Annotated in this window: 55 protein-coding genes, 2 tRNA genes and 1 pseudogene (1 of these 58 running past the window's edge); 27 read left to right on the forward strand and 31 right to left on the reverse strand. The window is 69.5% G+C overall.

Annotated elements, in window-relative coordinates:
- Nucleotides 1–1,579, reverse strand: a pseudogene (locus VB739_RS04545) (alpha-mannosidase); the annotation flags it as partial.
- Nucleotides 1,580–1,741: 162 nt separating this feature from the next.
- Between VB739_RS04545 and VB739_RS04550 the strand changes: the two are divergent.
- Both VB739_RS04550 and VB739_RS04555 read left to right on the forward strand, forming a co-directional pair.
- Nucleotides 1,742–1,861 (forward strand): photosystem II reaction center protein I, encoded by a 120-nt coding sequence (locus VB739_RS04550; protein ID WP_015109632.1) that lies wholly within the window; start codon nt 1,742–1,744, stop codon nt 1,859–1,861.
- A gap of 114 nt (nt 1,862–1,975) precedes the next feature.
- A complete protein-coding gene (locus tag VB739_RS04555) occupies nt 1,976–5,107 on the forward strand; it encodes a DUF3769 domain-containing protein (protein WP_323355935.1) in 3,132 nt (1,043 codons plus the stop codon).
- Here VB739_RS04555 and VB739_RS04560 read toward each other — a convergent pair.
- From VB739_RS04560 to VB739_RS04590, 7 genes are all read right to left on the reverse strand, one after another.
- A complete protein-coding gene (locus tag VB739_RS04560) occupies nt 5,104–5,736 on the reverse strand; it encodes an isopropylmalate isomerase (protein ID WP_323355936.1) in 633 nt (210 codons plus the stop codon). The two genes, VB739_RS04555 and VB739_RS04560, sit on opposite strands and share 4 nt — an antisense overlap.
- Complete coding sequence (gene leuC, locus VB739_RS04565; RefSeq protein ID WP_323355937.1) at nt 5,733–7,175, reverse strand: 3-isopropylmalate dehydratase large subunit; 1,443 nt, start codon at nt 7,173–7,175, stop codon at nt 5,733–5,735. The genes VB739_RS04560 and leuC overlap by 4 nt, the downstream gene beginning before the upstream one ends.
- Nucleotides 7,172–7,477, reverse strand: a complete 306-nt coding sequence (locus VB739_RS04570) for a DUF2811 domain-containing protein (RefSeq protein ID WP_323355938.1) — start codon at nt 7,475–7,477, stop codon at nt 7,172–7,174. Before VB739_RS04570 ends, leuC begins: the two co-directional genes overlap by 4 nt.
- A 330-nt stretch (nt 7,478–7,807) precedes the next feature.
- Nucleotides 7,808–9,082 (reverse strand): competence/damage-inducible protein A, encoded by a 1,275-nt coding sequence (locus VB739_RS04575; RefSeq protein ID WP_323355939.1) that lies wholly within the window; start codon nt 9,080–9,082, stop codon nt 7,808–7,810.
- Nucleotides 9,079–10,161: an MraY family glycosyltransferase gene (locus tag VB739_RS04580; RefSeq protein ID WP_323355940.1), complete on the reverse strand. Its 1,083-nt coding sequence runs from the start codon at nt 10,159–10,161 to the stop codon at nt 9,079–9,081. The genes VB739_RS04575 and VB739_RS04580 overlap by 4 nt, the downstream gene beginning before the upstream one ends.
- 58 nt (nt 10,162–10,219) lie before the next feature.
- On the reverse strand, nt 10,220–11,527 hold the full coding sequence (gene glyA / locus VB739_RS04585) for a serine hydroxymethyltransferase (RefSeq protein WP_323355941.1): 1,308 nt from the start codon (nt 11,525–11,527) through the stop codon (nt 10,220–10,222).
- A 133-nt stretch (nt 11,528–11,660) separates the two neighbouring features.
- Nucleotides 11,661–11,734, reverse strand: a tRNA-Arg gene (locus VB739_RS04590).
- Between the two features lie 99 nt (nt 11,735–11,833).
- Between VB739_RS04590 and VB739_RS04595 the strand changes: the two genes are divergently transcribed.
- From VB739_RS04595 to VB739_RS04605, 3 genes are read left to right on the forward strand one after another with little or no spacing between them, the layout of a single operon-like run.
- A complete protein-coding gene (locus VB739_RS04595; RefSeq protein WP_323355942.1) occupies nt 11,834–12,073 on the forward strand; it encodes a hypothetical protein in 240 nt (79 codons plus the stop codon).
- Nucleotides 12,070–12,357, forward strand: a complete 288-nt coding sequence (locus tag VB739_RS04600; protein WP_323355943.1) for a DUF3181 family protein — start codon at nt 12,070–12,072, stop codon at nt 12,355–12,357. Before VB739_RS04595 ends, VB739_RS04600 begins: the two co-directional genes overlap by 4 nt.
- 56 nt (nt 12,358–12,413) lie before the next feature.
- Nucleotides 12,414–12,671 carry a cytochrome-c oxidase gene (locus tag VB739_RS04605; RefSeq protein ID WP_216907603.1) on the forward strand — a complete coding sequence of 86 codons (258 nt, stop codon included), beginning with the start codon at nt 12,414–12,416 and terminating at the stop codon, nt 12,669–12,671.
- Here the strand turns inward: VB739_RS04605 and murJ are convergent.
- Nucleotides 12,668–14,272, reverse strand: coding sequence for a murein biosynthesis integral membrane protein MurJ (gene murJ, locus VB739_RS04610; RefSeq protein WP_323355944.1), 1,605 nt, complete (start codon nt 14,270–14,272; stop codon nt 12,668–12,670). The genes VB739_RS04605 and murJ overlap by 4 nt on opposite strands.
- A 66-nt stretch (nt 14,273–14,338) precedes the next feature.
- Between murJ and sfsA the strand changes: the two genes are divergently transcribed.
- On the forward strand, nt 14,339–15,097 hold the full coding sequence (gene sfsA / locus VB739_RS04615) for a DNA/RNA nuclease SfsA (RefSeq protein ID WP_323355945.1): 759 nt from the start codon (nt 14,339–14,341) through the stop codon (nt 15,095–15,097).
- On the opposite strand, the gene VB739_RS04620 is transcribed toward sfsA, so the two are convergent.
- Nucleotides 15,085–15,279 (reverse strand): DUF4278 domain-containing protein, encoded by a 195-nt coding sequence (locus tag VB739_RS04620; RefSeq protein ID WP_323355946.1) that lies wholly within the window; start codon nt 15,277–15,279, stop codon nt 15,085–15,087. The genes sfsA and VB739_RS04620 overlap by 13 nt on opposite strands.
- 307 nt (nt 15,280–15,586) lie before the next feature.
- Between VB739_RS04620 and VB739_RS04625 the strand changes: the two genes are divergently transcribed.
- From VB739_RS04625 to VB739_RS04635, 3 genes are all read left to right on the forward strand, one after another.
- Nucleotides 15,587–17,032: an ammonium transporter gene (locus tag VB739_RS04625; protein WP_323355947.1), complete on the forward strand. Its 1,446-nt coding sequence runs from the start codon at nt 15,587–15,589 to the stop codon at nt 17,030–17,032.
- A 104-nt stretch (nt 17,033–17,136) separates the two neighbouring features.
- Complete coding sequence (locus tag VB739_RS04630; protein ID WP_323355948.1) at nt 17,137–18,345, forward strand: 4-hydroxy-3-methylbut-2-enyl diphosphate reductase; 1,209 nt, start codon at nt 17,137–17,139, stop codon at nt 18,343–18,345.
- A 154-nt stretch (nt 18,346–18,499) separates the two neighbouring features.
- Nucleotides 18,500–19,177, forward strand: coding sequence for a DUF1997 domain-containing protein (locus VB739_RS04635; RefSeq protein ID WP_323355949.1), 678 nt, complete (start codon nt 18,500–18,502; stop codon nt 19,175–19,177).
- 38 nt (nt 19,178–19,215) lie between these two features.
- On the opposite strand, the gene VB739_RS04640 is transcribed toward VB739_RS04635, so the two are convergent.
- A complete protein-coding gene (locus VB739_RS04640) occupies nt 19,216–19,692 on the reverse strand; it encodes a DUF4079 domain-containing protein (RefSeq protein ID WP_323356000.1) in 477 nt (158 codons plus the stop codon).
- Between the two features lie 67 nt (nt 19,693–19,759).
- On the reverse strand, nt 19,760–21,322 hold the full coding sequence (purH, locus tag VB739_RS04645) for a bifunctional phosphoribosylaminoimidazolecarboxamide formyltransferase/IMP cyclohydrolase (protein ID WP_323355950.1): 1,563 nt from the start codon (nt 21,320–21,322) through the stop codon (nt 19,760–19,762).
- Nucleotides 21,323–21,378: 56 nt separating this feature from the next.
- Here purH and VB739_RS04650 point away from each other — a divergent pair, with 56 nt between their 5' ends.
- Nucleotides 21,379–22,056, forward strand: a complete 678-nt coding sequence (locus VB739_RS04650; protein ID WP_323355951.1) for an esterase — start codon at nt 21,379–21,381, stop codon at nt 22,054–22,056.
- 22 nt (nt 22,057–22,078) lie between these two features.
- On the opposite strand, the gene VB739_RS04655 is transcribed toward VB739_RS04650, so the two are convergent.
- Entirely contained in the window at nt 22,079–22,450 is a 372-nt protein-coding gene (locus VB739_RS04655) for a DUF3155 domain-containing protein (RefSeq protein WP_216907583.1), read from the reverse strand.
- 408 nt (nt 22,451–22,858) lie between these two features.
- Here VB739_RS04655 and VB739_RS04660 point away from each other — a divergent pair, with 408 nt between their 5' ends.
- Nucleotides 22,859–23,989: a HAMP domain-containing sensor histidine kinase gene (locus tag VB739_RS04660; protein ID WP_323355952.1), complete on the forward strand. Its 1,131-nt coding sequence runs from the start codon at nt 22,859–22,861 to the stop codon at nt 23,987–23,989.
- Here VB739_RS04660 and VB739_RS04665 read toward each other — a convergent pair.
- Nucleotides 23,949–24,725, reverse strand: coding sequence for an adenosylcobinamide-GDP ribazoletransferase (locus VB739_RS04665; RefSeq protein ID WP_323355953.1), 777 nt, complete (start codon nt 24,723–24,725; stop codon nt 23,949–23,951). The genes VB739_RS04660 and VB739_RS04665 overlap by 41 nt on opposite strands.
- A gap of 77 nt (nt 24,726–24,802) precedes the next feature.
- On the opposite strand from VB739_RS04665, the gene tgt reads away from it, so the two are divergent.
- Together tgt and VB739_RS04675 are read left to right on the forward strand one after the other, a co-directional pair.
- Nucleotides 24,803–25,924 (forward strand): tRNA guanosine(34) transglycosylase Tgt, encoded by a 1,122-nt coding sequence (gene tgt, locus VB739_RS04670; protein ID WP_323356001.1) that lies wholly within the window; start codon nt 24,803–24,805, stop codon nt 25,922–25,924.
- A gap of 32 nt (nt 25,925–25,956) precedes the next feature.
- Nucleotides 25,957–26,115: a photosystem II reaction center protein K gene (locus VB739_RS04675; protein ID WP_106220981.1), complete on the forward strand. Its 159-nt coding sequence runs from the start codon at nt 25,957–25,959 to the stop codon at nt 26,113–26,115.
- A gap of 31 nt (nt 26,116–26,146) precedes the next feature.
- Here the strand turns inward: VB739_RS04675 and VB739_RS04680 are convergent, their stop codons facing one another.
- Nucleotides 26,147–26,875 (reverse strand): WecB/TagA/CpsF family glycosyltransferase, encoded by a 729-nt coding sequence (locus VB739_RS04680; RefSeq protein WP_323355954.1) that lies wholly within the window; start codon nt 26,873–26,875, stop codon nt 26,147–26,149.
- An 80-nt stretch (nt 26,876–26,955) separates the two neighbouring features.
- On the opposite strand from VB739_RS04680, the gene VB739_RS04685 reads away from it, so the two are divergent.
- Nucleotides 26,956–30,186, forward strand: a complete 3,231-nt coding sequence (locus tag VB739_RS04685) for a glycoside hydrolase family 15 protein (RefSeq protein ID WP_323355955.1) — start codon at nt 26,956–26,958, stop codon at nt 30,184–30,186.
- On the opposite strand, the gene VB739_RS04690 is transcribed toward VB739_RS04685, so the two are convergent.
- The 3 genes from VB739_RS04690 to VB739_RS04700 are packed head-to-tail and all read right to left on the reverse strand — an operon-like array spanning nt 30,183 to nt 32,734.
- The gene (locus tag VB739_RS04690) at nt 30,183–31,175 is read right to left on the reverse strand and encodes a Gfo/Idh/MocA family oxidoreductase (protein ID WP_323355956.1); all 993 of its coding nucleotides are present in this window, start codon (nt 31,173–31,175) and stop codon (nt 30,183–30,185) included. The two genes, VB739_RS04685 and VB739_RS04690, sit on opposite strands and share 4 nt — an antisense overlap.
- 35 nt (nt 31,176–31,210) lie before the next feature.
- A complete protein-coding gene (locus VB739_RS04695; RefSeq protein WP_323355957.1) occupies nt 31,211–32,485 on the reverse strand; it encodes a hemolysin family protein in 1,275 nt (424 codons plus the stop codon).
- 42 nt (nt 32,486–32,527) lie between these two features.
- Nucleotides 32,528–32,734: a hypothetical protein gene (locus VB739_RS04700; protein ID WP_323355958.1), complete on the reverse strand. Its 207-nt coding sequence runs from the start codon at nt 32,732–32,734 to the stop codon at nt 32,528–32,530.
- Nucleotides 32,735–32,829: 95 nt separating this feature from the next.
- Between VB739_RS04700 and VB739_RS04705 the strand changes: the two genes are divergently transcribed.
- Entirely contained in the window at nt 32,830–33,495 is a 666-nt protein-coding gene (locus VB739_RS04705; RefSeq protein WP_323356002.1) for a Fe2+-dependent dioxygenase, read from the forward strand.
- A 6-nt stretch (nt 33,496–33,501) separates the two neighbouring features.
- On the opposite strand, the gene VB739_RS04710 is transcribed toward VB739_RS04705, so the two are convergent.
- Nucleotides 33,502–33,574, reverse strand: a tRNA-Ile gene (locus VB739_RS04710).
- Nucleotides 33,575–33,604: 30 nt separating this feature from the next.
- Nucleotides 33,605–34,144 (reverse strand): Occludin/ELL family protein, encoded by a 540-nt coding sequence (locus VB739_RS04715; protein ID WP_323355959.1) that lies wholly within the window; start codon nt 34,142–34,144, stop codon nt 33,605–33,607.
- 116 nt (nt 34,145–34,260) lie between these two features.
- Here VB739_RS04715 and pyrE point away from each other — a divergent pair, with 116 nt between their 5' ends.
- Both pyrE and VB739_RS04725 read left to right on the forward strand, forming a co-directional pair.
- Nucleotides 34,261–34,854 (forward strand): orotate phosphoribosyltransferase, encoded by a 594-nt coding sequence (gene pyrE, locus VB739_RS04720; RefSeq protein ID WP_323355960.1) that lies wholly within the window; start codon nt 34,261–34,263, stop codon nt 34,852–34,854.
- A gap of 20 nt (nt 34,855–34,874) precedes the next feature.
- Nucleotides 34,875–35,852 (forward strand): folate-binding protein, encoded by a 978-nt coding sequence (locus tag VB739_RS04725; RefSeq protein ID WP_323355961.1) that lies wholly within the window; start codon nt 34,875–34,877, stop codon nt 35,850–35,852.
- Here the strand turns inward: VB739_RS04725 and VB739_RS04730 are convergent.
- Nucleotides 35,798–37,339, reverse strand: coding sequence for a TM0106 family RecB-like putative nuclease (locus tag VB739_RS04730; RefSeq protein ID WP_323355962.1), 1,542 nt, complete (start codon nt 37,337–37,339; stop codon nt 35,798–35,800). The genes VB739_RS04725 and VB739_RS04730 overlap by 55 nt on opposite strands.
- A gap of 115 nt (nt 37,340–37,454) precedes the next feature.
- Between VB739_RS04730 and VB739_RS04735 the strand changes: the two genes are divergently transcribed.
- The 3 genes from VB739_RS04735 (at nt 37,455) to VB739_RS04745 (ending at nt 40,513) form a co-directional block, all read left to right on the forward strand.
- A complete protein-coding gene (locus VB739_RS04735) occupies nt 37,455–38,924 on the forward strand; it encodes a phosphoglucomutase/phosphomannomutase family protein (RefSeq protein ID WP_323355963.1) in 1,470 nt (489 codons plus the stop codon).
- Nucleotides 38,924–39,556, forward strand: coding sequence for an RdgB/HAM1 family non-canonical purine NTP pyrophosphatase (gene rdgB / locus VB739_RS04740; protein WP_323355964.1), 633 nt, complete (start codon nt 38,924–38,926; stop codon nt 39,554–39,556). Before VB739_RS04735 ends, rdgB begins: the two co-directional genes overlap by 1 nt.
- Nucleotides 39,557–39,976: 420 nt before the next feature.
- Nucleotides 39,977–40,513, forward strand: a complete 537-nt coding sequence (locus tag VB739_RS04745) for a hypothetical protein (RefSeq protein WP_323355965.1) — start codon at nt 39,977–39,979, stop codon at nt 40,511–40,513.
- A gap of 105 nt (nt 40,514–40,618) precedes the next feature.
- On the opposite strand, the gene VB739_RS04750 is transcribed toward VB739_RS04745, so the two are convergent.
- Nucleotides 40,619–40,915: a YciI family protein gene (locus VB739_RS04750; RefSeq protein ID WP_323355966.1), complete on the reverse strand. Its 297-nt coding sequence runs from the start codon at nt 40,913–40,915 to the stop codon at nt 40,619–40,621.
- 83 nt (nt 40,916–40,998) lie between these two features.
- Here VB739_RS04750 and VB739_RS04755 point away from each other — a divergent pair, with 83 nt between their 5' ends.
- The gene (locus VB739_RS04755) at nt 40,999–41,163 is read left to right on the forward strand and encodes a Nif11-like leader peptide family natural product precursor (RefSeq protein ID WP_216907551.1); all 165 of its coding nucleotides are present in this window, start codon (nt 40,999–41,001) and stop codon (nt 41,161–41,163) included.
- A 30-nt stretch (nt 41,164–41,193) separates the two neighbouring features.
- Here the strand turns inward: VB739_RS04755 and VB739_RS04760 are convergent, their stop codons facing one another.
- The 3 genes from VB739_RS04760 to hisB all read right to left on the reverse strand — a co-directional run bounded on the left by VB739_RS04760 (nt 41,194) and on the right by hisB (nt 43,634).
- Complete coding sequence (locus VB739_RS04760; RefSeq protein WP_323355967.1) at nt 41,194–42,675, reverse strand: carotenoid oxygenase family protein; 1,482 nt, start codon at nt 42,673–42,675, stop codon at nt 41,194–41,196.
- Nucleotides 42,676–42,761: 86 nt separating this feature from the next.
- Nucleotides 42,762–42,920, reverse strand: a complete 159-nt coding sequence (locus VB739_RS04765; RefSeq protein WP_323355968.1) for a hypothetical protein — start codon at nt 42,918–42,920, stop codon at nt 42,762–42,764.
- Between the two features lie 24 nt (nt 42,921–42,944).
- Complete coding sequence (gene hisB / locus VB739_RS04770) at nt 42,945–43,634, reverse strand: imidazoleglycerol-phosphate dehydratase HisB (protein ID WP_323355969.1); 690 nt, start codon at nt 43,632–43,634, stop codon at nt 42,945–42,947.
- 94 nt (nt 43,635–43,728) lie between these two features.
- Between hisB and VB739_RS04775 the strand changes: the two genes are divergently transcribed.
- Both VB739_RS04775 and VB739_RS04780 read left to right on the forward strand, forming a co-directional pair.
- Nucleotides 43,729–44,331, forward strand: coding sequence for a carbonic anhydrase (locus VB739_RS04775; RefSeq protein ID WP_323355970.1), 603 nt, complete (start codon nt 43,729–43,731; stop codon nt 44,329–44,331).
- A gap of 190 nt (nt 44,332–44,521) precedes the next feature.
- Nucleotides 44,522–45,478 (forward strand): hypothetical protein, encoded by a 957-nt coding sequence (locus tag VB739_RS04780; protein ID WP_323355971.1) that lies wholly within the window; start codon nt 44,522–44,524, stop codon nt 45,476–45,478.
- Between the two features lie 22 nt (nt 45,479–45,500).
- Here the strand turns inward: VB739_RS04780 and fabI are convergent, their stop codons facing one another.
- A complete protein-coding gene (gene fabI / locus VB739_RS04785) occupies nt 45,501–46,283 on the reverse strand; it encodes an enoyl-ACP reductase FabI (RefSeq protein ID WP_323355972.1) in 783 nt (260 codons plus the stop codon).
- 28 nt (nt 46,284–46,311) lie between these two features.
- Between fabI and VB739_RS04790 the strand changes: the two genes are divergently transcribed.
- On the forward strand, nt 46,312–47,040 hold the full coding sequence (locus tag VB739_RS04790) for a 4'-phosphopantetheinyl transferase family protein (protein ID WP_323355973.1): 729 nt from the start codon (nt 46,312–46,314) through the stop codon (nt 47,038–47,040).
- A 4-nt stretch (nt 47,041–47,044) separates the two neighbouring features.
- On the opposite strand, the gene VB739_RS04795 is transcribed toward VB739_RS04790, so the two are convergent.
- The gene (locus VB739_RS04795) at nt 47,045–47,575 is read right to left on the reverse strand and encodes a hypothetical protein (RefSeq protein ID WP_323355974.1); all 531 of its coding nucleotides are present in this window, start codon (nt 47,573–47,575) and stop codon (nt 47,045–47,047) included.
- Between the two features lie 138 nt (nt 47,576–47,713).
- Between VB739_RS04795 and VB739_RS04800 the strand changes: the two genes are divergently transcribed.
- The gene (locus tag VB739_RS04800) at nt 47,714–48,277 is read left to right on the forward strand and encodes a thioredoxin family protein (protein WP_323355975.1); all 564 of its coding nucleotides are present in this window, start codon (nt 47,714–47,716) and stop codon (nt 48,275–48,277) included.
- 53 nt (nt 48,278–48,330) lie between these two features.
- Complete coding sequence (locus VB739_RS04805) at nt 48,331–49,533, forward strand: DegT/DnrJ/EryC1/StrS family aminotransferase (protein WP_323355976.1); 1,203 nt, start codon at nt 48,331–48,333, stop codon at nt 49,531–49,533.
- 12 nt (nt 49,534–49,545) lie between these two features.
- Here the strand turns inward: VB739_RS04805 and VB739_RS04810 are convergent, their stop codons facing one another.
- From VB739_RS04810 to folK, 3 genes are read right to left on the reverse strand one after another with little or no spacing between them, the layout of a single operon-like run.
- The gene (locus VB739_RS04810; RefSeq protein ID WP_323355977.1) at nt 49,546–51,027 is read right to left on the reverse strand and encodes an FAD-binding domain-containing protein; all 1,482 of its coding nucleotides are present in this window, start codon (nt 51,025–51,027) and stop codon (nt 49,546–49,548) included.
- The gene (locus tag VB739_RS04815; protein ID WP_323355978.1) at nt 51,027–51,587 is read right to left on the reverse strand and encodes an NUDIX hydrolase; all 561 of its coding nucleotides are present in this window, start codon (nt 51,585–51,587) and stop codon (nt 51,027–51,029) included. Before VB739_RS04815 ends, VB739_RS04810 begins: the two co-directional genes overlap by 1 nt.
- Before the next feature lie 53 nt (nt 51,588–51,640).
- The gene (folK, locus tag VB739_RS04820; RefSeq protein WP_323355979.1) at nt 51,641–52,246 is read right to left on the reverse strand and encodes a 2-amino-4-hydroxy-6-hydroxymethyldihydropteridine diphosphokinase; all 606 of its coding nucleotides are present in this window, start codon (nt 52,244–52,246) and stop codon (nt 51,641–51,643) included.
- 68 nt (nt 52,247–52,314) lie between these two features.
- On the opposite strand from folK, the gene bchD reads away from it, so the two are divergent.
- A complete protein-coding gene (gene bchD / locus VB739_RS04825) occupies nt 52,315–54,429 on the forward strand; it encodes a magnesium chelatase ATPase subunit D (protein ID WP_323355980.1) in 2,115 nt (704 codons plus the stop codon).
- Here the strand turns inward: bchD and VB739_RS04830 are convergent.
- Nucleotides 54,416–54,497 carry the end of an MlaD family protein gene (locus VB739_RS04830; protein WP_323355981.1) on the reverse strand. 941 nt of this gene lie beyond the right edge of the window, so 82 of the gene's 1,023 nt are visible here — the last part of the coding sequence; the start codon falls outside the window, past its right edge; its stop codon occupies nt 54,416–54,418. The genes bchD and VB739_RS04830 overlap by 14 nt on opposite strands.

The following is a 54,497-nucleotide window of genomic DNA, read 5'->3' on the forward strand; positions in this document are numbered from 1 at the left end:
CCAGGGCCCGGTCGCGGCGGCGGGCGGCCCGGCGGCGGGCGCCGCGCCACTCGGGTTCGGCCTGCTCGAACACCTCCGGAATCGAGGTGCCCGGCAGGATGTCGTGGAACTGCTGGAACAGCAAGCTGCGCCAGTCGTCGGCGGCGGCCTCGGCCGGCTGAGCGAACAGTGCCGCGGCCAGATCCGCCTCCCGCAGCAGCCGTTCCAGAGTCCGGTTGTGGCGCTTCTGGTCAGGGCGGCTGGTGGCGCAGCCCCTGTGCAGCTCCAGGTAGAGCTCGTCGCGCCACACCGGCAGTTCGCCCGCCAGGGACTCCAGGGGATCGAGGTAGGCCCGCAGGCTGCCGTGCCGCTGGCCGGCCGCCACCGGCTGCCCCTGCCAGAGCTCCAGCTGCTCCAGCATCTCGGCGGTGGGTCCGCCGCCGTGGTCCCCCACCCCCGGCAGCCAGAGGGCGTCGGCGCAGCCGCTGGCCTGCTGCCACTGCAGCCGGTAGCGCTCCATCGCCACCGGGTCGCCATCGGTGCCGATCGGCGCCGTCATCAGAGCCAGCACCTCGGCACCACAGCGGCTGCGCCAGCGAAACAGACGATGGGGGAAGGGGTTGGTGGCGTTCCAGGCCAGTTTGTGGGTGCAGAACCAGCGAACCCCGGTGGCGGCCGCCAGCGCCGGCAGGCCGGCGGCGAAGCCGAAGCTGTCCGGCAGCCAGGCCAGCCGGTGGCTCCACTCCGGGAACGTGCGCTGGCTGTAGTCCTGGCCCTCCTGGAACTGGCGCAACAGCGAGGCGGTGGAGAGCAGCACGCAGTCGCTCTCCACCCACGGGCCGTTGAGGGGTTCGAAGCGGCCCTCCTGCATGGCCCGGCGGACGCGGGCGAACAGGGCCGGCCGGTGGCGCTCCAGCCAGGCGTAGAGGGCCGGGGTGGAGTGGCCGAAGTGGAGCGTGTCGAAGCGCTCCATCAGGTCGAGAGCGGAGGCGAAGGTGCGCTCCGCCGCCATCCAGGTGTCGGCCACGGGCCACAGCCAGGCCAGGTCGAGGTGGGCGTGGCCCAGCACCTGCAGTCGCCCCTCCCCGGGAGCCTCCCCATGGCCATGGGCGCGACGCAGCTCGCGCAGCTCAGCAGCGGTGGCCGCCAGCAGGCCCAGGGGATCGGCCGGATCCAGCGGCTCGAGCTCGATCCGGCTGGTCATCAGGGCGCCGTCATCGTGCACAGGGCTGCGCAGCCGCAGCTCCAGATCCAGGGCCTCCCCCTGCCACCAGCGCTCGGGCAAGGGCCAGCGGCAGGCGGTGTCGAACAGATCACCGCTGTGGACCCGCTGCCCATCGACCCACAGCTCGGCCCGGTCGGCCCACCACCGCAGCACCAGCCGGGCCCGGGCGCCGGCCGCCAGGGGCCGCCAGGGCTCCGGGCAGGAGCAGCGCAGCTGCAGATGACGCCACTGGCCGCCCCGCGGCCAGATGATCAGGCCCCGGGCCGCCCAGTCGGGTCGGTGGCGGCGTCCCCACGCCTCCCCCAGGGCCGGACCGCTTCCGCCCGCAGCCTGCGGGCCCTGCCAGAGCGGTTGGAGATCCAGGGGCCGAAGCATGGGGAACGTGACCGAAACGTTTCAATCGGAGCCGGTTGCCCCTGCCAAACGGCATCGGACAGGCTGGATGGCCAACCACCACCCATAAGATGATGCGGCTGCCGAGGGGTCATCGAGACCCGTACCGGCGCTCGTCACTCCCTGTCACCCGCCGGACAGACCATGCTCGCTCTCAAGATCTCGGTTTACTCCGTCGTCTTCTTCTTCATCGGGATCTTCGTCTTCGGCTTCCTGGCCAGCGATCCCACCCGCTCCCCCAGCCGCAAGGACCTGGAGGACTGATTCCTTTGCCGGCGGCGCCACCCGCCACCCGTCCGGACAACCGGACCGCTGCGGGGGTAGCCCCCGAACTCCCATGGCAGGATCGGCCGCGTCCTCGCCGCTCATCCGCTACCTGTGGTGCTCCATCCCCGCTCGGGACGTCGCCAGGCCCCTGAAGGCCTGACCCCTGGGCTGGGCCTGTGGCTGAGCATCGCTGGCGTCCTGGCGTTGACGGCCGCACCGGCCCAGGCCCGTCCGGAACTCCCTTCCAGGCTCCAGGCCGCCCTGGCGCAGCTCGCCCCAGCGCCGGCCGCCCCCGCCACGGCCAATCCCTTCGACGACGAGCCGCAGAGCAAACCACAAGGCCAGCCGCAATCTGGACCGCAAGCCGGGGTAGAGCCCCCTGCCGAACCAGCAGCCCCCGCCCCGCCCGTCCCTGCGGCCGCGGCGACACCGGCGCCAAGCCTTGACCCCGCACCGGCCGGCGACGCGGTGCCCCTGGAGCTGGAGCTGACCGCCAACCAGCAGGGCTACGACAGTCAGCTGCAGCGTTTCGTGGCCACCGGAAGCGTCATGGCTCGCCTCGCCGGTGGCCGGCTGCTGGCCGACCGGCTGGAGTTCGAGGCCAGCACCCGCACCCTCCTGGCGGTGGGCAATGTGCGTTTTCAGCGCGGCCAGCAGTACCTGCAGGGCAGCCGCCTGCGCTACGCCCTGCTGGAAGGGGTGGGGGAGATCGACGACGTCTATGGCGTCATTGATCTGGACACCACCAAGGAGGATTTCGACCTCGAGCAGGCCGCCTCCACACCCCTGCCGCCGCCCGAGCCGATCAGCTGCACGCCGTCCTATCCGGCCGTGCCCCAGTGGCAGCCCTACCCCTGGGCCGTCACCACCTGGGCCGGCCAGATGTATGCCGGTGAATTCGGCGACACCTTCACCTTCAGCGGCCGCTTCCGGCCTGAATATCTGGGGGGCATCGGGATGCAGCGCCGCCTCCTCCAGGCCGGCCCGCTGTCTCTGGAGTTCGATGCCAACCTGTTGGGGCACCGGGCCAGTGCCCAGCCGGGGGGCGGCTTCAACCAGCTGATCCCCTTCTCCGACACCCCCGCCCAGAACTTCGGCGAATTCACCGGTGGTCTGGGTCTGCGCCTGTGGCTGCGGCCCTGGCTGAACGTCTTCTTCGTGGAGGGCCTGAGCGTCCTCACCGCCAAGAGCAACTACGAGCAGACCTTCCGCGAGAACTCGGCGCGCCTGCTCAACTACCTGGCCTTCGAGGTGGAGGCCCTGGTCACACCCCGCTGGTCGGCCGTGGGCCGCATCCATCACCGCTCCGGGGCCTACGGCACCTTCAGCGGCGTCAGCGAGGGCAGCAACGCCTATCTCCTGGGCCTGCGCTACCGCTTCGGCACCGACAAACTCGCCAGCCAACCGATGCCGGTGCCGCCCGCCCAGGGCTGCCCAGAAGCCCCGCCCCTGTCCAGCGAGCAGCCCGATGGGCTGGCCCAGCAGCTCGAGCAGGTGACGATGGGCCCTGGCTGGACCGGGACCAGCGGCCAGCCGGCCCCGCCGCCCCCCGCCAAGCCCGCTGAGGACAAGGGAGGGGTGTGGCGCAACGCCCGGCATCAGGAGCGGCTGCGGCGGGAGGCCATCGCCCGCATTCCCCAGCGGGTCGAGAACGTGACCTTCGAGCGCAGCCTCAAGGCCGAGCGGCGCTTCGGCTTCCCGCGCGAGTTCACCACGCCAGAGGTGGCCAACGACTTCGGCACCACCCGGCCCGAGCAGCTCAAAGACCAGACCACCACGGGCAACCAGGAGCTGATCAAGGGCACCGTGAGCCGCTGGCGCATCCAGGCCCGGCGCCTCAAGATCACCCCCAACACGCTCTCCGGCGATCGGGTGGGCTTCACCAACGATCCGTTCACCCCGGCCCAGTCCTGGATGGATTCGGAGAAGGTCGTCATCACCCTGCTGCCCAACGGCGACACCCTGGTGAAGGCCCGGCGCAACACGCTGCGGCTGGAGGATCGCCTGCCGATTCGGGTCACGCGCCAGCGTCGTATTGAGAAAAAGGAGGAGGTCAGCAATCCCCTGGTGCTGGGCAATGACCGCGAAGACCGGGACGGCTTCTTCCTCGGCTACAACGTCCCGATCAAAATCGGTCAGAAGGGGCTCCTCAACCTGCAACCGCAGGTGATGATCCAGCGCCTTTACACCGGCAACACCGACGCCTATCCCCTGCCCGGCGCACCGGCGGGTTCCACCAACATCGTTGAGCAGCCCGCCAAGGGTGGCGACTACTTCGGTCTGGAGGCCCGTCTCACCGGGCCCCTGATGGGTTTCAACACCGATGCCCGCCTCAGCCTCTCCACCCTCAATCCCGACAACATCGCCAACGGCACCCGCAGCTTCGGCGACCTGTCCCGGGTGTTCAATCTGCCCTTGCTGGGCCCCAGCACGTTCCGCCTCTTCGGTGCCTACCGCTTCCGCACCTGGAACGGCTCCCTCGGCGAGCAGGACGTCTACTCCGCCTACGGCGTTTCTCTCGAACAGCAGGGAAGCCTGCCCAGCTGGGGCCAATTGAGCCGCAGCTATTACTGGCGCATGGGCGTGGGCAACTTCCAGGCCGTCCAGGCCACCAGCCCCGACCTGCTCCGGGTGTGGCGCGCCAACGCCATCGGCTCGATGAACTTCTCCTATCCGATCTGGACCGGCAAGCCCACCACCAGCCCGCCGGTGATCTCCCTGGCCAATTCGCCCGTACCGATCGTTCCGGGCCTGCGCTTCAACGCCAACCTGCTCGGTGTGGCCGCCTACTTCAGCGACGGCACCAACCAGAACACGATCGGCCTTTCCGGTGGCCCCACCCTCACCCTGGGACGCTTCGAGAAGCCGTTCCTCGACTACACCCAGCTCACGGTCACCGGCGGCATCACCCTGCGCCAAGGCCAGAGCCCGCTCAACTTCGACCGCGCCGTCGACCTGGGCACAGTCGGCATCGGCCTGTCACAGCAGGTGGTGGGGCCGCTGGTCTTCAGTGGCGGCATCGGCTTCAACGTGGATCCCAATTCGGGCTTCTACGGCGATGTCACCGGCTCCTACCTGGAGCTGCGCTGGCAGCGGCGCTCCTACGAAATCGGCGTCTACTACAGCCCCTACGACGGCCTGGGCGGCATCCGGCTACGCCTCAACGACTTCAATTTCAAGGGACCGGGAACGCCATTCATTCCCTACCACCCCACCCAGGGGGCCCTGCAGCGGCCCTTCTAGGCCGCCGCGAAACCGTTCAGGTAAGGCAGCCGGCTGGCGGTGGCCCGCAGCTCGCCGTCATGGGCCACCAGCTGGGCGGTGCCGTTCCATTCGCCGCTCACCAGCATGCGGCGGGGGCCGGCAGGCAGGTTCAACGGCCACTCCTGAGCGTCGCTGCCGGCGTCGAGCGTCACCCGGGGCGGCTCGAGATCGAGCTGCAGCAGGGCGCCGGGATGGGCGGCGATGGCGGCCTGGAGGGCCAGCAAGGTGTCGTGGTCGGCGCTGAGGCAGGGGATGCCCAGGGCCAGACAGTTGCCGAAGAAGATCTCGGCGAAGCTCTCGCCGATCACCGCCCGGATGCCCCAGCGCATCAGCGCCTGAGGGGCGTGCTCCCGGCTGGAGCCGCAGCCGAAGTTGCGGTTCACCACCAGGATCGACGCCCCCAGATGCTCCGGTCGATCGAAGGGATGCCCCCCGGCCAGCTCGGTGCGGTCATCGGCGAAGACCCCTGCGGCCAGGTCGTCGAAGGTGACGCATTTGAGATACCGGGCCGGGATGATCCGGTCGGTGTCGATGTCGTCGCCGGCCACGACCACGGCACGGCCTTCGCAGCGCTGGATCGGACCGGCCGGGAAAGGGGTGGTGCTCATGCTCGGGTGGCGGCGGGCTCGGGGGTCGTCGGGACAACGATCAGTCGGCGCACGTCGGCCACATGGCCGCTCACCGCCGCCGCCGCCACCATGGCCGGGCTCATCAGCAGGGTGCGGCCGGAGGCGGAACCCTGGCGGCCCTTGAAGTTGCGGTTGCTGGAGCTGGCGCTGATCTGCCGGCCCTCGAGCCGGTCGGGGTTCATGGCCAGACACATCGAGCAGCCCGGTTCGCGCCATTCGAAACCGGCGGCACGGAACACCGCATCGAGGCCCTCGGCTTCGGCTTGGGCCGCCACCTGCTCGCTGCCCGGCACCACGAAGGCCTTGATGCCCGCCGCCACGTGGCGGCCGCGGGCCACGGCGGCGGCGGCCCGCAGATCGCTGAGTCGGCCGTTGGTGCAGCTGCCGATGAAGCACACATCGACCGGCACCCCCTCGATCGGGGTGCCGGGGCGGAGATCCATGTAGCGGTAGGCCTCCTCCGTGAGCGGCCGCTCATCGGCCTCTGTCTGCTCGAGGGTGGGCACGGTCTCGTCAACGCCGATGCCTTGCCCGGGCGTGATGCCCCAGGTGACGGTGGGGGCGATCGTGGCGGCATCGAACACCACTTCGTCGTCGAAGCTGGCCTCGGGCCCCGAAGCCAAGGAACGCCACCAGGCCACGGCCCGCTCCCAGGCCTCCCCGGCGGGGGCGTGGGGCCGGCCTTTGAGGTAGGCGAAGGTGACGGCATCGGGATTGACGTAGCCGCAGCGGGCGCCGCCCTCGATGGCCATGTTGCAGAGGGTCATGCGCTCCTCCATCGAGAGGGCCTCGATCGCCGGACCGGCAAACTCGTAGGCGTAGCCGACGCCGCCCTTCACCCCCAGGATCCGGATCACGTGCAGCACCAGGTCCTTGGCATAGACGCCGACCTGGAGGGCTCCCTCCACCCAGATCCGCCGCACCTTGAGCTTGCCCATCGCCAGGCTCTGGCTGGCAAGCACGTCGCGCACCTGGCTGGTGCCGATGCCGAAGGCGATGGCACCGAAGGCGCCGTGGGTGGAGGTGTGGGAATCGCCGCAGGCCACGGTCATGCCGGGCTGGGTGAGCCCCAGCTCCGGAGCGATCACATGCACGATCCCCTGGCGGCCACTGCCCAGACCATGCAGGGTGATGCCGTGGCGGGCACAGTTACCCTCCAGGGTGGCGAGCATCTCCTCAGCCAGGGGGTCGGCGAACGGGCGGGCCTGGGAGGTGGTGGGCACGATGTGGTCGACCGTGGCGACCGTGCGTTCGGGATGGCGCACCGACAGGCCCAGATCATCGAGGGCGGCGAAAGCCTGGGGGCTGGTCACCTCGTGGATCAGGTGCAGCCCGATGAACAGCTGGGTGGCACCGCCTGGCAGGTCAGCAACCCGGTGCAGCTCCCAGACCTTGTCGTAGAGGGTGCCGGCGCTCAAGAGGAAGGATCGAGACAGTCTGAAACCACCCTAGAAGGAGGGTGTTCCGGCGAAGGGGACTCCCGGCGGAACAGGCCGTCGAGGTAGTGGCGGGCCACGGCCCGGTCATGGCTGGCGTGCTGGAACAGGAAACCGGCCAGGGCGGCCTGCATCAGCCTGTACTGGTCCCACTGGGGGTGCACCCGGATGAACTCCCGCATGGCCTCGAAGAGGTCCTCCGGCATCTGGTTCTCGATGCTCACGGTCCGGGGAGCGTGGTCGGGGATCTGGCTCATGCGGCGCTGGTCGTCGGTCCCCCCCATCAGGCCATGGGGCTCCCCCCGGCGTCAAAGCGGGCCCCACCGGGCCGGTCCCAAGGGACCGCCGCTGAGAATCACGGCGGGGGGCGGTTTCCCGGCCACCGCTCGGGGGCGGCGGTCGGACCTGCCGATGGGGAAGCGTCCGGTCAAGGGGGGAGGGCCTTTCCCGCAAGAAGACGCGAGCAGCCCTCCGGCAGCTCCCGCCCGCCCCGGGCGCCTTGTGGAAAAAGTCTGCTCTTTCGGGGGAAAAGTGGCAGGCAGGGGGGAAAAGTCCATGCCACAGGATTCGTGATCGATGGCGGCCGGGGCAGCAGATGTTCCGATGGGGCCCGATCAGATGGCCGCAATGTTCAGCCGTAACCGCAGACGGTTCAGGCATTCCCCCACCGTCAGCGTCTGGATCCAGGTGCGATCACGGCCACTGCCGAACCGCACCGGCTCGCTGCGGCAGCCGTCGGGGCCGGCAATGGCGATGTGTACCAGCCCGACGGGCTTCTCGCTGCTGCCCCCCCCCGGCCCAGCGATACCTGTCACCGCGATGGCCCAGGTCGCCGCCGTCAGCCGCCGCGCCCCTGCCGCCATCGCCTCGGCCACCGGGTCGCTCACCGCCCCATGGGCAGCGAGCAGCTCGGCCGGCACCCCCAGCAGGTCCCGCTTCACGGCGTTGGCATAGGCGATCACGCCACCGAGAAACACCTCTGAGGCCCCCGGCACCGCCACCAGGGCCGCGCCGAGGGCGCCACCGGTGCACGACTCCGCCACAGCCAGGGTCTCGCCGCGGCGGCGCAGCTCCGCCAGCACCACCGAGGCCAGGCTGTCACCATCGGCGCCGAAACAGCTGGCACCGGCTCGGCGGCGCAGTTCCGCCTCCACCGGGGCCAGCAGGGCGGCGGCGGCGGCCCCATCGGCGGCCCTGGCCGTGACGCGTAGCTTCACTTCCCCCGCTCCGGCGTAGGGCGCCACGGTGGGGTTCTCCAGCTCCAGCAGGTCCTGCACCCGCTCCGCCAGGTCGGATTCGGCCACGCCCCAGAAGCGCAGCATGCGGCTGGCGAACACCCCGCCCGCCAGCCCGGCCTCCCGCAGCCAGGGGGCGGCGGTGGCCTCCCACATCGCCCGCAGTTCGCTGGGCACCCCCGGAAAGGTGAGCACGGTGAACCCGCTCACCGGGGTCCAGATCATCCCCGGCGCGGTGCCGGTGGGGTTGGCCAGCACGTCGGCACCGCGCGGCAGCAGGGCCTGCTTGCGGTTGCTGGCGGCGACGCTGCGGCCCCGGGCCGTGATCCGGGCCTGGATCGCCGCCCAGATCTCGCCGTGCTCCACCAGATCGGCGCCGAAGGCCGCCGCGATCGCCTCGGTGGTGAGGTCGTCGGGGGTGGGGCCCAAGCCGCCGGTGGTGATCAACACCCGGCAGCGGCCCGAGGCCTGCCGCACCGCTTCGATCAGCCGTTCCCGGTTGTCGCCCACCACCTGCTGGCGGTGGTGCACCACCCCGAGGGCCGCCAGCTGCTCGGCCAGCCAGCGGGCATTGCCGTTGACGATGTTGCCCAGCAGCAGTTCGGTACCGATGCAGAGCACCTCCACCCCGGCGGCGCCGGGAGAGCCGCTCACTTGGCCTCCTGCTGCATCTGCCGCCGGCAGACCACGAGCACGGCGATCAGCACCGCCGTGGCCAGGGCCAGCCAGAGAAAACGCATCTCTGCATTGGCCAGCACCAGGGCGATGGACGCCAGCCACTGGGTGAAGGCGTAGATGACCACCACGGTGCGCCGGTGGCTGAAGCCGGCCCGCAGCAGGCGATGGTGCAGGTGACGGCGATCGGGATAGAAGGGCGAGCGGCCGGCCTTGAGGCGACCCATGATCACCGCCGACATGTCGGCCAGGGGCAGGGACAGGATCAGCAGGGGAAGCAACAGGCTGACGCTGGTGAGTCGCTTGGCGGGACCCACGATGCTGATCGCCGCCAGGGCGAAGCCGAGGAAGTAGGAGCCGCCATCCCCCATGAAGATGCGGGCCGGGTTGAAGTTGTGGCGCAGAAACCCCAGACAGCTCCCGGCCAGGGCCGCCGCCAGCAGGCCGGCGGCGGGCTGGTTGAGACTGAAGCTCACCGAGAGCAGACCCACGGCAGCGATGCCGCTGACCCCGGCCGCCAGCCCATCGAGGCCATCGAGCCAGTTGATGGCGTTGGTGATGCCCACCAGCCAGACCACCGTGGCCAGCAGGCTCAGGCCCTCCGGCAGCGGCAACGAGGAGAGGGAATTCCCCAGGCCGAACGGCAGGTCGATGCTGCCGATGCGTACCCCCTGGTTCCACACCGCCGCGGCCACCAGCACCTGGCCGAACAGGCGCGGCAGGGGAGGCAGGGCGAACAGGTCATCGGCCAGGCCGATGATGAAGTAGCAGAGCGCCCCGGCCAGGGTGGTCCAGATCAACTGGTCCTTGTCGGGAGTCAGCTCGGCGAAGCCGCCGAAGGTCCAGGTGCAGGCCAGCGAAAGGCTGAAACCAGCCACAATCCCCACGCCACCGAGGCGCACCATGGGCAGGGTGTGCTGCTTGCGGTCATCGGGCGGATCGACTAGCCCCCAGCGCAGAGCGAGCCTTCGGATCACCGGCACGATCAGCGCCGTGAGCACGGCCGCCGCGGAGGCTGTGAGTAAGGCCGCCGCGTTGGGGCTGTAGGCGAGGGTCACAACGGCGGGCCGGAAAGCAGCGGTCCTGAAGGCGACACGTTACGGGTGAACGGGGCGCTCAGGCGTGCTGGAGCTCACGTTGACGTCCATAGAGGGGAAAGCGCCCGCAGAGGGAGGCCACCCGTTCCCGGCAACGCAGCTCGACGGCGGCATCGTCCTGGAGCAGCAGGCGATCGGCGATGACATCGGCCACCTCGCGGAAGGCCTCGGCATCGAAACCGCGGGTGGTGAGTGCCGCGCTGCCCAGACGCAGGCCACTGGTCACGAAGGGAGACTCGGGATCGAAGGGCACGGTGTTCTTGTTGGCGGTGATGTTGACGTCGCTCACCAGGCGGTCGGCGAGCTTGCCGGTGAGGCCGATGGAACGCAGATCGAGCAGCACCAGGTGGTTGTCGGTGCCGCCGGAGACCACGGCGATCCCCCGCTCCTGGAGGCGCTCGGCCAGGGCCTGGGCATTGCGAACCACCTGCTGGCTGTAGCTGCGGAAACTCGGCTGCAGCGCTTCCCCGAAGGCCACGGCCTTGGCGGCGATCACGTGCTCCAGGGGGCCTCCCTGGGAGCCGGGGAAGACGGCCTTGTCGAACTGGCGGCCGAAGTCGGCGTCGTTGCAGAGAATCAGGCCACCCCGGGGCCCCCGCAGGGTCTTGTGGGTGGTGGTGGTGACCACATGGCAATGGGGCACGGGGCTGGGATGCACCCCGGAGGCCACCAGGCCGGCGATATGAGCCATGTCGGCCAGCAGGTAGGCGCCCACCTCGTCGGCGATGGCGCGGAAGGCGGCGAAATCGATCGTGCGGGGGTAAGCGGAATAGCCGCAGATGATCAGCTTCGGCCGGTGTTCCAGGGCCAGCTGGCGGATGGTGTCGAAGTTGAGCTGGTGGGTCTCGGGGTCGACGCCGTAGTGGACGGCCTTGAACCACTTGCCCGAGACGTTCACCGGGGAGCCGTGGGTGAGGTGGCCGCCGTGGGAGAGATCCATGCCCAGGATCGTGTCGCCGGGCTCCAGCAGGGCCAGAAAGACAGCAAAGTTGGCCTGGGCGCCGCTGTGGGGCTGGACGTTGACCCAGGCGGCACCGAACAGCTGCTTGGCCCGCTCGATCGCCAGTTCCTCGATGATGTCGACGTGCTCGCAACCGCCGTAGTAGCGCTTGTGGGGCAGGCCTTCGGCGTACTTGTTGGTGAGCACGGAGCCCTGGGCCTCCATCACGGCCCGGGAGGCGAAGTTCTCGCTGGCTATCAGCTCCAGGTGGCTCTGCTGGCGCCGCAGCTCCTTCTCGATCAGGGCGGCGATGGCCGGATCACCACTGGCCAGGGAGCTGTCGATGGGAGCCACGCTGGAGGACGTGGAAGCAGGGCCGTGATCCATTCGGTCCGCCATGGAGCTACTCAAGGTGAAACCGATCGTAGGCAAACGGCGCTGGGCTGGCCGGGCCCCGGGCGCGGGGGCCTCCCCCGACGGCCAAAAAAAACCGCCCCCGGGAGGGCGGTGAGAGACAGAACGCGCCTGGAGAGATTCGAACTCCCGACCCTCTGATCCGTAGTCAGATGCTCTAATCCGCTGAGCTACAAGCGCCTGCCAGGTCATTCTCACCCCACGGGGTGCCTATCCGTCAACAACGCCCTTGCCACCCCCGCCCCGATAGGGTCCGCTTCAGAGCCCAGACCTTCCCCCATGCCGATCCGCTGGTACGGCCCCGCCGATCCCGACGATCCCACCTATCGGCACTTCGCGCGGATCGTGAACCTCACCCTCCATGCCGCCCTGTTCGCCGCCGTGAACAGCGGCCTCTGGTTCGTCCAGGGGATGCGCCACCCCTGGACCCACCTGAACTGGCTCACGCTCGGCTGGGCCGGGTTGCTGCTGGTCCATGGCACTGTGGTGGTGCTGCAACGCCCCCAGCCCCAGCCATGACGCTTGCCGCCGCTGATCTCGAGGAACTGAGCCGCTCGATTGCCGATCGGATCTACGTGCAGGTGGCCGGCTGGCATCTCTACCTGGGCGATGCGGGCCTGGCCCAGATCCTGGCGATCGAGTGCGCCGCGCGGCTCGACCAGGGCGCCGAAGTCTGTGCCCGCCAGGCCCTGGAGGCCGTGCAGGTACCGATCGGCGGCGGCGGCACGCGGCTGCCCCTGGCGAGGCTCGTGCCCGCCGGCCAGCTGCGGGATCTCGAAGACGTGCTGCAACCCTTTTGCTGACACTCGCTGCCGGAAGCCCCCTGTACCGATAGGGTGACGCCCCACGCAGGCGGGTCGTGCTGGTCATCGAAGTCACCAATGCCCGCGACGTGGTGCGCCAGCGCATCGGCAGGCTCGGGGGTCGTCTGATCGGCAAGGTGGTCGATGCGGAGGCCCAGGTGGAGAAGGCCTTGATCCAGGAACTGGAGACCGCCTTCCGCGATTTCGGCATCGAAGCCCGGATCTTCTCAATCGACGGCCCCCAGATGATCGGCCGCTCCCACCTGGAGATTCCCGTGCAGGTCCGCGAGGAGCGCCAGGTGAGGCTCTCCTAGGCCCGTCGGCGCACCATCTGCAGCAGCTGGCGGGCCTCCGGCACACCGGCCAGGCTCGTCAGCAGTCCGTAGAGGCCCACGGCCAGGCCGCTGCAGATGATGTTCTGCAGCAGCAGACCCCCCAGACCCGGGGGCCAGGCCACCGCCAGCGAGAGCCACCAGCAGGCCGCCCCGCCGGCGATGGCCGCCAGCAGCAGCTTGCCGCTGTCGGCGGCCCAGAGCCGCAGGGGCAGACCCCCCAGCCGGCGACTCAGGGCCAGCAGCAGGCCGGCGCAGGTGATCAGGTTCACCGCCACAGTGGCCAGCACCAGGCCGGCGGCGCCGGCGTTGAGCATGGGCAGCTGGAGGCCCCAGGCCGGGGTGGGGCCACCGGTGAAGGCCCAGCAGAACACCGCGTTAAGGCCGATGCCGCCCAACGACCAGCGGAAGGGGGTGTTGCCGTCGCCGAGGGCATAGAAGACGCGTACCAGCACGTCCCGGCCCAGGTAGGCCGGCATGCCGATCCCGTAGGCCATCAGCAGCTGGCCCACCAGGGCGGCGGCGCTGCGGTCGAAGGCGCCGCGTTGGTAGATCAGGGCCACGATCGGCACCGCCAGGGCCACCATCAGCGCCCCCAGCGGCAGCATCGTGGCGTTGGAGAGCATCAGGCCCTGGCGAATGCGGCCGATCAGCTCAGGCCGGTCCTCCGGTGCCGTGAGCCGGGCGTACACCGGCAGCAGCGGCACCAGCAGCACATTGGAGAGCAGACCCAGGGGCGTCTGCACCAGCAGGTTGGCGTACCCCAGACCCGCCGCCGCCGCCGGCATGCCCGAGGCGAAGAACAACGACACGAACACGTTGATCTGCAGCATGCCGGAGGAAAGGGTGGCCGGACCCATCACCTGCAGCACCTCCCGCACGCCGGGATCGCGCCAGTCCCAGACCAGCTGCAGCCTGTTGAGGCCTTCCTTGGCCAGGGCCGGCAGCTGGATCAGCCACTGCAGGATCGCTCCCACCGTGGTGCTGGCGGCCAGCACCACCCCGCCGATCAGCGCCGTGGCGGGCAGGGTGATGCTGCTGCCCAACTGCCACCAGAGCAGGCCGATGCCGCCGATGACGGCGACGCTGGACAGCAGCGGGCTCACCGATGGCAGCCAGAACACGTCCGCGGCGTTGAGGGCGCCGAAACCGAGGCCGATCAGGCCGGCGAACAGGGCCATCGGCGCCATCCAGCGCAGCTGGAGCACCGCCAGGGCGTGGCGCTCCGGGTCGAGGCCTGGCCCCACCAGATCAATGAGTGGATCGGCGGCCACCAACAGCAGCAGGGTGACCACGATCAGGCCCGCGCCCACCAGGGTGTTGATGCTGGCCAGCACATGGGCACCCTCGTGGCGCGGCCGCCGGGCCAGCACGCTCACCATGGCGCTGTGGAAGGGCCCGTTGATGCCACCGAGCAGGATCAGCAGGAAGCCCGGCAGCACGTAGGCGTAGTTGTAGGCGTCATAGGCCGCCCCCACGCCGAAGGCGGCGGCGATCACCTGCTGGCGCACCAGGCCAGCCACTTTGCTGAGGGCCGTCGCCACCCCCACGATCAGGGCAATCCGGCGCAGGGATCGGGCCATGGCGGCTGGGCTCTGCCCATCGGGACGCACGGCAGTATGGCCCTCCTCCCTCGGGCACCCGACCCCATGGCCCCAGCCACCGTTGCCGTGCCCGTGCTGCCAACCGGTCCGCTGGTGGAAGGGGTGCTGCTGAAGCGCTACAAGCGCTTCCTTGCCGATGTGGCCTTGGACGATGGCCAGACGGTGACGGCCCACTGCCCCAACACGGGGCCGATGACCGGGGTGCTGCTGCCGGGCGGGCGGGTGCGCCTGCGCCACAACCCCTCACCCAGCCGCAAGCTGGCCTGGACCTGGGAGCAGGCTGAGGTGCCGGCCCACGGTGGAGGCACCGTGTGGGTGGGCGTCAACACGGCCCTGCCCAACCGGCTGCTGCGGGCCACGATCGAGGCGGGGAACCTGGAAGCCTGGCTGGGCCCCATCGGCAGCGTGCGGGCCGAGGTGCCCTACGGCGAGGGGCGCCGCAGCCGGATCGACCTGCTGCTGACGCCGGCAGCCGGGGCCGTCGATCCACGGCCGATCTATGTGGAGGTGAAGAACACCACCTGGAGCGACGGCGATCTGGCCCTGTTTCCCGACACGGTCACCGAACGGGGCCAGAAGCATCTGGTGGAGCTCACGGCCTTGGTGCCAGGGGCCCGGGCGGTGCTGGTGCCGTGCCTGAGCCGCGGCGACGTGAGCCGCTTCGCGCCGGGGGACAGTGCCGACCCCCGCTACGGGGAGCTGTTCCGCACGGCTGTGGCGGCCGGGGTGGAGGTGCTGCCCTGCCGCTACAGCTTCACGGACACCGCCGTGGCCTTCCTCGGCCTTGCCGCTCAGGCGTGGTGAGGGTGGTAGTGGCTGCCGCGGTAGACGAGGTCGAGCCCTTCATCGGTGAGGGAAGGCTGATGCAGCAGCGGCAAGACGTAATGGTGGCCGCGGTAGACGTGCTCGATCGGGGCCGCTGAGGGGCGCTCGTCGTGGGAGTGGTCGTAGGGGAGGCCGCGGTAGCAGAGGGCGGAATGGGCCATGGGGGACAGGAGCGGAGACGGAACGGCTGGAGCTGGGGCCTGCTCTGGTCGCGCCGGAGTGCGCCAAGGAGGGCATGGACCTGCCTGATGCATTTCTAGCGCCTTTGCATTGTTCAGAATGAACATTTACGCAAACTCTTTGCAACCTGTAGGAAAACGGCCCGAAGGAGCCCTGCGGCGGGGGGACCTGCTTGGGCTTCTTTTGGTAGCGAATCAGACATTGCGATGGGGGCACGTCATGGATAGTCGGAACTTGTTGATGCCAGCAATGGCGTCAGAAGTCGGACGTTCTCTTCACCACGTTCCCATGATCGCTTCAAGTCACCAGCCCAAGATTCGACCGCCGAGAAGCCTCAAGGAGGCCAGTCTCCTTGAGGCCCCATCACTGTTAATGCGAAAGATTCGCGGTCTTTCCTCGCGGGAGGGTCTCACCTGGCTCGCCTGCGTGCCTCTGGCGCTGTTCGGCCTGGGCGTGTTCAACCTCTCGGCCCATGCCGCCGACCTGCCCGAGCTCACCCCAGCCTTCCTGGCCAACAACCTCTGGTTGTCGATCGCGGCCTTCCTGGTGATCTTCATGAACGCCGGCTTCGCGATGGTGGAGGCCGGCCTCTGTCGCCAGAAGAATGCCGTCAACATTCTGGCCAAGAACCTGATCGTCTTCGCCCTGGCGGTGTCGGCCTACTGGCTCATCGGCTATTCGCTGATGTACGGCGATTCAATCGCCGGTGGTTGGCTCCACTTCAAGGGACTGTTCTTCGATCCCACCGTCACCCCTGAGATGGTGAAGGAAGGCAGCCTGGTCCCGAGCGTCGACTTCCTCTTCCAGGCCGCCTTCGCAGGCACCGCCGCCACGATCGTTTCCGGTCTTGTCGCCGAGCGGATCAAGTTCAAGGAGTTTGTGATCTTCTCCCTGATCCTGGTGGGCATCATCTACCCGATTGCCGGCAGCTGGAAGTGGAACGCCAACGGCTGGCTCAACCAGCTCGGTTTCATCGACTTCGCCGGATCCACCCTGGTCCACTCCGTCGGTGCCTGGGCGGGTGTGGTCGGCGCCATGATCCTCGGCCCCCGCATCGGCAAGTACGTCGATTCCAAGCCCCAGGCCATCCCCGGCCACAGCCTGGCCCTGGCCACCCTCGGCTGCCTGATCCTGTGGCTGGGCTGGTACGGATTCAACCCCGGTTCCCAGCTGGCGATGGATGAGATGGTTCCCTACATCGCCGTCACCACCACCCTTGGCGCCGCCGGCGGCGGCATCGCCGGCACCCTGATCTCCCAGATCCACTCCGGCAAGCCCGACCTCACGATGGCCATCAACGGCATCCTGGCCGGCCTGGTGGGCGTCACCGCCGGTTGCGACGGCTTCCCGATGTGGGGTGCCTGGGTCGTGGGCTTCATCGGCGGCGGTCTCGTCGTTTACGCCGTCAGCTTCATCGACTCCATCGGCATCGACGATCCCGTCGGCGCCTTCTCCGTCCACGGCATCGGCGGCATCTGGGGAACCCTGGCGGTCGGCCTGTTCAACAAGGACGCCGGCCTCTTGTTCGGCAAGGGCTTCAACCAGCTCGGCCTGCAGTTCCTCGGCGTCTTCGCCTACGCGGTGTTCACCATCGTCACGGCCTGGATCCTCTGGAGCATCCTCGGTGCCCTCAGCGGCGGCATCCGGGTGCACGAGAAGGAGGAGATGGTCGGTCTCGACATCAGCGAGCACGGCATGGAGGCCTATCCCGACTTCGTGGCCTCCTCCAACTGACCCTGGCACCCTGTGCCCTCAACCAGACCGCGGTTTCGGCCGCGGTTTTTTTTCGCCCGACCCCCCGCCGACCCCCATAGAGTCGGCACAACCGGACCTAGCCAGTGGACACTCGAGCCTTCAAGCGTTCCCTCCACCATTCGGATCGCTACAACCGCCGCGGTTTCGGCCTGGGTGAGGAGGTCGCGGGCAGCCTGGAGCAGGCTTACCAGAGCAATCTGATCGCCAGCCTCAGGGAGAACGGCCACGTGCTGCAGCGCGGCCGGCTCAAGATCCGCCTGGCCGAGGCCTTCGGTTTCTGCTGGGGCGTGGAGCGGGCCGTGGCGATGGCCTACGAAACCCGCCGCCATTACCCCAGCGAACGGATCTGGATCACCAACGAGATCATCCACAACCCTTCGGTCAACGCCCATCTGCGCGAGATGGACGTCCGCTTCATTCCGGTCGACGACGACGTCAAGGACTTCTCCGAGGTGGGGACCGGTGATGTGGTGATCCTGCCCGCCTTCGGCGCCACGGTGCAGGAGATGCAGCTGCTCAATGAGCGCGGCTGCCACATCGTCGACACCACCTGCCCCTGGGTGTCAAAGGTGTGGAACACCGTGGAGAAGCACAAGAAGCATGCCTTCACCTCGATCATCCACGGCAAGGTGAAGCACGAGGAGACGCTCGCCACCAGCTCCTTCGCCGGCACTTACCTGGTGGTCCTCGACCTGGCCGAGGCCCGCATGGTCAGCGATTTCATCCTTGAGCGGGGCCAGGGGGCCATCGATCGGCAGGCCTTCATGACCCAGTTCGCCAAGGCCTGTTCCCCGGGCTTCGACCCGGACAGGGACCTGGTGCGGGTGGGCGTCGCCAACCAGACCACCATGCTCAAGAGCGAAACCGAGGAGATCGGCCGCCTGTTCGAGCGCACCATGCTGCAGCGCTTCGGCCCCGCCGAACTCGACGAGCACTTCCTCGCCTTCAACACCATCTGCGATGCCACCCAGGAGCGCCAGGACGCCATGTTCGCCCTGGTGGACGAACCTCTCGACCTGATGGTGGTCATCGGCGGCTACAACTCCTCCAACACCACCCACCTGCAGGAGATCGCCGTCAGCCGCGGCATCCGCTCCTTCCACATCGACACCCCCGAGCGCATCGGCCCGGGCAATCGCATCGAACACAAGCCCCTCGGGGGCGCCCTCGAGACGCTGGAACCCTTTCTGCCGGCTGGCCCGGTCCGGGTGGGCATCACCTCCGGCGCCTCCACCCCCGACCGGGTGGTGGAGGATGTGATCGAGCGCCTGGTGTGTCTCAGCGAAGAGTGAGCCACCAGACGCGATGACCCCGCCCAGAGCCGGGGCTGACCAGGTGGCTTTACATTCATGAAAGGTTTTCCTCTCCCCCACGGCCGCCGGGGAGAGCACACCCCCGGTCCTTTCCAGCAGCTCCCTTCTGACCCACCGCACGCCCCAGATCACGATGGCGGCAGGTTCCTCCCTGCACCAGGCTCCCGACGATCCAGGGGCCCCCAAGAGCGAACCCCTGCGGGAGCGGTCCGACCCCTCCGTGCGTCGCTACGCCAGCGCCTTCGCCGATCTGATGGAGATGCGGGCTCCTGCTGCGGTGGTGGGCGCCTACCTCGACCGCCACGAGGGCTGGTTCCGCCGCTGCGCTGCCCCCATGACGGTCGAACCGATCGGCAGCCAGGGCTACGTGCTCACCCTTGGCCGGTTCGGCAACTTCGGCTTTGAGGTCGAGCCGACGATCGGCCTCGAACTGCTCCCCCAGGCCGCCGGCGTCTACCGCATCGTCACCGTGCCCCTGCCGGAGGTGGATGAGGCGCTGCGCGGGCTCTATGACGTCGAATTCGCCGCCTCCCTGAGGCTCGACGAGGCCGGCGGGGCGGAGGTGTCCACCGAAGAGGTGGATGGCGTCATGCTGCACACCCTGGTGCGCTGGCAGCTGGATCTGGCGGTATGGCTGCGCCTGCCCGGCATGCTCTCGATCCTTCCCGACCACCTGGTCCAGAGCAGCGGTGACCACCTGCTGCGCCAGATCGTGCGACAGATCTCCCGGCGTCTCACCTGGAAGGTGCAGGAGGATTTCCACGCCAGCCACGGCATCCCCTGCCCGCCCCGGCGCCGGGCCCAGTTCTGAGGGCCTGATCCCTCAGAGCGAAACGAGCCCCGATCCGCTCAGGCAGCCGGGGCGGTGAGGATCTTGTTGACAATCTGCATGCCGCTGACGGCCTGCCAGAGGAACAGGGTCATCAGGGTCATGTTGAGACCCACGTGCACTTTACGGGCGATCAGGTTGCCGGCCTGCATCAGCGGGGAGAGGGCCGCCGCCATGGCGATCAGGCACACCATGGCCAGTGCCACCAGCAGGTGCGGACCGACGAACAGTTTGCCGTTGTTGATGTAGGTGACGGCCATGCCACCGACCAAGCCGAGCACGAGCACGGCCAGCACGAGGCTGCCGAAGAGGTAATGGCGTTTGGCGAACTGGCCCTTGATCAGCTCCTTGCGGTCCTCGGCCGTGGCCGTGCGGGTCTTCTTGGCCTTGATGCCCAGAAACATCGCATAGCCCGCCAGGCCCAGCAGCACCCACATCAGCAGGGGATGCACGAAGTTGAGGCCGAAGGCAAGGGAACTGGGAAGGGCGGCAAACATCACGCGTCGGAACTCCACCGGGCCAGGGCCGGCTGTGAGTCCAACGAAGTTACAACTGCCGGCGGCCTCAGTGCAGAAAATGACGACGACCGGTGATCACCATCACCATGTCGTTGGCCTTGCAGGCGGCGATCGAATCCGGGTCGCGCTTGCTGCCGCCAGGCTGAATCACCGCGGTGATGCCGTGCCGTGCCGCCAGCAGCACGGTGTCATCGAATGGGAAGAAGCCGTCGCTGGCCAGGACCGCTCCCCGGGCGGCGTCGCCGGCGGCCTCCAGGGCCAGCCGGGCCGAGCCCACCCGGTTCATCTGGCCGGCACCGACGCCGAGGGTGCGTCCGCCCTGGGCCACCAGGATGGCGTTGGAGCGCACATGGCGCACCACCTGCCAGGCGAAGCGAAGATCGCGCCACTCGTCCTCGCTGGGCTGGCGGTCGCTCACCACCTGCCAGCTGTCGGGATCGGCGCGGCCATCGTCCGCCTGCTGGGCCAGCACGCCTCCGAGCACGCTGCGCAGCTGCAGGCGCCCGGAGGCCTCCGCCACGGCCACGGGGTCGAGCTCCAGCAGACGCAGGTTGGCTTTGGCCGCCAGCCGCTGGCGGGCCTCCTCCGAGAAGGACGGCGCCACGACACATTCCAGAAACAGCCCCGCCAGGTGATCGGCGGCGGCCCGGTCCACCGCGCCATTGAGGGCGACGATGCCCCCGAAAGCCGAGACCCGGTCCGCATCGAGGGCCCGCAGCAGCGCGTCAGCAGTGTCGGCGCCGAGGGCGACGCCGCAGGGGTTGGTGTGCTTGATCACCACGGCAGCCGGCTCGGCCCCGGGGCCGTAACCGAACGCCGCCACTGTGGTGAGGGCCGCTTCCAGGTCGATCAGGTTGTTGTAGCTGAGCTCCTTACCCTGGAGCTGGCGAGCCGCCCCCCAGCCCGCGTCGGTCTCTCCGAACCAGAAGGCTCCCTGGTGAGGGTTCTCGCCGTAGCGAAGCACCTGGCGCAGGGGCTGCTCCAGCCGCAGAGGCTGCTCGGTCGACCTGGTGGCAAGCTCCTCATCAGCCAGGCGGCCCTCGATCCAGGCCGCAATGGCGGCGTCGTAGCTGGCGGTGTGGGCGAAGGCGGCCAGGGCCAGCCGGCGCCGCAGGGCCCCATCGACCTGGCCGGCCGCCAGGGCCTCCACGAAACCCGGGTACTGGTCGGGATCGGTGAGCACCACTACATCCGCGTGGTTCTTGGCGGCGGCGCGAACCATGGCCGGCCCACCGATGTCGATGTTCTCGATGGCGGTCTCCCAGCTGACGCCTGGATCCGCCACGGTGGTGCGAAAGGGATAGAGGTTGACCACCACCACATCGATCGGGGCGATCCCCTGGGCCTCCAGGTCGGCCTGGTGGGCAGGGTCGTCCCGGCGGGCCAGGATGCCGCCGTGGATACGGGGATGGAGGGTCTTGACCCGTCCGCCCAGGATCTCCGGGGCTCCGGTGTGATCCGCCACCTTGGTGACCGGCAGGCCGGCGGCCGCGAGGGCCGCGGCAGTGCCGCCGCTGGAGAGCAACGTGAAGCCCTGGGCCAGCAACCCCTCCGCCAGCGGCACCAGGCCCCGCTTGTCGGACACGCTGAGGAGGGCCGTGGGAGCCATGACGGCGGAAAGGGCAGGGAAGGAGCCAACCTACGCAGCAACAGCCGAACGCCACCGTGACCACGGATCCCTCCGCCGAAGCCCAGCTGAGCGAAGACGACGGCACCGCCCTCTGGCTGGGTCCCCGTCAGGCCGAGCACCGCCTGGTGCTGCTGCACGGCTGGGGCGCCGACGCCGATGACCTGCTCGATCTGGGGACGGAACTCCTCGGCGCCGATCCCGCCAGCCTCAACCTGAGCCTGGTGGCCCTGCGGGCGCCCCTGCCCCATCCGGCCGGATGGGGCCGCCAGTGGTACGACCTGCAGCAGCCCGAGTGGCCCCAACTGCCCCAGGCCCGCCGGGACCTGCGGCAGCGGCTGCTGGCCCTGGGCAACACGGTGCCGCTGGAGCGCACCAGCCTGCTGGGCTTCTCCCAGGGGGCCGCCATGGCCATCGACGTGGCCACCGGCTGCGGCGCCGACGCCTGCGACCCCCTCGCCCTGGCGGGGTTGATCGCCTGCAGCGGCTACCCCCACCCGGACTGGCAGCCCGGGGCTCCCCATACAAAAATCCTGCTCACCCATGGCGAGCAGGATCCAGTGGTGCCGTTCGCGGCAAGTCAGGCGCTGGAGAGCGCCCTGGCAGAGGCCGGGGGATCGGTGCGCCGGATCGCCTTCCCAGGCGGCCATTGCATCGATCCCGACCTGATCGCCACCATGCGGGACTTCCTGTTGGCGGGCTGGCGGGGGAGCTGACCCCTCCTGCCAGCCCACGGAATCAGACGAAGGCGTATTCGTACTCTTCCATTTCCTCCCAGTCATCGGAGGCGAGCGCTTCGAGGCCTTCGAACAGGACCTCTTCGCCGATGCTGTCGACGATCAGTCGCAGGGACGGGAACAGGAAGTGGTTCTCTTCGGCGTACTGGGCGCTGAACAGACCTTTCTCCCCCCAGAAGAAGCGGTCCGTGGTGTGCTCGTTGCGGCGCACATTGAGGATCGCCGGGGCCATCAGCTCCGTTTCGGCGATGTAGCGGCGTGCCGCCGTGACCGGCTTGTGGGCGCCGGTTTCGAGGTTGAACGTGGGGACATGGGCGAGGACCCGCTGACCCGCGAGACGACGGCGACTGATCCGCTTGCGCTTCTTGGACATGGAATGGATCCCGGTGAAGGGAGACCGAAAGGTGGAGTTGGGGGGGGGCTGCAGACGAGCGAGGGTCGGCAGGAGCCGACGACGAACGCCATGGCGGGCCCGCCACCCTGGAGAGATGGCGGGTCCACGTCCACACGACTGTCGACCTGAAGCGGGTCGGAAAGGATCACCGTCGGTAACGCCGGCCTGAACCCCTGGAGGGGTGGTGGCCGGGACAGAGGCGGTACGCAGCTGCCTCTGCTGTAGCCTTGGATGCGAGCAAAGCGCAACACTGGCTGTTACGACTGCAACTTTCCGCCCGTCCGAGGACTGCGAGGTAGTGGTCGTTACCGACAGCTTAAAACTATTTTTGCGTTTCTACACGCCTCTTTTCAAAATTCCCCGCACGGGCGCGGTCCGCGGGTGGTGATGCCTGTCTCAGAGCGGTTTCTGGCCCTGGTGGGCTTCCAGCTGGGTCAGTTCATCGACTGCCCGGAGGTCCGGTCGTTGGTGGTCTACGTCACCCAGCAGGGCGAAACTGGCCAGCCCAGCCTGCTGCCGGTCGGCCACTGGCCCCCGGACGAGCGGGCCCTGCCTCCGGTGGACACCGTCAGTCGGCTGCGGGTGCCCGCCGAGCAGCGGCGCTGGCTGCCCCTGCGCGATGGCCAGCGCCTGCTTGGTGCCCTGCAGGTGGAGGCCTCGCGCAACCCCTGGCCCGAGCCCCTCGCCCAGCGGCTCCAGGCCGTGGCCCTGGCCCTCACCGAAGCGCTGCGGCTGGATCTGGAGGGCGGGGACCTGCGCCAGCGGCTCACGGAGCGGGAGGAACAGCTGGGTCTGCTGCTCCACCAGTTGCGCAACCCCCTCACGGCCCTGCGCACCTTCGGCCAGCTGCTGCTGCGGCGCCTCGGCCCCGATCACAGCGACAGGTCCCTGGTGCAGGGCCTGCTGGCCGAGGAGCGCCAGATCAACCGCTATGTCGATGCCATCAGCGAGCTGGTCCACCCCGAAGGCCTGCTCGCCGGCACCGCCTCCCCCCTGCCGCTGCTGCTGCCGCCGCTGCTGAGCGGGCCGGAGGGCCAGCCCCTGGCCGGGCTGCTCGAACCCCTGCTGCAACGGGCGGCCGCCACCGCCACCCTGCAGGGCCGGGTCTGGCACGGACCCGAGGCCCTGCCCGACTGGAGCGGCGACAGCGGGGCGGTGGCGGAAATCCTGGCCAACCTTCTGGAGAACGCCTTCCGTTACAGCCCCCACGGCGCCAGCGTCGGCCTGCACACGGCCAGTGACGGCCAGCTGCTCCACCTCACGGTGTGGGATGGCGGGCCGGCCATCCCCACAGAGGAGCGACAGGCGATCTTCGGGCGGGGGGTGCGGGGAACGCGGGGCCAGGACCTGCCCGGCACCGGACTGGGGCTGGCCCTGGGGCGGGATCTGGCCCGCAGTCTGGGCGGCGAGCTGGAACTGGTGGTGCCGCCCCGAGCGCTGGCCGAGACACTCCCCCAGCAGGGCAACGCCTTCCAGCTCAGCCTGCCGCGGCCGCCAGCCGCAGCGCCGCGGCGATGAGCAGCAGGCCGAGGGATTCGCTCCACTCCACGCAGGCCCCATAGGTGTCGCCGCTGTGGCCGCCCAGACGGCGGCCCAGGGCCACCGGAACGAACAGGGCCGGCACCAGGGCCACCAGGCCGGTGGGCACGGGCCAGGGCGCCAGGCCCGGCCAGGGCAGCAGCAGCAGCAGCGGCAGCAGCAGCAGGGTGGGCCGCAGTTCCACCGCCAGGGCGGCCCCGTGGGCGCGATGGAAGGCGGCGCTGCCACCGGGCCGCAGGTAGGGGAACCAGGCCATGGCGGGCAGGGGCGCCACCCGCCCGCAGACCGCCGCCCAGACCAGGGCCATCGGCGCCGCTGCCCCCAGCAGGGCCAGGGCCGCGGTCCGCAGCAGCAGCACCAGCACCAGGGCCTGCACCCCGCTCGCCCCCACCCGGCTGTCGGCCATCGCCTCCAGGCAGCGATCCCCGGCGGCCAGGCCATCGGCGCTGTCCATCACGCCATCCATGTGCAGGCCCCCGCTTAACCACAGGCCCAGCGCCAGCACCAGGGCCACCTGGGCCACCAGGGGCACCCGTCCCTCCAGCCCCCACCACAGCAGCGCCTGCAGGGCGCCGAGAACGGCACCGATCCAGGGAGCGAAGCGGGCGATCCGCTCGAAGCGAGGCGCCGGCGCCGACCAGGCCGGCAGCACCGAATAGAAGATCCAGGCCCCGGCCAGATCCCGCAACCACGGTGGAGCGCTCAGGCGGGGCATGGGGGCAGCGGGGCGGGGGGCGGTGGAGCTGGCGGCAGGAACCCCGCGTAGCGTCGCAGCAGAGCAGGTTCGGCGCCATCGCCTTCGACTTCACGATCACGGCTCGCTGCCCGCGGACGCGGGCGCGCTGCGGCTGCTTCACCACCCCCCACGGCGCCGTGCAGACGCCCCGGTTCATGCCGGTGGGCACCGCCGCCACGGTCAAGGGCGTCACCACGCCGCAGCTGCAGCAGACCGGGGCGCAGATGGTGCTGGCCAACACCTTCCACCTGCATCTGCAGCCGGGGGAGTCGGTGGTGGAGGACGCCGGTGGGCTGCATCGGTTCATGGGCTGGGACGGTCCCCTGCTGACCGACTCGGGCGGCTTCCAGGTGTTCAGCCTCGACGCCATCAACCGGATCGACGATGACGGGGTGGTGTTCCGCTCCCCCCGGGACGGCTCGCGGATCGACCTGACTCCCGAGCGCTCCATGGCCATCCAGCGGGCCCTGGGCGCCGACGTGGCCATGGCCTTCGACCAGTGCCCTCCTTATCCGGCCAGCGAAGCGGCGGTGGCCGAGGCCTGCCGGCGCACCCATCGCTGGCTGGAACGCTGTGTCGCCAGCCACGGCGGCGGCGGCCAGGCCCTGTTCGGCATCGTGCAGGGGGGGTGCTTCCCCCATCTGCGCGAGGCCTCGGCCCGGACGGTGGCGGCGATGGACCTGCCGGGCATCGCCGTGGGCGGCGTCAGCGTGGGCGAACCCGTCGAAGAGATGCACCGGGTGGTCCGGCAGGTGGGCCCCCTGCTGCCGGAGCAGCGGCCCCACTACCTGATGGGGGTGGGGAGCCTGCGGGAGATGGCGATCGCTGTCGCCAACGGCTTCGACCTGTTCGACTGCGTGCTGCCGACCCGGCTGGGCCGGCACGGCACCGCCCTGGTGGGGGGGGAGCGCTGGAACCTGCGCAACGCCCGCTTCCGCCACGACCACGCCCCCCTCGATCCCGGCTGCGGCTGCCTGGCCTGCTGTCAGCACAGCCGCAGCTACCTGCACCACCTGTTCCGCAGCGAGGAGCTGCTGGGACGCACGTTGTTGAGCCTGCACAATCTCACCACCCTGCTGCGCTTCACGACCGCCATGGCGCGGGCGATCAGCGAGGGATGTTTTGCAGAGGATTTCGCTCCCTGGGAGCCCGACTCCCCGGCCGCCCACACGTGGTAGGTTCCGGCCATTGCAATGGTTTACCTCCAGGCATGGCTCTCTCCCTGCTGGCCGGCTCCGCGCCCCACACCCTCGCCCAGCTGCCCGAGGCGTACCAGGCCTTCGGCCCCCTGGTGGACATCCTGCCGATCATCCCCCTGTTCTTCCTGCTGCTGGCCTTCGTCTGGCAGGCCTCGGTCGGTTTCCGCTGAGCTCCTGTTGCACGGCACCAGGCCTGACCGCTCAGCGGCGTTCCCGCAGCACCGCCCAGGCAAAGGCCGGCAGTGAGAGCATGCGCCGCCAGCGGCTGGGTTCCTTGATCAGGCGGTAGAGCCACTCGATCTGGAGGGCGCCCATCCAGCGGGGGGCGCGGTTCTTGACGCCGGCCCAGACGTCGAAACTCCCCCCCACCCCCATCCACAGCCCGCTGCGTGGCTGGGGCAGCGCCTGAATCCAGGTCTCCTGGCGCGGCACGCCCAGGGCCACCAGCACCAGGTCAGGGCGGCACTGCAGCAGCTGCCTCTCCAGACCGGGCCAGGCCTCTGCGGGCTGGTAGCCGTGAACGCTGAAGACCAGCTGCAGGGTCGGCAGGTCGTGGACCAGGCGCTCCCGCAGCTGATCCATCACCGCCGGACTCGCCCCCACCAGGGCCACCCGCCAGCCCACAGCCGCCGCATGCTCCAGCAGGTGACGGGCCAGCTCGATGCCGGGGCTGCGGCGGACGCGGTAGGACTGCAGCCCCAGGGCCCAGACCACACCGGCGCCATCGGGGATGACCATCCGGGCCGCCTCGATCGCCGCCCCCAGGGCGGGATCCGCCCGGGCCGCCATGGTCATCTCCGCATTGAGGGTGACGATCTGGCCGCCGCCGGCCCCGTGCAGGGCGACGGCATCCCGGAACACGTCGTTGCTTACATTCACAGGAATGCCCAGGACGCGGGCACGGACCGGCGTGGTCGCGAGGGCTGCCATGGGATGGGGCGACGGCGGGGAGAATCTATGGCCTGGCTCCGCAACAGCAACCTCCGGCACGCCCCGTCCTTGACGCAACCATGAGCACCACGGCGAGCAACGGCGACAGGGCAACGGCAGAGGCCCAACAGCTGCTCGAACGGCTCGACCGCCAGATCGAACACGTCGTCCTGCGCCGGCAGCATCCGATCACCGGTCTGCTGCCCGCCAGCACCGCCAGCACCGTGCACGGCAACTACGGCGACGCCTGGGTGCGGGACTGCGTCTATTCGATCCAATGCGTCTGGGGGCTGTCCCTGGCGCACCGGCGCCTGCAAGGACCCTGCCGCCGCTCTTTCGAGCTGGAGCAGCGGGTCCTGCAGCTGATGCGGGGCCTGATGCGATCGATGATGCGCCAGTCGGCGAAGGTGGAGCGTTTCAAGACGAGCCTGGAGCGGCTCGACGCCATCCACGCCAAGTTCGACACGGCCACCGGTGATCCGGTGGTGGCGGACGACGGCTGGGGCCATCTGCAGCTCGATGCCACGGCCCTGTTCCTGCTGCAGCTGGCCCAGCTGACCCGCTCGGGACTGGTGATCATTCAGACCAGCCCAGAGCGCGATTTCCTCCAGAACCTCGTCTACTACGTGGCCCGCGCCTACCGGGTGGCCGACTACGGCATCTGGGAACGGGGCGACAAGGGCAACCACGGCCAGCCGGAGCGCAACGCCAGCTCGATCGGCCTGGTGAAGGCCGCTCTCGAATCCCTCATCGGGCTGGATCTTTACGGGCCCCATGGCGACGGCAGCAGTTGCCTGACCATTCCCCACGACGCCATCGTGCGGCTGCGGCGTGCCCTGCGCGGCCTGCTGCCGCGGGAGTCGGCCAGCAAGGAGGCCGACAGCGCCTGCCTGTCGGTGATCGGCTACCCGGCCTGGGCCGTGGAGGATCCGGCCCTGGTGGCGCGCACCCGCGAGAAGATCCGCAGCGAGCTGGCCGGGTCCTACGGCTACAAGCGCTTCCGGCGCGACGGCCACCAGACCGTCCTGGAGGACGTCACCCGGCTCCACTACGAGCGGGAGGAACTGGCCCAGTTCGAGCACATCGAGTGCGAATGGCCCCTGTTCCTGGCCTACGAGCTGATCACGGCCTGCTTCGAGGGCCGCTGGGACGAAGCCCGCCAGTGGCGCCAGCAGCTGGAGGAGCTGAGCGTTCAGGTCGACGGGGAGGCCCTGCTGCCGGAGCTCTACCTGGTTCCAGCGCGGCTGATCGAGGCCGAGCGGCGCCAACCCGGCAGCCAGATCCGGGTGGCCAACGAGAACGTCCCGCTGCTCTGGACCCAGAGCCTCACCTGGCTGTCGGATCTGCTGTTGCACGGCCTGATCACCGCCGACGACCTCGATCCCTGTGGCCGTCGCCACCCCAGCCCCCCGGGGGCCAAGGAGGTGCTGGTGGCCCTGGCTCCCGCCGATGCCAGCGTCGCCGCAGCGCTGGCGGACGCCGGTCTGCCGGTGCAGCTGCTGCCGGCGGGCGAGACGCCCCCCCTGCGGGTGGCCAGTTCCCGTGAGCTGGCCCGGCGCCTGGCGACGGTGGGCGCCAATGGGCGGCTGGGGCTCTCCGGCCATCCACCCGTGCGGATGGAGACCCAGGCGACCGCCAGGCTCTACCGCCACAACGGCGAACTGATCGGCTTCCTGCCGGCGGTGCTGGAGGAGGACACCTTCTACCTGGCCGACGATGCCCAGGTGCTGGTGGACACGGTGGCCACCGAGGTGCGGGTGCTGCAGCGCCATTGGCGGGGCGATGGAGCCCCCCTGCTGCTCGTGCCGGTCCACGCCGGCCCCTTCCGCAGGGACCCCGACGCCTTCCTGGACCTGGGCCGTGACCTGCAGCGGGGCCAGCTGGGCTCGGTGCCGGTACGCCTGGTCTCGCTGGAGGAGCTGGTGCCGCTGGCCAGCCTGATCGACCTGCCGCCCCAGGCCCTGGCCGCCTGCGACCTGGTGCCCGACGGCCACACCCTGCTGCCGGCCAGCGCCAGTCACCAACCGCTCACCGCCCGCCAGGAACAGGAGCTGGAGGATGTCCCGCTGGCCCATCTGGTCGACCGGCTCTGGAGCAGCCGCTCCCTGGAGGAGCAGGCGGAGGTGCTGGAACTGCTCAGCCGCCGGCTTGGTCCCAATGCCCGCCTGCAGGGTCCCCGCAGCGGTCCCGGGGTGCGACTGATGGTGTTGCTGGAGGAGGTTTACCGCCGCGGCCTGGCCGATGCGGACTGGAGTGTGGTGCGCCGCGCCGCCGGGGCCATGGGCCTGGTGCACCCCCAGCTGGAGGATGCTCTCACCGATCTGCTGCTGCGCCAGAAGCAGGTGGTGGTGGGCCGCAACTACACCCACGACTCCCTGCTCAGCCAGCCGGAAGGCAGCCTGGCCATCGCCGCCATGGTGCGCCGCTTCAGTGGCGAGGACGGCCGCGAATGGATGCTCCAGCAGGAGCTGCTGCTGGCCATCGATGCCCTGGCCCGCTCCAACGTGAACCTGCTCAGTGGCAGCCTCACCCTGCAGCTGGGCCAGTTCCTGCTCTTGCTCACCAGCGAACTGGCGTCCGAGGCCAACCTCAGCCCCAGTGAAGCCTTCGAAAGCCTGTGCAGCCTGCCCCCCCACGCCATCCGCCGCCGGCTCCAGGCCGTGCTGGCCGACGTGGAACATGCTCGGGCCTCCCTGCAGCGCAAGGAGCAGCTGCACCTGCGCGGCCGGGTGCGCTGGAAGGTGCCCGATCCCCTGGCCGAGCTGCCCAAGGATGGCAGCTGGCTGCAGCACCGCATGCGGCTGGGGGCGCTGCAGCGGGTGCCGAAGGACTTCTACCCGGGCATCTGGGACCTGCTGCACCACTGCCGGGGCCTGGTGATCGGCGACAAGCTGGAGCGACGCAACCGGCTGGAGAGCGCCCCCCTCCTGCGCGAGAAAACGCCCGGCGAAAAGAACTTCGCCATGTTGGTGGAGCACCTGCTGAGCAAGATCGAAGCCCCGGAATACCGCCGGCTGTGTATCGAAACCCTGCTCACCCTGATGGCCTTCATGGCCGCCAACCCCCAGGTGCAGTTCGACGACGACCTCGCCCTCGACGTGGTGATCGGCCACGCCGTGCGGGTGGGTTGGCAGCAGTGCCACCCCGAGGTGCCCAGCGACCAGTACGGCCCGCACAAGGCCGAGGCCTGGGATCTCTTCTATCGCTCCTCCCCCGCCGACTGCCGCCGCTGGCAACTGCTGGCTCTCCAGGAACTGACCGACCGGGAGGTGGTCCCCCTGGACCGGACAAACCGGCGACAGGTGACCTAGATCGGGGCCTCCAGGGCCATGCAGAGGTTGGGCTGCTCGACACATTGCTCGATCAGGTCGGCCAGCTGCAGCGCCCGCGAGGCCTGAAGGCCATCAACAGCTGGGGTTTCCCGGCCCCGCACGCACTGGAGGAAGTGCTCAAGCTCGGCGTAAAGGGGTTCGATCGAGGTGGTGCTCACCTCCTCGATGAAGCCGTCGTTGCGGTAGAGCAGCTCGCCGTGGTCGGCGCTCACCGACTCATGGGAGCGCCTGTGGATGCGCAGATTGCGGTTGAGGAAATCCGTCTCCATCAGGCTGCTGCGGCAGTGGGCGCTGAGGCTGCGGATCTTGCGGTGGGCCATCTTGCTGGCGGTGAGGCTGGCCACCACGCCGTTGGCAAAGCCGAGGGTGGCATTGACGTAATCGATCGGGCCATCGGAGCTTCGGCCCCCGGCCGCCGCCAGACGCACCACCGGGGAGGCGGCCAGCTCGAGCACCAGATCGATGTCGTGGATCATCAGGTCGAGCACCACCGAGACATCGTTGGCCCGGTCGGCGTTGGGGCTGTGGCGCCGTGCCTCGAGCACCACCACCTCTTCGTTCGCCACCACCCGCAGCAGCTCACGGAAGGCGGGGTTGAAGCGCTCGATGTGGCCCACCTGCAGCAAGCGACCAGCGGTTTCGGCAGCGCGGATCAGATCAGCCGCCTCCTCCTGGGTGGCGGCGATCGGCTTCTCGATCAGCACGTGCACCCCGGCCTGCAGGCAGGTCATGCCGACCCGGTGGTGCAGCAGGGTGGGAACGGCGATGCAGACGGCCTCGACCTCACCCAGCAGGTCCTCGTAGGTGGGGAACCAGCGGCAATCGAACTGCTCGACCGCCAGACGGCCGCGGGCTTCGTCGGGATCGGCGACACCCACCAGTTCGGCGTCCCGCAGCAGACTCAGCACCCGGGCGTGGTGCCAGCCCATGTTGCCGATGCCGATGACACCCACGCGCACTGGGTTCATGGCAGGGGCGGTGCAAGTGGGCGCATTATCGATGATCAGGTTCCTTCCATGCTGGCGAGGGTGATCTGCACCCGCTCGATGCGGGGGCCGTCCATGGTGAGCACATCGATGCGGACGCCGTGCCAGCTGAGGCCTTCCCCAGGGGCAGGGATGTGCTGCAGCCGCTCCAGCACGAACCCGGCCAGGGTGTGATGGCCGTCCGCCTCGGGCAGCTGCAGGCCCAGCTGGCGATTGAGTTCGACGATCTCCAGATCACCCGCGGCCGACCAGGTGCCGTCGGCGAGTTGCAGCAGATCCTGGGCCGTTTCCAGGGGGTTGTCGTCCTCACCCACGATCTCGCCGGTGAGGTCGGAGACGGTGACCAGGCCCTCGGTGCCGCCGTGCTCATCGACGACGACCAGCAGGGGCTGGCCACTGCGGATCAGGGGCAGCAGGTCGGCCAGCGAGGCACTTTCCTGCACCTGGGCCACCGGCAGGATCCAGGGCGCCAGCGGGGTTTCGGGGCGCAGCAGGCCCCTGGCGATGGGCTCGGCCAACCGCCGCAGGTCAAGCAGGCCCCGCACGTCATCGAGGGAGCTGCCGATCACCGGGAAGCGGGCGTGCTGGCTGGCGTGCACCGATTCCATCATCTCGGCGAAGGTGACATCAACCGGCAGGGTGACCATGCCGGAGCGCGGCATCATCACCTCCCGCACCAGGGTGTCCCGCAGGGAGAACACCCCCTCGAGGATGCTGCGCTCGTCGGGCATCAGGCCCGTAACGCTGCCGCTCTCAATCAGCGTCTCCAGCTCGCCGGCTGAGAGCACCGGTACGAGCTCATCCCAGTTGCGTGGCAACCCCAGCAGCCGGAGCAGGCCCCCGCTGAAACGCTCGATCAGCAGCAGCAACGGCGCCAGGGTGCGGGTGAGCGACTCCAGCGGCGGCGCCAGCCGCAGGGCCGAGCCTTCCGGGCGGTGGAGCACCCAGGCCTTGGGCACCAGACCCCCGAGCAGGGTGGCCAGCAGGGCCAGCATCAGGAAGACGCCGGCATCGATCCAGGCCTGTTCGGGCCAGCCCATCCAGCGGGCCACCTGCTCCGCCAGGCCGCGGGCCAGCCAGCCCATGGCCAGCAACGCCAGCACCAGGCCCAGCTGGGTGGCCACCAGGACCGTCCGCATCCGGTGCTGCAGTCGGGCCACCGAACGGGCCCCGGGCTCCTGGGCCTCCTCCAGTTGCTGGACCCGGCTGGGGCGCAGACGAATCAGCGCAAGCTCCCCGGCAGCGAAGAAGGCCAGCAGGGCCAACAGGATCGCCAGGACCAGGAAGCGCATCGGTGGGGAGAGTTGAAAGCAGGTTAGGCCCCGCCGGCGGGCTCACTCCTCGCCGCCTTCGCCGCCCTCACCGCCTTCGTTCTTGCTGCCCCCGTCCGGAGCTTCTGCTGCCGGCTTGTCCTGGGCAGGGGCGCTGAGGCCATTCTCGCCGCCCTCCTGATCCTTCGACGCGGGGGCCTGGCCGCAGCCCATGGTGGCCGTGATCAGACCTGTGGTGACCAGAAACAGGGCAACGCTCGAGCGGGCCATGGCAAAACTTCGAGGTGGAAGCGATTGTGCCGCAGCGCCGCCGCGACGCCCGATCCGATGCCACGGTGGCCTCTGACCACTCGGCCATGGGACGCATGCACTTCCGTCTCGAACCGCTGCTGAGCGACGGCCAGGTGGAGGAACTTCGCCTGGCCCTGCTGGCGGCGGACGCCCCCTGGCGGGACGGGGCCGAAACGGCCGGATGGCACGCCCGCGGGGTGAAACGCAATCGCCAGCTCGATCCCAGCTCCGCCCTGCACCAGACCCTCGCCTCCGCCCTCAGCGGCCACCTGCTCCAGCATCCGCTGCTGCAGGCCGCGGCCCTGCCGGTGCAGCTGCACAACCTGCGCTTCAGCCGCTGCGGTGTCGGCGAGGGCTATGGCCGCCACGTCGACAACGCCTACATGGCCGGCGGCCGCTCCGATCTCTCCTTCACCCTGTTCCTCAGCGCGCCCGACCACTACCGGGGCGGTGATCTGGTGCTGGAGGACCCGGGCGACGAACGCAGCGTCAGGCTGCCGGCGGGCCATGCCCTGGTGTATCCGAGCTCCCTGCTGCATCGGGTGGAGCCGGTGACCTGGGGCGAACGGCTGGTGGCCGTGGGCTGGATCCAGAGCCGGGTGCGCCGCAGCGACAGACGCGAACTGCTGTTCGAACTCGACACCGCCCGCCGTGCCCTGTTCCAGCAGCAAGGGAAGAACGACATCTTCGACCTGCTCACCCGCACCTACACCAACCTGCTGCGGATGTGGGGGGAGTGAGGGGCATGGGGGTCCCGGGGATCGAACCCGGCTAAGGCGAATTATGAGTTCGCTGCATTCACCAGATTGCTAGACCCCCTGACACCGCCTGGCCGGCGGCCGTGACTGTTTACCAGAGACCCCGAATCGGCGGGGTCCAGGTGGTGCTGGCTGGCGGGCTGACGTAGGTGGGGCCGGCCCCCGCACCAAGGCTGCTGCTGAAGCCGTTGGTGATGTCGGAGGTGCGCAGGGGCATCAGGCGGCTCTGATCGGTGAGCATCACCGAGGCGGTGTTCTCGACGGCGGTGCCATCCCAGATGATGTTCTGATCAGGGAAACCGAAGGCGACGATCTTTCCTCCATCCCTGCCGGGGATGGAGAGACCCAGTGGATCGGTGATCTGATGCAGCAGATTGACGCCCTGGGCAAAGGGCGCGGAAAAGCTGTAGAAGCGATGCTCCATCAGCTCGGGAGCCGAGCGGGTCACGCCGCAACGGGTGACCTCCACCGGACCGGAGCCGGCCGAGGCAGGCCTGGGCGCTTCAAGGGTGGTGGTGCACAGCACCGGTCCGGCGAAGGCAGGGGCCAGGAAAGAAACCGCAGCGAACGGCACCAGGGCCGACAGAGGTGCGGCGAGGACGGCGGGCACTGCCAGGATCGATGCTGTCATGGGGTCATAGGCCCCAGCTACGGGGCGATTTGCACGCAGGTTAGCGACCTCTGACGCACTTCACCATCGCTTCCCAGCCGCACCAGCCGCCGCCTCACCACGATCCGCCACCACCGATGGTCTCCCTGCCCTCCAGCACCAGCCAACAGCGTTCCGCCCTGCTCGCCCTGCTGGCGGAGCGGGCCTACCGGCTGGGCGACTTCACGCTGGCCTCGGGCCGCCGCAGCGAGCATTACGTCAACTGCAAACCGGTGAGCCTGAGCGGCATCGGCCTGGCCCTGCTGGGCCTGCTGATGCTGGAGCAGGTGGAGGCGGAGGCCAGCGCGGTGGCGGGGCTGACCCTGGGGGCCGATCCCCTGGTGAGTGCGGTGGCCCTCCAGGCCGCACTGGCCGGCCGCGACCTCGATGCCCTGATCGTGCGCAAGGAGGCCAAGGGCCATGGCACCGGCGCCTGGCTCGAAGGCCCCCTGCCGCCGGCCGGATCCCGGATCACGGTCCTGGAGGACGTGGTGACGACCGGCGGCTCGGCCCTCAAGGCCGTCACCCAGCTGCAGGAAGCGGGCTATGCGGTAAGCCGGGTCGTGGCGATCGTGGACCGCCAGGAAGGTGGGGCGGAGGCGATGCAGGACGCCGGCCTTGACCTGCGCAGCCTGTTCCTGCTCGAGGAGGTGGCCGCCACGGCCGCCGGGCTGCACGGCGCGGCAGGCTGAATCCCGCCCCAAGCGACGCCATGACCTCCTCTTCCTTGCCGACGTCTGCCGCGGCCGATCCCTGGGACTGGACGCCACCGGTCCTGAGTCGGTGGTCGCAGCCGGTGGGGCTGCTGCGTCTCGACGGTCCCGACACCTTGCGGGTGCTGCACGGCCAGACCAGCCAGGCGCTCGAAGCGGCCCGACCGGGCCAGTGGCTCGGCACCTGCTGCATCGGCCCCACGGCCCGCCTGGGGGCGGTGGCGGAGGTGCTGGTGGATGCCGATGGGGCCTGGCTGGTGATCGTCGATGGGGATCCCGAGGCCGTGCGCCTCGCCCTTGACCGGGTGCTGTTCCCTGCCGACAAGGTGCGGCTGGGGCCGGTGACTGCAGCCACCCTGCACCAGCCGCTGGGATCGGCTGGGCCGGACGCCACACCCACCGGGACCTGGGCGCCGCTGGCTGGATCATCGGGCTGGCAGCTGGGGGACGCCCTGCTGCTGCCGGCGGATGCGCCTCTGCCGGCCTGGCTGGCGGAGCGGAGCCCCCTGGAGCCGCAGGAGGCGGAACGCTGGCGGCTCCAGCAGGGCCTGCCGGCGGCGCCGGGGGAGATCAACGGGGACACCAACCCGTTTGAACTGGGGCTGGCCGCGCGGGTGAGCCTGACCAAAGGCTGCTACGTGGGCCAGGAGACCCTCGCCAAGCTCGCCACCTACGACGGTGTGAAGCAGCAACTACGGCGCTGGCAGGCCACGGCTTTCCCAGCCGAGGCCGTCGCCGTCGGCACCCCCCTGCGCGACGAGACGGGGGGCCGCGCCGGAGTGATCACCTCCAGCCTGAAATTCCCCGCAGACCAGGGGTGGATCGGCCTGGCCCTGGTGCGCCGGGCCTGGCTGCAGGAACCCGCGCTGCTGGCAGGCGATGCAGCCAACGCCCGGCTGCGGCTCTCGCTGCCGGCGGCGTTTCAGTCGCCACCGGTCGGGGCGGGGGGCGGTGGAGGGGGCGGTAAGGCGTCCTGATCCAGCAGCCAGCGCACCACCGCCCAGGTGGCCAGGCTGTCGTCCTGGTTGTAGCGGAAGATGCGTTGCAGCTTGCGTGCCAGGGCGTCCCGGCTCGGACGCCGCGGCCCGCCGGAACCCTCCCGCCACTGGCGCCACCAGAGCAGGCAGCGGGCGCCGTCGACCCCTTTCTGGCTCCAACTGAAGCCCAGCCAGCCCGCCACGGCTTTCAGCCCGTAGCTGTTCACCGGCAGCAGCCAGTGGCGACGCAGCCGCTGATGCACGTCCACCAGCCGGGCCCGCAACCGCTCCCGCTCCGCCTCGCTGGCTCCCTGGCGCTCGGCCAGGCGCAGCAGGGAGACCGATTCGGTCTCGCCGTAGTGGAGGACGGGCCAATCGGGATAGCGGGCCAGCAGGGTGCTCAGGCGCCGCCAGAGAAGAGCCTCCCCGTGCTCGTGCAGGGCCATCAGGGGCTGGTAGCGGCCCAGGATCTCCCCCGGGCCAGGGGCCTCAGGCCAGCGACCGTCCACCCCGCGCTCCAGCCGCACCAAGCCGTGCAGGAAGTCATCGCGGGCATCGGGGTCGGACTCGATGTCGTAGAGGAGCACGCCGGGGGCCGCCGCCAGCTCGGGCAGGGCCGGGCCGGCCGCCTCGCCGCTGCGCCGGGGCACGCCCTCCTGCTGCACCCTGGCCTGGGCCACCAGCTTGGGGGCCACCTCGCGGTGCTGCTCGCTGTGCACGGCCATGTCCTCGGCCAGCCGGTCCGGATCGGCCGCCGCCAGCTGGTCGAGGCTGGCGATGCCCAGCTCCAGCAACAGTTCGCGGCGCTTGCCGCCGATGCCGCTCACCTCGCTCAGGTGCCCCTCGGCGGCCGCGACCCGGTCACAGGCCCCGCGCCAGCTGCAGAGGGTGCATTTCTTGCGATCACTGACCAGGGGCGGCGGCTCGCGGCGGACCAGTTCGAGGGCCAGCCGCTCCAGGCTCTCGTCGAGTTGACGCTGCAGCGAGCCTCCGAGGGCCAGCCGCTCCCGCTCCAACCCCCGGTCGGCCCCCGCCACCACCAGGCCATGGGACACCGGGGCCCGTTGGTGCTCCGCCAGCAACCGCCCCCAGAGGGCGAGCAAGACGCGGTGTTCACGGGTGAGTCGCCGGCCCTGGCGGGCCAGCACCGGCCGGTAGCTGTGGTCACCCCAGCGGCTGGGCTCCTCGACCCGCTCCAGCAGGCTCGGGTGGGCTTCCAGCCGCAGGCCGCGGGGGCCGGTCCCCACCAGCCGCAGACCCACCACACCGGGCGCACCGGCCCGGCAGGCCGCCTCCCCGTGGCCGGGGCGCTGCGGCAACAGGCTCTGGAAACTGCGCAACTGATCGTCGAGGGCCAGGGCGCGATGGGCGCTCCACGACCGCTGCTCGGACGGACCGTGGAGGTCGAGCCAGGCCCGCCGCCGGCAGCGCACCCAGCTGCGCAGCAGGCGGTCGGTGAGGACGGGAGCGTCCGGGGACTGGGGCATGGGCTGCAGGCTAGGGGGGCCGGTGGCCTGCCATCAGGCCGGCACCCGCCCCAGCCAACCGCAGGGGCGAGCCTGCTACGACCGGCGTGCCCCTTCCTTGCGTCCGCGCCGCGCCATGGCCTCCGCCCCCCTGCCCCTTGAGGCCGGACCGATCCACTTCGGCACCGATGGCTGGCGGGGCATCCTCGGCGTCGACATCACCATGGAGCGGCTGCTGCCGGTGGCCGCCGCCGCCGCCAGGGAGCTGGCCGCCAGCGCCCCGGCGGGCCTGGCCAGCCGGGAGGTGGTGATCGGCTACGACCGGCGCTTCCTGGCCCCGGAGCTGGCCGAAGCCATCGGCGCCGCCGTGCGGGGGGCCGATCTGGTGCCGCTGCTGGCGGCCAGCCCCGTGCCCACGCCGGCCTGCAGCTGGGCGGTGGTGGAGCGCAAGGCCCTGGGGGCCCTGGTGATCACCGCCAGCCACAACCCGGCGGAATGGCTGGGCCTGAAAATCAAAGGCCCCTTCGGCGGCTCGGTGGAGGGCGACTTCACCGCCCGGGTGGAGCGGCGCCTGGCCGCCGGGGGCCTCAGCGTGCCGATCCCCGGCAGCACCGAGCGCTTCGATGCCATGGGCACCTACCTGGCCGGGCTCGGCGCCAAGATTGACGCTGCGGCCCTGGTGCGGGGCCTGGCCACCATCGGTCTGCAGGTGATCGTGGATCCGATGCATGGCTCGGCCGCCGGGGGCCTGCCGGCCCTGCTGGGTGAAGAGGGCGCCTCCGCCGGTGTGATCAGGGAGATTCGCTCTGAGCGGGATCCCCTGTTCGGCGGCCACCCGCCCGAACCGCTGGCGCCCTACCTGGGGCAGCTGATCGCCGAGGTGCGCCAGGCCACGGCCGCCGGTCGGCCGGCGGTGGGCATCGTCTTCGATGGCGACGGCGACCGCATCGCCGCAGTGGACGAGCAGGGCCGCTTCTGCAGCACCCAGCTGCTGATGCCCCTGCTGATCGACCACCTGGCCAGGGCCCGCCGACTGGGGGGCCGCGTGGTCAAGACCGTGAGCGGCTCCGATCTGATGGCCCTGGTGGCGGCCGACCTGGGCCGGGAGGTGATCGAGATGCCGGTGGGGTTCAAGTACATCGCCGCCGAGATGCTGAGCAGCGACGTGCTGGTGGGCGGAGAGGAATCGGGCGGGGTGGGCTTCGGCATCCACCTGCCGGAGCGGGATGCCCTGTTCGCGGCCCTGCTGCTGATCGAAGCCCTGGTGGAAGGGGGGCTGCCCCTTGGTGCCCGGCTGGCAGCCCTGCAGGAGCGCTGCGGTGGCGCCAGCGTCTACGACCGCCTCGACCTGCGCCTGCCGGACATGGCCAGCCGCAGCCGGCTGGAGGCGCTCCTGGCCAAAGATCCGCCGCAGCAGGTGGCCGGTGCTGCGGTGCTGGAGGTGAACCGCACCGATGGCGTCAAGCTGCGCATGGGCCCAAGCCACTGGCTGATGCTGCGCTTCTCCGGCACCGAGCCCCTGCTGCGCCTCTACTGCGAAGCCCCCGACGCCGATCGGGTGCAGGCGGTGCTGGCCTGGGCGCTTCAGCTGGCGGAAGCCATCTGATGGCCGGCCCACTGGAGCCCACCGTGCTGGTGATCGCCAGCGGCAATGCCGGCAAGATCAGGGAGTTCGCCCATCTGCTGGTCTCCCTGCCCTTGGCAGTGCGGCCCCAGCCCGACGGCCTGGACGTGGAGGAAACGGGCACCAGCTTCGCCGCCAATGCTCGGCTGAAGGCCGAAGCGGTGGCCCGCGCCACCGGCCAGTGGGCCCTGGCCGACGACTCGGGCCTGGCGGTGGCGGCCCTGGGCGGCGCACCCGGGGTGCATTCGGCCCGCTATGCCGACAGCGACCCCGCCCGGATCGCCCGGCTGCTGAGCGAACTGGGCGCAGCCGATCAGCAACGACAGGCGCAGGGCCTTCCATCCGATCGCCGAGCCGCCTTCGTGGCCGCCCTGGCGGTGGCCGATCCCAGCGGAGCGATCCGGCTGGAGGTGGAGGGCCGCTGCGAGGGGGTGATCCTGGAGGCTCCGAGGGGCAGCGGCGGCTTCGGCTACGACCCGGTGTTCTTCGTGCCGGAGACGGGCCTGAGCTACGCCGAGATGGACAAGGGCCTCAAGGGCCGGATCGGTCACCGGGGCAGGGCCTTCGCCCTGCTGGAGCCGGAGCTGAAAAACCTGCTGTTACGGCCCACTTGAGCGGCAGAAGCTCTCTCGCCTCCAGCTGATCATCAACGTTCATTGGCAAGATGTCTTAAGCCAACCATCCCTTGCGAATGTGATCACCTAATCAGTTAACATTTCACCAATGATTTGCCTTTGCGGAGGCCAAGGCCTATGCCAATCCCCAAGATCATTCACCAGACATTTGATGCCTACCATAGACTCCCAGACTCGCTGAAAGAGAACTGCAAGGCCATTGCAGCCATGAACAGTGATTGCGAGTATCGCTTTTACGAAGAGAAGGAGATTACCACTCTCATCCAGAACAACTTCGGGGACGATGTCTATGGGCGATACAAACGCATCAATCCATCCTTCGCAGCGGCCAGGTCAGACCTCTTTCGCTACCTTTGCATCTACACCTGAGGAGGTGTTTATCTCGACGTCAAAGCGGATGTGCGCAGGCCCATTTTTCAATCCATTCGTCCAGACGACCACTACATTTTATCCCATTGGGACCAATCCGAAGGCAGTGCCCATGTCGGCTGGGGCAGTCATCCAGAGCTGGACGGCGCCCGCTCATTCCAGCAATGGGTGCTGATGGCCTCACCACGTCATCCCTTTCTGGCTGCCGTCATCGCCACCGTCCTGAAACGCATCGATGACTTCGACGCCTTTCAGTACGTTCGCAACTCCTGGTCAGCTGTGATCCATACCACCGGCGAGGAGCCCTACACAAAAGCCATCCTCAACGTGATGGATCAGCATCCCCATCGGCTTGTCAGCATGGAACGGGATTTCGACATCGCCTACAGCATCTTTGGCTCCAGTGGACGCGATGTGTTTCATCATCAAAAACTTTATTCGAGTTACGCCCTTCAGACAGCTCCTCTGATTCGGCAGAAATGGCCTCTCTCGTGGTTCTTCTCCCTGATCAGTGGGCTCCGCCAGTTATCAAGAGCAGCCAAGTCCATACTGGCTGCAGAACAGTGACGTTCATCACCATCTGAACCAAAGACATGATGGGATAACGAAGAGGTTGGCCTGCTTGTTGCCACCGTGCTCCTCGTGCGCCACCCGGTCTGGACCGCGGGCCGGTCAGGCGATCCGAATGTCACCAACCGAAGGGATCCACCCCTGGAGCTGCCAGGTCACACAGCCACTGAGGATCATTGGATCCTGCAACACAAACGCTTCGGCAGCCGCATGATCCTCAGCCTGAAAAATCATCAGACCACCACCACCAGGTCGGCCTCCGGCATCCACGAGATAACCACTGCTGACAAGCTCGCCGCGGCTTCGGAGCTCACTCACCCACGCCAGATGCGCCCGGAGATGGGGCGTCACCAACTCACGGGGCTGGCAGAAGACTTCGGTCTTGATGAACCAGGCCATGATCTAAGCGTGACAGCACCATGAAATCGCTCGCACCGCCCAGAGGGAGTAGGAAGGAGACGGACGATCGAACGGACCACCCCATGTCGAAATCTCAGCTCAACGCCTTTTTGACGAAGGTGGCAGCGGATCCAGCCCTCAAAGCCAGGGTGGACGCCGCTGCCGACTCCGATGCCGTTGTGGCGATCGCCCTGAGCGAAGGCCACCTTTTCTCTCCCGCCACCCTCAAACGGTCCGAACGGGGCTGAACCGCGGAACGCCCCTGGCGCAGGGCTGACTCAGGCCGCCACCCAGCTGCCATGCAGACCGTGGGGAATCGCCAGGGGCAGCTCCACCAGCGCCTGCTCCTCCATGGTGGCGGCATCCAGCACCACCAGATCGCTGGCGCTGCGAGCTCCGTTCCAGAACAGGCCCAGCACCCAGCCGTCATCCTCGGCGGTCGCTCCGGGCCGCGGCACCATGATCGGCTCACTGACGAAGCCCCTTGGCGCCGCGCTCCAGACCCGCGTTTCCCCACCCTGGAGATCGAGCTTCATCAGAGCCTGGAGCGGATCGTTGCCCCTCTCCCTCTCGGCCACCGCCATCCAGGCGTAGCGGCTCTCGAGCCCCACCCGAGCCGGGGCGACCATGGCAAATTCGCAGGTGCGCTCACTCAGCCGCGTGGCGGTCACCGTGCCACTGACGAGATCCAATCGGCAACGCTCCAGCAACCCCTCCGGGATGCGATCGAAATCCACTTCTCTGTAGTCCTGGTCGGGGCCGATGGAAGGGAAATCGGCGTAATAGATGCTGTCAACCACCACAGCATCACCGTCTTCCCAGGCATTGAGGTGGTGGAACACGAATCCCTCGGGAGCTTCCAGGACCCGTGGCTCCTGGCCGGCGAAGGCCCCGTCCTGGCGGGGAATCAACCAGAACTGGCCCCTGGCGCCGGCGCGGGACTTCAGACACTGGGCGGCCCCTTTACGGCCGAGCACATAGGGGAGGGGGTTGAAATCAATCGCGTTCTGCAGGAACACCGCCCAGTTGGGAGTGATGGCAAAGTCGTGCAGGAAGGCGAAGCCAGGGAAGCTGTGGCTGGAGTCGGCCAGCAGGGTGCCCGCCTCAGAACCTTCAGCCGCGAACTCCATCAGACGCACCGTGCTGCGCGGTCCGGCCTTGACACCGAAGGTCACCATCCGGGGGGCACCGTGGTGGCCGGGGTCGAAGCGGGGGTGGGCACTGAAGGCCTCACCGGACTTGAGGACCCCATCCAGCAGGGTCAGGCCCCGCGTTTCGAGGCTGAGCGGATCCAGCGCATGGGGAGAGCTGGCTTCCCAGAGGGCGAGGAGCTGGTCGCCGAGCCTCACCACATGGGTGTTGGCGATGTTCTTGAGCCGCAGGTCAAAGGCATTGGCCAAGGCCCCACCAGGCTTGGGTGTGCCGAACACGCCGCGGTACAGATAGGTGCCGGCCTTCTCCTCCGCCAACCAGCCCTCCGTGCGCACGAAGCGGTTGGTGAGCAGGGCGCCGCCGGCGCTGAACCGCAGGGCGGTGATCATCCCGTCGCCATCGAAGGGGTGATGGACCCAATGGCCGCCCCGTTCCAGCCGGCCAGGACCATTGCGGTAGAGGGTGCCGCACAACTCGGCGGGGATGGTGCCCCGGCTGGCCACCAAGGGCGCCTCAGTCAGCTCTTCGCTGACATTGCCGAAGGAACTGGCCCAGTCGGAGCGGTCGTAGGCAGGCGAAGCCGCGCCAGCAGGGGAAGCAACGGTCATCGGGTCAGCCCACGGAAAGAACAGCGCCAGGCGCTGGTCCGATTATCACGTAACGGAGTGTGAAGGTGTGGGCGGCCGTCCCGACCTCAGGCCTCGCAGGGCAGCTCCACCGCCGGGCAGGGGGGCTGGGAAGCCGCACAAGGGGCCTCCTGAACCTGACTCGGCAGACAGTCGGCCGCCTGGGCCGGAGCGGCCATGGCGACGGTGGCCGCGAGACCGGCAACGAGCGCAAAAAGGGGTCGCATGGGTCTGGATCGGATCAACGAATGCTAATCGCCAACAGCCGGATTGCCTCCCGCACCGGCCCGCTCCAGCACCCCCTTGCTGCTGGGCACGGCGCCGCCGCGGCGTGGATCAATCTCCACCGCCTGGTTAAGGGCGCGGGAGAACGCCTTGAAGCAGGCTTCGACGATGTGGTGGGAGTTCACCCCCGCCAGTTGGCGGATGTGGAGGGTGAGGCCGGCGTTGTTGGCCACCGCCACGAAGAACTCCCGCACCAGTTCGGTGTCATAGGTGCCGATGCGCTGGGCCGGGATGGCCAGGTCGTAACTGAGGTGGGGCCGGCCGGAGCAGTCGAGGGCCACCTGCACAAGGGCCTCATCCAGGGGAGCCAGGAAGTGGCCGAACCGCCGGATGCCCCGCCGGTCGGCCAGGGCCTGGGCGAGGGCCTGGCCCAGCGCGATGCCCACGTCCTCGTTGGTGTGGTGGTCGTCGATGTGGGTGTCGCCCCTGGCGGTGATCTCCAGATCGAGCAGACCGTGGCTGGCGAGCTGGTGGAGCATGTGGTCGAGAAAGGGGACGCCGGTGGCCACCTGGCAACGACCGGTGCCATCCAGATCCAGCGCGATGTGGACGTCCGTCTCGCCGGTGACGCGATGGATCTCGCCGGTGCGCGCAGGGCCGGTTCGCGAAGAGCTGATGGTCACGCGGGCGAAGGCGATGGGCCTGATCTGAATCATGCCAAAGCCCTCGCAGCCATGCCCTGACGACCGGAAGCGCCCATGGTGTGGAGCGCTACGGCACGGGGCCGCCGGGGATGGTGGTGTGGGCCGTATGCCGACCTGTCCCGGTGCCGTCCTCGACCAGCTGCGCGCCGGGCACCAGCGCTTTCTCGACGGCCATTCGCTCCACCCCCACAGCGATCGCCTGCGGATGCTGGAGGTGGAAGCCGGCCAGAGTCCCGTAGCGGCCGTGCTGGGCTGCGCCGATTCACGGGTGCCGGTGGAGCTGCTGTTCGACACCGGCTTCGGCGATCTGTTCGTGGTGCGCAACGCCGGCACGATGAGCACCGTGGCCGCGATTGCCTCGTTGGAGTACGCCGTCAGCCACCTGGAGGTGCCGGTGATCGTGGTGCTGGGCCACGCCGCCTGCGGCGCTGTGGCGGCGGCCTTCGATCGGGAACTCAGCCTGACGCCGAGCCTGGCCCAGGTGGTGGGCCAGTTGCGCATGGAGCTGTTCAGCCTCGGCGGCGAAGACAACCTGGAAGAGGCCTGCCGCCACCACACCCTCAATGCGGCCCGCAACCTCGTCGATTCCAGCGTCATGCTCACCGACCGGCTTCGCTCCGGACGACTGCAGGTGGAAGCGGCTTACTACAACCTGCACACCACCAGCATCGAATGGATGGGCGCCGTGATGGCGATGCCGCAGGGGTGAATCATCGCCCCCGGAGCATCCTGGGGATCCATCATCCAGCGTCTGCCGGCAGCACGCGTGCATGCCACTTTCATCGCCCCTGGGGCGCTCAGCCGGCGCGCTGTCGATAGCGGGCCACCCAGTGCCTCCCCTACCCTTGGCGGAGGATGCCGTTCGGGATCCCATGTCAGACAACCCCTTGACGGCAGCCATGACGAGCCCGACATCGGCGGCGATCTCTCCAAAGCTTGTGTATGTGCTGACGACGAATTGCAGGGATCCCTATGCCGACATGGTCCTTGTTTCGATGCTGTCCGTTGGCCTTTCCAATCCGGAGATCACCACCGTGCTGGTGGTCGACACCATCAGCATGGAGGCCCTGACGGCAAGCAACCACAAGTTGCTTGAAATCAGCGATTCCGTCATTGCCATCGACACTCCCCCAGGTTCAGGTGTCTTCCGGAGTCGCTGGATGAAGACGCAGGTTGGTCATTTCATTCAAGGGGCCGTGATTTTCATTGACGCCGATACCATCGTCAGAAGGGCCATTGATTGGCCGAGACACTTCAACAGCGGTTTCGGGGCCGTGGCAGACGCACCTTACGTGGAAGCCAGTGAAGATCCACACAGGCTTCAAGTCAGCGTGGACATCGGCTGGAACCAGGATCGGACTTACTACAATTCGGGATTTTTTTACTACGTTTCATCACCGGCCATGGAGCGCTTCTTTGAGACGTGGCATTCGCTCTGGCAGGACAACAGGGACAGGACCAACAACAAGGATCAGCCGTCCTTCAACGCCGCCATTACCCTCGCCGCTTTCGACGAACAGGAACTTCCTGAAACGTTCAACCATCAAATCACTATGTCCTGGAAAGACTGCCAGCGCAGCAAGGTGTGGCACTTCTGGGAGTCATCACGCATGCCTGGTGACATCCTCGACGAGCTGACCCGTCAGTCGGCCGATCTGCCCATCGGCCAGTTAACTGAGAAAGTTCGACTGGCCATCAGCAAGAATACTCCCGCCGCCTACTCCAACCGCCAGGCACGAGCCTTGGAATTCCTGTCCATCGATCCGGAACTGCAAAGAAAACTTCTGATTCAGAAATCAAGGCTTTCAACAACCGAATTCCTGCGATGGTCCCTACGGAAGCTGGTGGGCCGTTGACCCTGTCAGTGGTCAGAGTGACTCACATCCCCGTGATGCAATACCCCGCATCCACGTAGATCACCTGGCCGGTGATGCCGCTGGCCAGCGGGCTGGCTAGGAACGCCGCCGTGCTGCCCACCTCGTCCTGGGTGACGGTGCGGCGCAGGGGGGCCTTGGCCTCAACGTTATGGATCATGTCGAGGATGCCACCGATCGCCGAGCTGGCCAGGGTGCGGATCGGGCCGGCGCTGATGGCGTTCACCCGCACCTGCTGCTCGGGACCCAGCTCGGCCGCCAGGTAGCGCACCGAGGCTTCCAGGGCCGCCTTGGCCACCCCCATCACGTTGTAGTTGGGGATGGCCCGCTCGGCGCCCAGGTAGCTCAGCGTGATCACGCTGGCCCCCTGGCTGAACAGCGGCTTGGCGTGGCGGCACAAGGGCGCCAGGGAATAGGCGCTCACCTCCAGCGCCCGGGCGAATCCCTCCGGGCTGATGGCGCTGAAATCACCCACCAGCTCGTCCTTGCCGGCGAAGGCCAGGCAGTGGATCAGCACATCCAGCGAGCCCCACTGCTGGGAGACGCGCTGGAACAGCGCCTCGATCTGGGCCGGGTTCTGCACATCCAGGGGCTCGAACAGGGTGGGGTTCAGGGGGGCGGTGAGTTCGCGCACCTTGCCCTCGAAGCGGCCCCGTTCGTCCGGCAGGTAGGTGATGCCCAGTTCGCAGCCCGCCGCGGCCAGCTGCTGGGCGATACCCCAGGCGATCGAGCGGTTGTTGGCGATGCCGGTGACGAGGGCCTTCTTGCCGCGCAGATCAAGGAGCATGGGGAGCAGGGCGCCGGAGGGCGAAGGGATGCAATGCGGCGATTCTCCCGTACACGCGGCGATCGCTCCCCTGGCCTGGCCTGACCCCGGTGGCGGCCTGGCGCTGCCGCCCTGGCCCTGCCCCGGACCTGCGCCCCCCCCCCTGCTACTGCTGCTCGATCGACGCGAGCCGCAGGTCCAGGCGCTGGTCGGGCCCCTGGGGGATCTGCTGGATCCAGGCGAGAGGCAACGCCTGCGTCTGCTGCGGCGTCAGGAGGATGGCGAGCGGTTCCTGCTCGGTCGAGGGGCGCTGCGGCAGATCCTGGGCTTCTGGCTGAGGTGCGATCCCGCCGGCCTGGTGCTGGGGGCGGGTCCCCATGGCAAGCCGGAGCTGCTCCCCCAGCAGGCCGGGGGGCCGGGGCAGGGAGGCCGCCCCCCCCAGTTCAATGTGTCCCATTCGGGGGATCTGATCCTTGTGGGCATTCACCCCCAGCGGCCGGTGGGGGTGGATGTGGAGCAGCGACGGCCGGTGCCGGAGTGGCAGGGCATCGCCAACCGCTGTCTGCCAGCGGAGGAATCGGAACGGATCCGGGCCTTACCGGAAGAGCAGCGCAGCGACGCCTTCCTGGCCGCCTGGTGCCGGATGGAGGCGGGCCTCAAGGCCAGGGGTCTGGGGCTGTTCGCAGGGGCGCCTACCGACGGGCGGGCCCGGGAGGACCCGGATCTCTGGCCCGTGAACCTGCCGGAGGGGTACGTGGGCGCCACGGCCCTGGCCTGAAGCGTCAGGAACCTCCAGGCTGGGACTCCTCCTTGTCCTCCAGGTCGTCGGGGGTGAGGGGCAGGCCCAGGAGCTGCTTTTCGGCCCGCCGGATCGCCCGCGGGTCGCTGAGCAGTTCGGGCTCCTCGAGCAGGGGCAGCACCCGGGGCCGGTGCTGCGCCTCGGTGCGAGGCGGCGGCACCCAGACAAAGACGCTGTCGGGGGACCGCTGGTGGCAGAGACCCTCGGCCTGGCGCCGTAGAGCCAGCCGCACCGTCCCCCGCTCCTGGGCCAGGAAGAATTCTTCCCTCGGGGCCAGCCCGAAGCTGGTGGGATCCGGCCCGTTGCCGCCCTGAAGCCGGGCCGCATCAGGAAGCCAGCGGGGTTGGCAGACGCCGGCACGGCTGGTGTCGGTCTCGATCCAGATGTGCAGGCCCTTGCCGCCGGGCCGCGTCACCACGGCCAGCCCGTCGTGCGGCTGGTGCCGCGGCAGGGGGTACACCCGGCCACTCGGGCGTTGCTCGGCCGGCACGCAGCCGGCCAGCAGGATCGCCACCAGCGACGACCCCAGCAGTGACCTTCCCAGCCTGCGGCGTGCCAGCGGGCAGAGGGGCGGCACAGCGGAGACAACGCAATGGCGACGATGATCCTTACCCGACCTCCCCATCCGCTCTGCAGCAAGGGCGGCAGATCCATGGTCCTCACCGCCTCCACCATGCTGCCCCTGGGCACACCGCTGCCGGTCGCCGTCATGCAGGCCGGCCTGCGGCCGGTCACGGGCGGCCCCCTTTCGGCCACCGCCCTGGATGGGAAGCCCGTCCTGGTGCTGTTCCTCTGCCCCCACTGCCCGTTCGTGAAGCATGTGGAGGAGGAACTCACCCGGCTGCAGAACGATCTGAACGGCCGGGCGAGCCTGATCGGCATCTGCAGCAACAGCACCGTCAGCCATCCCCAGGACGGCCCGGCCGGGATGGCGGCCCAGGCCGAGGCTTGTCGTTGGACCTTCCCCTACCTGCAGGACCCCGCCCAGGACGTGGCCCGGGCCTTCCAGGCGGCCTGCACTCCCGACCCCTTCCTCTTCGATGCCACGCACCGGCTTGCCTACCGAGGGCAACTGGATGACAGCCGTCCGGGCGGCGGAATCGGCTGCGATGGAAGGGATCTGCGGGCTGCCCTGGAGGCCGTGCTGGAAGGGCGACCGGTGCCGGAACCGCAGCGGCCGGCCATCGGCTGCAACATCAAATGGCACCACAGCTGAACCGGCGCAGAGCGGCCGGCATGGGTCGGATCCGCAGGTTTAATGTTGCCGCCATGCAAGTGCCCCCCTTCAGTCTCAGCGAGCAACTGCACCAGCTGGGAGACGCGCTCGATCACGCCGTCCTGGCGGTCTTGCGCAGCGGGCAGTACATCGGGGGGACCACCATCAGCGGCTTCGAGGCCGCCTTCGCCGACGCCTGCGGCGTCCCGCACGCCATCGGCTGCAACAGCGGCACCGACGCCCTGGTGCTGGCCCTGCGGGCCCTGGGCCTCGGGCCCGGTGACGAGGTGATCACCAGTTCCTTCAGCTTCTTCGCCACGGCTGAAGCGATCAGCGCCGTGGGCGCCACGCCGGTGTTCGTGGACGTGGATCCGGACACCTACCTGATCGATCCGGACGCGATCGGCGCCGCCATCACCCCCGCCACCCGCGCCCTGATGCCGGTGCACCTGTTCGGCCGGCCGGTGGACATGGAGCGGATCATGGCCATCGCTGCCGCCCACGACCTGCGGGTGATCGAGGACTGCGCCCAGGCCAGCGGCGCCAGCTGGGCCGGGCGGCCTGTGGGCGGCTGGGGCGACGCCGGCTGCTTCAGCTTCTTCCCCACCAAGAACCTCGGGGCGGCCGGCGACGGCGGCATGGTGGTCTGCCGCGACTCGGGGCTGGCCCAGCGGATCCGGGAACTGGCGGTGCACGGCATGCCCCGCCGCTACCTGCACACCGACCTCGGCTACAACAGCCGCCTCGATGCCATCCAGGCCGCCGTGCTGATGGTGAAGCTGCCGCACCTGGCCGGCTGGGTGGAACGGCGGCGGGCCATCGCCGAGCGCTATCAGCGGGAACTGGCGGACCTGCCGGGCCTGCTGCCCGCGGCCCCCGGACCGGAGGGCCACAGCTGGAATCAGTTCGTGGTGCGGGTGCCCCATTGCCCGGCGACCACGATCGCCTGCGGCGGGCGCTGCACCCCCGCCGCCGACAGCGCCAGCCATGGCCTGCCCGAGGCCTGCTGCCGCGATTGGCTCAAGCAGCAGCTGCAGGAGACCGGGGTGACAACGATCATTTACTACCCGATTCCGATCCACCGCCAGCCGGCCTACGCCTCCCTGGGCTACGCCCCCGGCAGCCTGCCGATCACCGAACGGCTCTGCGCCGAGGTGCTCAGCCTGCCGATCTTCCCTGAACTCAGCGTCGAGCAACAGGACAGCGTCATCGCCGCGGTGCGCAGCCTGGTAGGGACCGCAGCGGTCGTCGCCTGAAGACTTGGCGTCCTAGCCCCGGGGCAGGGCGGCATGCAGGGCCTTGAAGCGGGCCTGCTGAACCTTGTGGCTGACGATCGGCGCGGGGTAACCACGCCGTTCCAGCGGCGCGATCTCGCCGCTGATCAGGTCGGCGGTGGCCACATGGGCCAGCTCCGGCAGCCAGCGGCGGATATAGGTGGCCTCCGGATCGAAACGGGCCGCCTGCGTGAAGGGGTTGAAGATGCGCAGGGGCTTCGGATCCATGCCGCTGCTGGCGCTCCACTGCCAGCCGCCGTTGTTGGCGGCGAGGTCGCCATCCACCAGCCGTTCCATGAAGGCCCGCTCGCCCCAGCGCCAGTCCACGATCAGATCCTTCACCAGAAAGGACGCCACCACCATGCGGCAGCGGTTGTGCATCCAGCCGCTCTCGTTCAGCTGGCGCATGGCGGCATCAATGATCGGCAGCCCGGTCAGCCCCTGGCACCAGGCCTGAAAGCGCGCCGGATCGTTGTCCCAGGGGAAGTGGCGCCACGGCGACCGGTAGGGACCATCGGCCAGCTCGGGGAAATGGAACAGGGCCTGCTGGTAGAACTCGCGCCAGGCCAGTTCCTGTTCCCAGACGCCGATGGAGCCAAGGGCTTCCTCACTGCGGGCGAGGGCCCGGGCCCCCTGGGCGGCGGCCCAGGCCTGGCGGGGGCTGAGGCTGCCGAAACTGAGGGCGGCGGACAGCCCGGACGTGCCGGCCTCACCAGGGAAATTACGGCCCGGCTCATAGGCGGCCAGGGGACCTCCGTTCACCCCGCCGTCGGCGAAGGCCTGCAGCTGCGCCAGGGCGGCCGCCTCGCCAGGACGGCAGGGGCACAGATCGGCACCGGCGAAACGGAACCCCAGCTCCTCGGCCGTGGGCGGCGCTTCCAGCCTGGGCAGGGCGGCCCAGAGAGGGGCGCTCTCCGCCGGCAAGGCGGCGGGATCAAGATCCAGCAGGCCCGTGGGGGCGTCCACCGGCTCCAGGCTGTCGGCGCGCCCCTCCACCTGGCCGCGCCAGTTGCGCAGGAACGGCCCATAGACCCGGTACGGCTCCCCGGCTCCGGTGCTGATCGCCTCCGGGTCCACCAACAGCTGGTCCCAGTCCACCAGCACCCGGGAGCCCTGGCTCCGCAACGCGGCCGCCACCTGTCGGTCGCGCTCCCGGCCGTAGGGCTCCACCTCACGGTTCCAGGCCACCACGCTGGCACCCACCGCCCGGGCCGCCCGGGGGATCAGGTCGGCCGGCTCGCCCCGCAGGATCAACAGCCGGCTCCCTGCCGCCCGCCAGCGATCCGCCAGTTCCCGCAGGCTCTGGCACAGAAACCAGACCCGGGCCGGCGCCATCAGCGGATCTGAGAGGATCGCCGCATCGAGCACAAACACACCGGTGACCGCCGGGGTGGCGGCCGCCGCTGCCGCCAGTCCCAGGTTGTCGGCCAGGCGCAGGTCGCGGCGATGCCAGAACAGCCAGCGCTCCGGGGCCATCAGAGTGCGAGCAGCTGACGGGCGCGGTACCAGGCCGTCACGGTTTTGCCGTCCAGGGCCTCATCGCCACTGGCCAGGAGCGCATCCAGCTGTGTGGGCTCCAGCAGCAGCACCTCCATGTCCTCGTCGTCGTCGCCGGGGGGGCGGTCCTGCAGCAGGGTGAGATCGCGGGCCAGGAAGAGGTGGATCACCTCGTCGGAGTAGCCGGGGCAGGGGTGCATGGCCCCCAGGGGATCCCAGCGGCTGGCGCTGTAGCCGGTCTCCTCCTCCAGCTCCCGCCGCATGGAACCCAGGGGCTGCTCCCCCTCCTCCAGGGTTCCGGCCGGGAACTCCAGCAAACGGCCGGCCACGGCGAAGCGGTACTGGCGCAGGATCACCACCCGGCCGTCCTCAAGCACCGGCACCGCCAGGGAGGCGCCCGGATGGCGGATCACGCCGTAGGTGCCCTCGATGCCGATCGGCAGCACCACCCGGTTCAGCTCGAAACGCACCTTCCTGGCCTGCAGGGCGGCGGTGGTCTCCAGGTGGATGCAGGGCTCAGGGGGCGGCAGGGGAGCCATGGAGCGGGCTGTTCGGGCCCCCAGTGTGACGGGCGGGGGCCAGGGATCGCGGTTCAGGGGCCCTCGGGCCAGCCCGGACCGCCGGCCAGAGCCAGGGGCTCCAGCTCCCCAGGCACCAGCGGCAAGGCGGCCAGAGCCTCGGTGGCAGAAACGGGCAGGCCGGCGGCCGCTGCGGGCAGCAGCAGGTCCGGATCGATCGCCGCCAGTGGGGCCAGCACGAACGCCCGCTCCTCCAGGCGCGGATGGGGCAACACCAGCTCCGGGCGGCAGCAGGTGTTGGCGCCGCACCAGAGCAGGTCGAGGTCGAGGCGGCGGGGGCCCCAGTGCTCGCGCCGCTCCCGGCCGAACCGGGTTTCAAGCTGCTGCAGGCGCCCCAGCAGCGCCGCCGGTTCGGGCCAGGCCGCGTCCAACGCCGCACCGGCCCCAGGCCGCGCCAGCAGGACGGCATTGAGGTAGGGCGGCTGCCCTGGCGGCCCCCCCACCGGCGCCGTGCGGAACCGTGGCGACCAGCACAGCTGCAGCGGCACTCCGGCCCAGGCCTCCAGCTCCGCCGCCAGCAGGGGCCGCACCGCCGCGAAGCTGGCGGCAGGATCGCCCAGATTGGCCCCCAGGGCGATGGCCAGGCTGGAGCGCAGGGGGGCGGTTGGCGCGCATGGCATCGGCGCAGCCTCGCATCGCCCGCAGGCACTCGGTCGGCGAGACTGGCCACCCACCCAGCCACTGCTCCATGGTCGTCAGCGGGTCCCCTGCCGCGCCCGCCGGTGCCTCCCCCACCGGCAGCTTCCCGCTGGCCGCGATCACCGGCCACGGCACCCTGAAGCTGGCCCTGCTGCTGGCGGCGGTGGATCCCGGCCTGGGCGGCGTGGTGATCGCCGGTGGGCGGGGCACCGGCAAATCGGTGCTGGCCAGGGGTCTCCATGCCCTGCTGCCACCGATCGATGTGATCGATCTGGCGGACGGCCCGGGACTGCTGCAGGCCGATCCCACCCGGCCCGATGAATGGGATGCGGCCACCCGACGCCGCATCACCGAACTGGGCGGCGATGCCAGCGGCGCCGATCCCGGCGTCCTGCTGCCCACCCGGGTGATGCCGGCGCCGTTCATCCAGGTGCCCCTGGGGGTCACCGAGGACCGGCTGATCGGCTCGGTGGACGTGACCGCCTCCCTGAATGCCGGGGCGGCGGTGTTCCAGCCGGGGCTGCTGGCGGAGGCCCACCGCGGGGTGCTCTACGTCGATGAACTCAACCTGCTGGACGACGGCATCACCAACCTGCTGCTGGCGGCGGTGGGCTCCGGCGAGAACCGCATCGAGCGGGAAGGGCTGAGCCTGTCGCACCCCTGCCGCTGCCTGCTGATCGCCACCTACAACCCGGAGGAGGGGGCGGTGCGCGACCACCTGCTGGATCGCTTCGCCATTGCCCTGTCGGCCAACCAGCTGCTCGACACCGACCAGCGGGTGGCGATCACCCGCTCGGCCCTCGACCACGGCGCCTCCAGCACCGCCTTCAGCGCCCGCTGGCAGGAGGAAACCGAAGCCCTGGCCACCCAGCTGCTGCTGGCCCGCCAGTGGCTGCCGGACGTGGCTATTGATCGCGAGCAGATCCGCTACCTGGTCACCGAAGCGATCCGCGGGGGGGTGGAGGGGCACCGGGCCGAGCTCTATGCGGTGCGGGTGGCCCGGGCCCATGCGGCCCTCTCCGGCCGCGACCGGGTGGAGGCGGACGACCTGCTGGTGGCGGTGCGGCTGGTGATCGCCCCGCGGGCCCTGCAGCTGCCGCCCCCGGATCCGGACCAGCCCATGGAGCCGCCGCCGCCGCCACCGCCCCAGGGGGAGCAGCCTCCGGAGGACCCGGAGCCGCCCCAGGAGGAGGAACAGGAGCCTGAAGAACCAGACGATCAGGACGACGACGACCAGGACGACAGCCCGGAGGACCAGGCTCCGCCCCAGATCCCCGAGGAGTTTCTGCTGGATCCGGAGGCCACCGCCATCGACCCCGACCTGCTGGTGTTCGCCTCGGCGAAGGCCAAGAGCGGCGGCAGCGGCAGCCGGGCCGTGGTGTTCAGCGACAGCCGCGGCCGCTACGTCAAGCCGATGCTGCCCCGCGGTCCCGTGCGCCGCATCGCCATTGACGCCACCCTGCGGGCCGCGGCGCCGTACCAGAAGGCCCGCCGCGCCCGGGAGCCCCACCGCAGGGTGATCGTGGAGGAGGGGGACCTGCGGGCCAAGCAACTGCAGCGCAAGGCCGGCGCCCTGGTGATCTTCCTGGTGGATGCCAGCGGCTCGATGGCCCTGAACCGCATGCAGAGCGCCAAGGGGGCCGTGATCCGCCTGCTCACCGAGGCCTACGAGAACCGGGACGAGGTGGCCCTGATCACCTTCCGCGGCGAACAGGCCGAAGTGCTGCTGCCGCCCACCCGCTCGATCACCGCCGCCCGCCGGCGGCTGGAGTCGATGCCCTGTGGCGGCGGCTCACCCCTGGGCCATGGCCTGGCCCAGGCGGCCCGGGTGGGGGCGAACGCCCTGGCCACCGGCGACCTGGGCCAGGTGGTGGTGGTGGCCATCACCGACGGCCGCGGCAACGTGCCCCTGAGCCGCTCCCTGGGCCAACCGGCGCTGGAGGGGGAGGAACCGGTGGATCTCAAGGAGGAACTGCGGCAGGTGGCCAGCCGCTACCGCAGCCTGGGGCTGCGGCTGCTGGTGATCGACACCGAGCGCAAGTTCATCGGCAGCGGCATGGGCAAGGAGCTGGCCGAGGCCGCCGGCGGCCGCTACGTGCAGCTGCCCAAGGCGAGCGATCAGGCCATCGCCGCCATCGCCCTGGAAGCGATCAACGGTTTCTGACGCTGGGGGCGAGCCGGTCCTGGGCGGCCTGGCGGGCGGCCTTCACCTCCTGCTGGCGCGCCTCCTGC

It is taken from the genome of Cyanobium gracile UHCC 0281 (assembly GCF_034931305.1).
GTDB classification, from domain to species: domain Bacteria; phylum Cyanobacteriota; class Cyanobacteriia; order PCC-6307; family Cyanobiaceae; genus Cyanobium; species Cyanobium gracile_A.

Coding starts and splice junctions, on each gene's coding strand:
- hisB (WP_323355969.1), bottom strand. CDS start 43,634: ATGATTCAGATCAGGCCCATCGCCTTCGCCCGCGTGACCATCAGCTCT.
- VB739_RS04655 (WP_216907583.1), bottom strand. CDS start 22,450: ATGTCCAAGAAGCGCAAGCGGATCAGTCGCCGTCGTCTCGCGGGTCAG.
- VB739_RS04750 (WP_323355966.1), bottom strand. CDS start 40,915: ATGGCCTGGTTCATCAAGACCGAAGTCTTCTGCCAGCCCCGTGAGTTG.
- VB739_RS04705 (WP_323356002.1), top strand. CDS start 32,830: ATGCACTTCCGTCTCGAACCGCTGCTGAGCGACGGCCAGGTGGAGGAA.
- VB739_RS04570 (WP_323355938.1), bottom strand. CDS start 7,477: ATGGGGGGGACCGACGACCAGCGCCGCATGAGCCAGATCCCCGACCAC.
- VB739_RS04755 (WP_216907551.1), top strand. CDS start 40,999: ATGTCGAAATCTCAGCTCAACGCCTTTTTGACGAAGGTGGCAGCGGAT.
- VB739_RS04730 (WP_323355962.1), bottom strand. CDS start 37,339: ATGCCCCAGTCCCCGGACGCTCCCGTCCTCACCGACCGCCTGCTGCGC.
- VB739_RS04790 (WP_323355973.1), top strand. CDS start 46,312: ATGCAATGCGGCGATTCTCCCGTACACGCGGCGATCGCTCCCCTGGCC.
- VB739_RS04550 (WP_015109632.1), top strand. CDS start 1,742: ATGCTCGCTCTCAAGATCTCGGTTTACTCCGTCGTCTTCTTCTTCATC.
- VB739_RS04690 (WP_323355956.1), bottom strand. CDS start 31,175: ATGAACCCAGTGCGCGTGGGTGTCATCGGCATCGGCAACATGGGCTGG.
- purH (WP_323355950.1), bottom strand. CDS start 21,322: ATGGCTCCCACGGCCCTCCTCAGCGTGTCCGACAAGCGGGGCCTGGTG.
- VB739_RS04715 (WP_323355959.1), bottom strand. CDS start 34,144: ATGACAGCATCGATCCTGGCAGTGCCCGCCGTCCTCGCCGCACCTCTG.
- rdgB (WP_323355964.1), top strand. CDS start 38,924: ATGGCCGGCCCACTGGAGCCCACCGTGCTGGTGATCGCCAGCGGCAAT.
- VB739_RS04660 (WP_323355952.1), top strand. CDS start 22,859: ATGCCTGTCTCAGAGCGGTTTCTGGCCCTGGTGGGCTTCCAGCTGGGT.
- glyA (WP_323355941.1), bottom strand. CDS start 11,527: ATGGATCACGGCCCTGCTTCCACGTCCTCCAGCGTGGCTCCCATCGAC.
- VB739_RS04665 (WP_323355953.1), bottom strand. CDS start 24,725: ATGCCCCGCCTGAGCGCTCCACCGTGGTTGCGGGATCTGGCCGGGGCC.
- VB739_RS04735 (WP_323355963.1), top strand. CDS start 37,455: ATGGCCTCCGCCCCCCTGCCCCTTGAGGCCGGACCGATCCACTTCGGC.
- VB739_RS04810 (WP_323355977.1), bottom strand. CDS start 51,027: ATGGCCCCGGAGCGCTGGCTGTTCTGGCATCGCCGCGACCTGCGCCTG.
- VB739_RS04625 (WP_323355947.1), top strand. CDS start 15,587: ATGATCGCTTCAAGTCACCAGCCCAAGATTCGACCGCCGAGAAGCCTC.
- pyrE (WP_323355960.1), top strand. CDS start 34,261: ATGGTCTCCCTGCCCTCCAGCACCAGCCAACAGCGTTCCGCCCTGCTC.
- bchD (WP_323355980.1), top strand. CDS start 52,315: ATGGTCGTCAGCGGGTCCCCTGCCGCGCCCGCCGGTGCCTCCCCCACC.
- VB739_RS04725 (WP_323355961.1), top strand. CDS start 34,875: ATGACCTCCTCTTCCTTGCCGACGTCTGCCGCGGCCGATCCCTGGGAC.
- VB739_RS04760 (WP_323355967.1), bottom strand. CDS start 42,675: ATGACCGTTGCTTCCCCTGCTGGCGCGGCTTCGCCTGCCTACGACCGC.
- VB739_RS04680 (WP_323355954.1), bottom strand. CDS start 26,875: ATGGCAGCCCTCGCGACCACGCCGGTCCGTGCCCGCGTCCTGGGCATT.
- VB739_RS04700 (WP_323355958.1), bottom strand. CDS start 32,734: ATGGCCCGCTCGAGCGTTGCCCTGTTTCTGGTCACCACAGGTCTGATC.
- VB739_RS04620 (WP_323355946.1), bottom strand. CDS start 15,279: ATGGCCCATTCCGCCCTCTGCTACCGCGGCCTCCCCTACGACCACTCC.
- VB739_RS04560 (WP_323355936.1), bottom strand. CDS start 5,736: ATGAGCACCACCCCTTTCCCGGCCGGTCCGATCCAGCGCTGCGAAGGC.
- VB739_RS04675 (WP_106220981.1), top strand. CDS start 25,957: ATGGCTCTCTCCCTGCTGGCCGGCTCCGCGCCCCACACCCTCGCCCAG.
- VB739_RS04600 (WP_323355943.1), top strand. CDS start 12,070: ATGACGCTTGCCGCCGCTGATCTCGAGGAACTGAGCCGCTCGATTGCC.
- VB739_RS04800 (WP_323355975.1), top strand. CDS start 47,714: ATGGTCCTCACCGCCTCCACCATGCTGCCCCTGGGCACACCGCTGCCG.
- sfsA (WP_323355945.1), top strand. CDS start 14,339: ATGGCCCCAGCCACCGTTGCCGTGCCCGTGCTGCCAACCGGTCCGCTG.
- folK (WP_323355979.1), bottom strand. CDS start 52,246: ATGCCATGCGCGCCAACCGCCCCCCTGCGCTCCAGCCTGGCCATCGCC.
- VB739_RS04780 (WP_323355971.1), top strand. CDS start 44,522: ATGACGAGCCCGACATCGGCGGCGATCTCTCCAAAGCTTGTGTATGTG.
- VB739_RS04640 (WP_323356000.1), bottom strand. CDS start 19,692: ATGTTTGCCGCCCTTCCCAGTTCCCTTGCCTTCGGCCTCAACTTCGTG.
- VB739_RS04695 (WP_323355957.1), bottom strand. CDS start 32,485: ATGCGCTTCCTGGTCCTGGCGATCCTGTTGGCCCTGCTGGCCTTCTTC.
- VB739_RS04635 (WP_323355949.1), top strand. CDS start 18,500: ATGGCGGCAGGTTCCTCCCTGCACCAGGCTCCCGACGATCCAGGGGCC.
- VB739_RS04595 (WP_323355942.1), top strand. CDS start 11,834: ATGCCGATCCGCTGGTACGGCCCCGCCGATCCCGACGATCCCACCTAT.
- VB739_RS04765 (WP_323355968.1), bottom strand. CDS start 42,920: ATGCGACCCCTTTTTGCGCTCGTTGCCGGTCTCGCGGCCACCGTCGCC.
- VB739_RS04805 (WP_323355976.1), top strand. CDS start 48,331: ATGCAAGTGCCCCCCTTCAGTCTCAGCGAGCAACTGCACCAGCTGGGA.
- murJ (WP_323355944.1), bottom strand. CDS start 14,272: ATGGCCCGATCCCTGCGCCGGATTGCCCTGATCGTGGGGGTGGCGACG.
- fabI (WP_323355972.1), bottom strand. CDS start 46,283: ATGCTCCTTGATCTGCGCGGCAAGAAGGCCCTCGTCACCGGCATCGCC.
- VB739_RS04775 (WP_323355970.1), top strand. CDS start 43,729: ATGCCGACCTGTCCCGGTGCCGTCCTCGACCAGCTGCGCGCCGGGCAC.
- VB739_RS04815 (WP_323355978.1), bottom strand. CDS start 51,587: ATGGCTCCCCTGCCGCCCCCTGAGCCCTGCATCCACCTGGAGACCACC.
- VB739_RS04685 (WP_323355955.1), top strand. CDS start 26,956: ATGAGCACCACGGCGAGCAACGGCGACAGGGCAACGGCAGAGGCCCAA.